This is a genomic window from Mycolicibacterium gadium, from assembly GCF_010728925.1.
Lineage (GTDB): Bacteria > Actinomycetota > Actinomycetes > Mycobacteriales > Mycobacteriaceae > Mycobacterium > Mycobacterium gadium.
This window is the reverse complement of sequence record NZ_AP022608.1, coordinates 1590783-1648453: the sequence shown is the minus strand read 5'-3', so window position 1 is coordinate 1648453 and position 57671 is coordinate 1590783. Positions and strand designations below refer to the sequence as shown.

General features: G+C 67.0%; 54 protein-coding genes (2 of these 54 cut by a window edge). 39 read left to right on the top strand and 15 right to left on the bottom strand.

Annotation, left to right across the window (positions count from 1 at the left end; all coding sequences use genetic code 11):
• The 3 genes from G6N36_RS08250 to G6N36_RS08240 form a co-directional block, all read right to left on the bottom strand.
• Positions 1-265, bottom strand: partial view of a fasciclin domain-containing protein gene (locus G6N36_RS08250; protein ID WP_163686082.1) — the start only. 314 nt of this gene lie to the left of the window's left edge; the window shows 265 of its 579 coding nt (coding positions 1-265); it begins with the start codon at positions 263-265; its stop codon lies off the left edge, out of view.
• Between the two features lie 91 nt (positions 266-356).
• Complete coding sequence (locus tag G6N36_RS08245) at positions 357-2096, bottom strand: cytochrome c biogenesis protein CcdA (RefSeq protein ID WP_163686081.1); 1740 nt, start codon at positions 2094-2096, stop codon at positions 357-359.
• A 77-nt stretch (positions 2097-2173) separates the two neighbouring features.
• Positions 2174-2860, bottom strand: coding sequence for a fasciclin domain-containing protein (locus G6N36_RS08240; protein ID WP_163686080.1), 687 nt, complete (start codon positions 2858-2860; stop codon positions 2174-2176).
• A 187-nt stretch (positions 2861-3047) separates the two neighbouring features.
• Here G6N36_RS08240 and dxr point away from each other — a divergent pair, with 187 nt between their 5' ends.
• From dxr to G6N36_RS08205, 7 genes are all read left to right on the top strand, one after another.
• Positions 3048-4220: a 1-deoxy-D-xylulose-5-phosphate reductoisomerase gene (gene dxr, locus G6N36_RS08235; protein WP_163686079.1), complete on the top strand. Its 1173-nt coding sequence runs from the start codon at positions 3048-3050 to the stop codon at positions 4218-4220.
• The gene (locus tag G6N36_RS08230) at positions 4217-5431 is read left to right on the top strand and encodes a M50 family metallopeptidase (protein WP_163686078.1); all 1215 of its coding nucleotides are present in this window, start codon (positions 4217-4219) and stop codon (positions 5429-5431) included. The genes dxr and G6N36_RS08230 overlap by 4 nt, the downstream gene beginning before the upstream one ends.
• Before the next feature lie 11 nt (positions 5432-5442).
• Positions 5443-6615, top strand: a complete 1173-nt coding sequence (gene ispG / locus G6N36_RS08225) for a flavodoxin-dependent (E)-4-hydroxy-3-methylbut-2-enyl-diphosphate synthase (protein ID WP_163686077.1) — start codon at positions 5443-5445, stop codon at positions 6613-6615.
• Between the two features lie 88 nt (positions 6616-6703).
• On the top strand, positions 6704-7558 hold the full coding sequence (locus tag G6N36_RS08220) for a GNAT family N-acetyltransferase (protein ID WP_163686076.1): 855 nt from the start codon (positions 6704-6706) through the stop codon (positions 7556-7558).
• Between the two features lie 26 nt (positions 7559-7584).
• On the top strand, positions 7585-8244 hold the full coding sequence (locus G6N36_RS08215) for a GNAT family N-acetyltransferase (RefSeq protein WP_163686075.1): 660 nt from the start codon (positions 7585-7587) through the stop codon (positions 8242-8244).
• Between the two features lie 77 nt (positions 8245-8321).
• The gene (locus tag G6N36_RS08210; RefSeq protein WP_163686074.1) at positions 8322-10130 is read left to right on the top strand and encodes a penicillin-binding transpeptidase domain-containing protein; all 1809 of its coding nucleotides are present in this window, start codon (positions 8322-8324) and stop codon (positions 10128-10130) included.
• Between the two features lie 50 nt (positions 10131-10180).
• On the top strand, positions 10181-10789 hold the full coding sequence (locus tag G6N36_RS08205) for a DUF1707 SHOCT-like domain-containing protein (RefSeq protein ID WP_179964741.1): 609 nt from the start codon (positions 10181-10183) through the stop codon (positions 10787-10789).
• Here G6N36_RS08205 and G6N36_RS08200 read toward each other — a convergent pair.
• Positions 10782-11912 carry a sulfotransferase family protein gene (locus tag G6N36_RS08200; RefSeq protein WP_163690545.1) on the bottom strand — a complete coding sequence of 377 codons (1131 nt, stop codon included), beginning with the start codon at positions 11910-11912 and terminating at the stop codon, positions 10782-10784. The genes G6N36_RS08205 and G6N36_RS08200 overlap by 8 nt on opposite strands.
• Before the next feature lie 47 nt (positions 11913-11959).
• Positions 11960-13072, bottom strand: a complete 1113-nt coding sequence (locus G6N36_RS08195) for a DUF1214 domain-containing protein (RefSeq protein WP_163690544.1) — start codon at positions 13070-13072, stop codon at positions 11960-11962.
• Position 13073: 1 nt separating this feature from the next.
• Between G6N36_RS08195 and G6N36_RS08190 the strand changes: the two genes are divergently transcribed.
• Positions 13074-13676 (top strand): TetR family transcriptional regulator, encoded by a 603-nt coding sequence (locus G6N36_RS08190; protein ID WP_163686073.1) that lies wholly within the window; start codon positions 13074-13076, stop codon positions 13674-13676.
• Here G6N36_RS08190 and G6N36_RS08185 read toward each other — a convergent pair.
• Positions 13673-14573 (bottom strand): IS5 family transposase gene (locus G6N36_RS08185; RefSeq protein WP_372512216.1). Its coding sequence is split into 2 segments (ribosomal slippage): positions 13673-14222 and positions 14221-14573, totalling 903 coding nucleotides; the frame shifts between segments, so codons are not numbered across the junction. The two genes, G6N36_RS08190 and G6N36_RS08185, sit on opposite strands and share 4 nt — an antisense overlap.
• Positions 14574-14629: 56 nt before the next feature.
• Complete coding sequence (locus tag G6N36_RS08180; RefSeq protein ID WP_163686071.1) at positions 14630-15076, bottom strand: nuclear transport factor 2 family protein; 447 nt, start codon at positions 15074-15076, stop codon at positions 14630-14632.
• A 41-nt stretch (positions 15077-15117) separates the two neighbouring features.
• On the opposite strand from G6N36_RS08180, the gene map reads away from it, so the two are divergent.
• From map to G6N36_RS08160, 4 genes are all read left to right on the top strand, one after another.
• Positions 15118-15975, top strand: a complete 858-nt coding sequence (gene map, locus G6N36_RS08175; protein WP_163686070.1) for a type I methionyl aminopeptidase — start codon at positions 15118-15120, stop codon at positions 15973-15975.
• 73 nt (positions 15976-16048) lie between these two features.
• The gene (locus G6N36_RS08170) at positions 16049-17536 is read left to right on the top strand and encodes a cobyric acid synthase (protein ID WP_163686069.1); all 1488 of its coding nucleotides are present in this window, start codon (positions 16049-16051) and stop codon (positions 17534-17536) included.
• Positions 17533-18195, top strand: coding sequence for a hypothetical protein (locus G6N36_RS08165; protein ID WP_163686068.1), 663 nt, complete (start codon positions 17533-17535; stop codon positions 18193-18195). Before G6N36_RS08170 ends, G6N36_RS08165 begins: the two co-directional genes overlap by 4 nt.
• A 62-nt stretch (positions 18196-18257) precedes the next feature.
• Positions 18258-18821: an alpha/beta fold hydrolase gene (locus G6N36_RS08160; RefSeq protein ID WP_163686067.1), complete on the top strand. Its 564-nt coding sequence runs from the start codon at positions 18258-18260 to the stop codon at positions 18819-18821.
• A 2-nt stretch (positions 18822-18823) separates the two neighbouring features.
• Here G6N36_RS08160 and ngg read toward each other — a convergent pair whose 3' ends face one another.
• From ngg to G6N36_RS08145, 3 genes are all read right to left on the bottom strand, one after another.
• Positions 18824-20590, bottom strand: a complete 1767-nt coding sequence (gene ngg / locus G6N36_RS08155; RefSeq protein ID WP_163686066.1) for an N-acetylglutaminylglutamine synthetase — start codon at positions 20588-20590, stop codon at positions 18824-18826.
• On the bottom strand, positions 20587-22389 hold the full coding sequence (locus G6N36_RS08150; protein ID WP_163686065.1) for an N-acetylglutaminylglutamine amidotransferase: 1803 nt from the start codon (positions 22387-22389) through the stop codon (positions 20587-20589). The genes ngg and G6N36_RS08150 overlap by 4 nt, the downstream gene beginning before the upstream one ends.
• Before the next feature lie 168 nt (positions 22390-22557).
• Positions 22558-24102 carry an amino acid permease gene (locus G6N36_RS08145; RefSeq protein ID WP_163686064.1) on the bottom strand — a complete coding sequence of 515 codons (1545 nt, stop codon included), beginning with the start codon at positions 24100-24102 and terminating at the stop codon, positions 22558-22560.
• 180 nt (positions 24103-24282) lie between these two features.
• Between G6N36_RS08145 and G6N36_RS08140 the strand changes: the two genes are divergently transcribed.
• From G6N36_RS08140 to G6N36_RS08080, 13 genes are all read left to right on the top strand, one after another.
• Positions 24283-25662, top strand: a complete 1380-nt coding sequence (locus G6N36_RS08140) for a glutamine synthetase family protein (RefSeq protein ID WP_163686063.1) — start codon at positions 24283-24285, stop codon at positions 25660-25662.
• Positions 25663-25756: 94 nt separating this feature from the next.
• Complete coding sequence (locus G6N36_RS08135) at positions 25757-26476, top strand: gamma-glutamyl-gamma-aminobutyrate hydrolase family protein (protein ID WP_235690246.1); 720 nt, start codon at positions 25757-25759, stop codon at positions 26474-26476.
• The gene (locus G6N36_RS08130; RefSeq protein WP_163686061.1) at positions 26473-27837 is read left to right on the top strand and encodes an aldehyde dehydrogenase family protein; all 1365 of its coding nucleotides are present in this window, start codon (positions 26473-26475) and stop codon (positions 27835-27837) included. The genes G6N36_RS08135 and G6N36_RS08130 overlap by 4 nt, the downstream gene beginning before the upstream one ends.
• Positions 27834-28610, top strand: coding sequence for a 3-oxoacyl-ACP reductase (locus G6N36_RS08125; RefSeq protein WP_179964914.1), 777 nt, complete (start codon positions 27834-27836; stop codon positions 28608-28610). The genes G6N36_RS08130 and G6N36_RS08125 overlap by 4 nt, the downstream gene beginning before the upstream one ends.
• Positions 28611-28625: 15 nt before the next feature.
• Positions 28626-29375: a FadR/GntR family transcriptional regulator gene (locus G6N36_RS08120; RefSeq protein ID WP_163686059.1), complete on the top strand. Its 750-nt coding sequence runs from the start codon at positions 28626-28628 to the stop codon at positions 29373-29375.
• Between the two features lie 61 nt (positions 29376-29436).
• On the top strand, positions 29437-29778 hold the full coding sequence (locus tag G6N36_RS08115) for an ArsR/SmtB family transcription factor (RefSeq protein WP_163686058.1): 342 nt from the start codon (positions 29437-29439) through the stop codon (positions 29776-29778).
• Positions 29779-29802: 24 nt separating this feature from the next.
• Positions 29803-32655 carry an AfsR/SARP family transcriptional regulator gene (locus G6N36_RS08110; protein ID WP_163686057.1) on the top strand — a complete coding sequence of 951 codons (2853 nt, stop codon included), beginning with the start codon at positions 29803-29805 and terminating at the stop codon, positions 32653-32655.
• 118 nt (positions 32656-32773) lie between these two features.
• Positions 32774-33043, top strand: a complete 270-nt coding sequence (locus G6N36_RS08105; RefSeq protein WP_163686056.1) for a hypothetical protein — start codon at positions 32774-32776, stop codon at positions 33041-33043.
• A 78-nt stretch (positions 33044-33121) separates the two neighbouring features.
• Complete coding sequence (locus G6N36_RS08100; RefSeq protein WP_163686055.1) at positions 33122-33952, top strand: class I SAM-dependent methyltransferase; 831 nt, start codon at positions 33122-33124, stop codon at positions 33950-33952.
• Between the two features lie 71 nt (positions 33953-34023).
• On the top strand, positions 34024-34725 hold the full coding sequence (locus G6N36_RS08095; protein WP_372512217.1) for an energy-coupling factor ABC transporter permease: 702 nt from the start codon (positions 34024-34026) through the stop codon (positions 34723-34725).
• Entirely contained in the window at positions 34722-35072 is a 351-nt protein-coding gene (locus G6N36_RS08090) for a PDGLE domain-containing protein (protein WP_163686054.1), read from the top strand. Before G6N36_RS08095 ends, G6N36_RS08090 begins: the two co-directional genes overlap by 4 nt.
• A gap of 3 nt (positions 35073-35075) precedes the next feature.
• Positions 35076-35849: a cobalt ECF transporter T component CbiQ gene (gene cbiQ / locus G6N36_RS08085; RefSeq protein WP_163686053.1), complete on the top strand. Its 774-nt coding sequence runs from the start codon at positions 35076-35078 to the stop codon at positions 35847-35849.
• Between the two features lie 47 nt (positions 35850-35896).
• On the top strand, positions 35897-36580 hold the full coding sequence (locus G6N36_RS08080; RefSeq protein ID WP_235690245.1) for an energy-coupling factor ABC transporter ATP-binding protein: 684 nt from the start codon (positions 35897-35899) through the stop codon (positions 36578-36580).
• A 16-nt stretch (positions 36581-36596) separates the two neighbouring features.
• Here the strand turns inward: G6N36_RS08080 and G6N36_RS08075 are convergent, their stop codons facing one another.
• From G6N36_RS08075 to G6N36_RS08065, 3 genes are read right to left on the bottom strand one after another with little or no spacing between them, the layout of a single operon-like run.
• Positions 36597-37445, bottom strand: coding sequence for a siderophore-interacting protein (locus G6N36_RS08075; protein ID WP_235689991.1), 849 nt, complete (start codon positions 37443-37445; stop codon positions 36597-36599).
• Entirely contained in the window at positions 37442-38857 is a 1416-nt protein-coding gene (gene mtr / locus G6N36_RS08070; RefSeq protein ID WP_163686052.1) for a mycothione reductase, read from the bottom strand. Before mtr ends, G6N36_RS08075 begins: the two co-directional genes overlap by 4 nt.
• On the bottom strand, positions 38854-39867 hold the full coding sequence (locus G6N36_RS08065) for an alpha/beta hydrolase (protein ID WP_163686051.1): 1014 nt from the start codon (positions 39865-39867) through the stop codon (positions 38854-38856). Before G6N36_RS08065 ends, mtr begins: the two co-directional genes overlap by 4 nt.
• A 181-nt stretch (positions 39868-40048) precedes the next feature.
• Between G6N36_RS08065 and G6N36_RS08060 the strand changes: the two genes are divergently transcribed.
• The 8 genes from G6N36_RS08060 (at position 40049) to G6N36_RS08025 (ending at position 50504) form a co-directional block, all read left to right on the top strand.
• On the top strand, positions 40049-40495 hold the full coding sequence (locus tag G6N36_RS08060; protein WP_163686050.1) for a GNAT family N-acetyltransferase: 447 nt from the start codon (positions 40049-40051) through the stop codon (positions 40493-40495).
• Positions 40492-42315 carry a magnesium chelatase subunit D family protein gene (locus G6N36_RS08055; protein WP_163686049.1) on the top strand — a complete coding sequence of 608 codons (1824 nt, stop codon included), beginning with the start codon at positions 40492-40494 and terminating at the stop codon, positions 42313-42315. The genes G6N36_RS08060 and G6N36_RS08055 overlap by 4 nt, the downstream gene beginning before the upstream one ends.
• 36 nt (positions 42316-42351) lie before the next feature.
• Entirely contained in the window at positions 42352-42966 is a 615-nt protein-coding gene (gene cobO, locus G6N36_RS08050) for a cob(I)yrinic acid a,c-diamide adenosyltransferase (RefSeq protein WP_163686048.1), read from the top strand.
• The gene (locus G6N36_RS08045) at positions 42960-44342 is read left to right on the top strand and encodes a cobyrinic acid a,c-diamide synthase CobB (protein WP_276067092.1); all 1383 of its coding nucleotides are present in this window, start codon (positions 42960-42962) and stop codon (positions 44340-44342) included. The genes cobO and G6N36_RS08045 overlap by 7 nt, the downstream gene beginning before the upstream one ends.
• A 9-nt stretch (positions 44343-44351) precedes the next feature.
• Positions 44352-45548 carry a uroporphyrinogen-III C-methyltransferase gene (gene cobA / locus G6N36_RS08040; protein ID WP_163686047.1) on the top strand — a complete coding sequence of 399 codons (1197 nt, stop codon included), beginning with the start codon at positions 44352-44354 and terminating at the stop codon, positions 45546-45548.
• Positions 45549-45655: 107 nt separating this feature from the next.
• Positions 45656-47161: an MFS transporter gene (locus tag G6N36_RS08035; RefSeq protein ID WP_235690244.1), complete on the top strand. Its 1506-nt coding sequence runs from the start codon at positions 45656-45658 to the stop codon at positions 47159-47161.
• 70 nt (positions 47162-47231) lie between these two features.
• Positions 47232-48734: an MFS transporter gene (locus G6N36_RS08030; RefSeq protein ID WP_163686045.1), complete on the top strand. Its 1503-nt coding sequence runs from the start codon at positions 47232-47234 to the stop codon at positions 48732-48734.
• A 27-nt stretch (positions 48735-48761) separates the two neighbouring features.
• Positions 48762-50504 (top strand): proline--tRNA ligase, encoded by a 1743-nt coding sequence (locus G6N36_RS08025; protein ID WP_163686044.1) that lies wholly within the window; start codon positions 48762-48764, stop codon positions 50502-50504.
• Positions 50505-50531: 27 nt separating this feature from the next.
• Here the strand turns inward: G6N36_RS08025 and G6N36_RS08020 are convergent, their stop codons facing one another.
• Together G6N36_RS08020 and G6N36_RS08015 are read right to left on the bottom strand one after the other, a co-directional pair.
• A complete protein-coding gene (locus G6N36_RS08020) occupies positions 50532-51041 on the bottom strand; it encodes a ferritin-like domain-containing protein (RefSeq protein WP_163686043.1) in 510 nt (169 codons plus the stop codon).
• Complete coding sequence (locus G6N36_RS08015) at positions 51038-51547, bottom strand: hypothetical protein (RefSeq protein WP_179964738.1); 510 nt, start codon at positions 51545-51547, stop codon at positions 51038-51040. Before G6N36_RS08015 ends, G6N36_RS08020 begins: the two co-directional genes overlap by 4 nt.
• Before the next feature lie 146 nt (positions 51548-51693).
• On the opposite strand from G6N36_RS08015, the gene rimP reads away from it, so the two are divergent.
• From rimP to G6N36_RS07985, 6 genes are all read left to right on the top strand, one after another.
• Complete coding sequence (rimP, locus tag G6N36_RS08010) at positions 51694-52233, top strand: ribosome maturation factor RimP (RefSeq protein WP_163686041.1); 540 nt, start codon at positions 51694-51696, stop codon at positions 52231-52233.
• Positions 52230-53231 (top strand): transcription termination factor NusA, encoded by a 1002-nt coding sequence (gene nusA / locus G6N36_RS08005; protein ID WP_083127540.1) that lies wholly within the window; start codon positions 52230-52232, stop codon positions 53229-53231. The genes rimP and nusA overlap by 4 nt, the downstream gene beginning before the upstream one ends.
• Positions 53232-53306: 75 nt before the next feature.
• Positions 53307-53687, top strand: coding sequence for a YlxR family protein (locus G6N36_RS08000; RefSeq protein ID WP_163686040.1), 381 nt, complete (start codon positions 53307-53309; stop codon positions 53685-53687).
• 67 nt (positions 53688-53754) lie between these two features.
• Positions 53755-56493 (top strand): translation initiation factor IF-2, encoded by a 2739-nt coding sequence (gene infB / locus G6N36_RS07995; protein WP_163686039.1) that lies wholly within the window; start codon positions 53755-53757, stop codon positions 56491-56493.
• 34 nt (positions 56494-56527) lie between these two features.
• A complete protein-coding gene (rbfA, locus tag G6N36_RS07990) occupies positions 56528-57043 on the top strand; it encodes a 30S ribosome-binding factor RbfA (protein ID WP_163686038.1) in 516 nt (171 codons plus the stop codon).
• Positions 57018-57671 carry the 5' portion of a DHH family phosphoesterase gene (locus G6N36_RS07985; protein ID WP_163686037.1) on the top strand. It continues 351 nt past the right edge of the window, so the window shows 654 of its 1005 coding nt (coding positions 1-654); the start codon lies at positions 57018-57020; its stop codon lies off the right edge, out of view. Before rbfA ends, G6N36_RS07985 begins: the two co-directional genes overlap by 26 nt.

Genomic DNA, 57671 nt, shown 5'->3' with positions numbered 1-57671 from the left:
GGGTGTCGACGAGGTTCACCTGCGGATTCAATTGTCCGGAAATAGCTTTGGTGAGCGTGGTCAGCATCGGGTTGTTCGACGCGGCCACGGCTACCGGGTCCATTGCCATGCCCTGAACGGAGCCGGGACCCGTCGGCACCTCCTGCGCGTAGGCCGAGCAGCCTGTCCCGACCATCTCGGCTTGTGCGCTCGTCGCCGTGCCGAGGGACAATCCGAGAGCGGCAATCGCGGCGAAGCCGACCCCCACGGTTTTCTTTGCGTACATGTAATTCGCTTCCTTTCGTTGGGGACGGCTTATGCCGCCTCGTTTGTCACGTCATCAGGTATTCGGAGCCGTGCGCGGCGCGGATGGGTCATCAGCCGTAGGTAAACGAAAAGATTTGCAATCCCGCAGGTACCGCGACCTCGATCCGTCCTTCGCCGATCCCCGGGTCATCGACAATCTGATGCAGTGTCGGCGGACCGCTGACAGGCACGGTGGATTTCGCGCCGTTGCGGGTGACGGTCAAAGTACCGGTGCCGCCGGCCACGATGTAGACGTCTTTGGCGTGATAGTTCAGCGCGATACCGGAGTTGTCGCCCCGCGACGTTGCACCCTGATAGTCGAGCGCCCAGTCGCCGGTCAGCGCAAAGCTGTCGTTCCGAAGCTGTTGTGGATAGCTGAAATTGAAAGATCCCTCGTCGTACGTGCCGGTGCCGCCGTAGTTGACCACCTTGCCGACACTGAGATATGTCTCGGGCGTCGTCTCCTCGGACGGAGTCATGTCTTGGGCGTCGACCGGTGGCGGTAGCTGCGCCGAAGGGTCGGCCTCCGAGATCAGCTGGCGTATCAGGCGCTCGGTGACGTCGTAGTCGCCCTCTCCGAACTTGATATGGCGCACGGTGCCGGAAGCGTCGATGAGGTACTTGGCCGGCCAGTAGCGGTTGCGGTAGTTCGTCCACGTCGAATAGCCGTTGTCCAACGCGACGGGATAGGTGATGCCCAGATCTCGTGCGCCAGAGGCCACATTGCCTTCGACCCGTTCGAAGGCATACTCCGGCGTGTGCACGCCGATCACCTCGAAACCGACATCGCGGTAGGTGTCGTACCAGTCGACGAGGTGTGGGGCGGCGCGCTGGCAGTTGATGCACGAGTACGCCCAGAAGTCGACGAGTACCACCTTGCCGCGCAACGACTTCAGGTCCACCGCCGAGCCGTTCGGGGTGTTCAGCCAGGCGGTGATGTTCTTGATGTCCGGTGCGGAGCCGCAGCTTTCCAGCTCAGGGGCGCCGTTGCTGCAGTTCGCCAGCTCTCTGTTCTGATCGTTGACCAGGCCTGCCAGGTTGAGCTTCTCGCGAATCTGCTCGTCGCCGCCGACGCGCTCCTGCAGCGTGCCGGTGTAGTCCGGGATCGCGCGCTGCAACGCGGCGGGGACATTGAACGCGAGGGCCACGGCCAGCAGGATGGTCACAATGCCTGCGGTGACACGGATCTCGCGCTGGCGTCGCCGGAACGCCGCCACCCGCTCGGCCACACGACGACCTGCCAGAGCGAAGAACAGCAGCGGAAGCGCCGCGCCGACGGCGAACGCCAGGGTCAAGACGATGGTGGGAAGGCCGATCGTTCCCGTCGCTCCCGCGATGACGATGGCTGCCAGCACCGGTCCGGCGCACGGTACGTACAGCACGCCCAGCGCGAGGCCGAGGCCGAAACCGCTACTGCCGGAGCCGAACTGCTTCTGTGGCAGTTTGGAGAACGGCTTCTCCAGCAGCGCCTCGAATTTCGGGAAGATCAACCCGGTGCCGATCATCACCAACGCGATCAGCGCGACCCACCGGATGGCATCCTGCGGCAGGTGTAGCAGAGACAGCAGGGCAGAGCCCGCCAACGTGACCACGCTGAAACTCAAGACCAGCCCCGCGATCACACGGTAGGGCCGCAACCGGTCCGATAAAGCGGGCTTGGTGGCGACCGCCACGGCGCCTGCACCGCCGGACTCGTCGGCACGTGTGCCTTGCGTGCCGGAGAAGAAGATCACCGGAAGGACGGGAAGGATGCACGGAGAGATGCCGGTGATCAATCCGCCCAGAAAGCCGATGAGTGCGAGCGTGAACATGGCCGTTTCCTAGATAGGACGAGCTGGGCCCACACCGAGTCGGTGGGCCCAGCTCGCGAGCAGAGGTGAAGAAAGGCCTAGTTGGCCGGGGGCATCAGCACGGTGTCGATCATGTAGACCGTCGCATTGGCGGTCTGCACACCACCGCACACCAATCCGGCGTCATTGACCTTCAGGTCGGGACCGGCCCCGGTGACGTTCACCGATCCGCCTTCGAGCGTCTGGTGCTCACCTGCGACCGCCGAGGGGCTGGCCTGGCCCTCGACCACGTGATAGGTCAGGATGCTGGTCAGCAGATCCGAGTCGGTCTTCAACGTCTCGAGGGTGGCCGCATCGATCTTCGCGAAGGCGTCGTCGGTCGGCGCGAACACCGTCAGCGCGGGATTGCTGTTCAGCGTGTCGACCAGGTTCACATTGGGGTTGAGCTGACCCGACAGCGCCTGCGTCAGCGTCTTGAGCATCGGGTTGTTGGACGCCGCGACCGCGACCGGATCCTGGGCCATACCCGTCACCGATCCCGGGCCTTCCGGCACCTGCTCGGCGTACGCCGCACACCCGGTCCCGACGAGGTTCGCGGCGGGATCGGCCATCGCGGTCGTGGTCGGTGATGCCGCGGCAGACGTTGTCGTCTCGGCGGCGGCCGATGTGGTCGACGCGGCCTCGGAGGACTCGGACGAACTGTCGCTGGAGCACGAGACTGCGCCGAAGATTGCGAGTGCGCCCAGGCCGGCAGCGGCGACCGTCTTACGGTGGAGTGTTCTCATGGGTTCCCATCCCTTGTGTCGGACGACCGTGTTGCCGCCCTTTGGTTGACGAACGGGATTCGATGTGACGTGACGCACGGATTGCCGCCTTGCCGAGTGGTCACATTTGCGTCACATTTGGCGCCGTCGATCGGTCGCGGCCCCGGCGGACGGGACTGTGGCACACCCGGGGCGTCACAATGGTTCGGTGACCAACAGGCAGCGCGTGCTGATCCTCGGCAGTACCGGGTCGATCGGCACCCAGGCGCTGGAGGTCATCGCCGCCAACCCGGACCGCTTCGAGGTCGTGGGCCTGGCGGCGCGCGGCGGCACCCCGCGCCTACTGGCCCGGCAGCTCGCCGAGACCGGTGTGACGAACGTCGCCATCGCCGACGAGGCATCGGCCGCGCAGGTCGGCGAGGTGACCTATGCGGGACCGGACGCCGCCACCCGCCTCGTCGAGAACACCGAAGCGGACGTCGTGCTCAACGCACTCGTCGGCGCGCTCGGCCTCAAACCCACGCTGGCCGCCTTGAACAGCGGCGCCAGGCTCGCGCTCGCCAACAAGGAGTCACTGGTCGCGGGCGGGCCGCTGGTGCTCAAGGCGGCCAAACCCGGCCAGATCGTCCCCGTGGACTCCGAACACTCCGCGATGGCGCAGTGCCTGCGCGGAGGCACCGCAGACGAGGTCGCGAAGATCGTGCTCACCGCGTCGGGTGGGCCCTTCCTGGGGTGGTCGGCAGGCGATCTCGACTCCGTCACCCCCGAGCAGGCGGGCAAGCACCCGACCTGGTCGATGGGCCCGATGAACACGCTCAACTCGGCCACCCTGGTGAACAAGGGCCTCGAACTGATCGAGACGCATCTGCTGTTCGGCATCGACTACGCCCGCATCGAGGTGGTTGTGCATCCGCAGTCGATCGTGCACTCGATGGTCACCTTCACCGACGGTTCGACGCTGGCCCAGGCCAGCCCGCCCGATATGAAGCTGCCGATCGCGCTGGCACTGGGCTGGCCGGCCCGGGTGCCCGCCGCGGCGTCGGCGTGCGACTTCCGCACCGCCTCGACCTGGGAGTTCCTGCCGCTGGACGACGAGGTGTTTCCGGCCGTCGACCTCGCCAGGCAGGCCGGCCAGCGCGGTGGTTGCCTCACCGCGGTGTACAACGCAGCGAATGAGGAGGCCGCGGCCGCCTTCCTCGAGGGGAGCATCGGATTTCCGGCCATTGTGGGAACAATCGCCGAGGTCCTGCGTGCTGCCGACCAGTGGGCCGCCGAACCCGCTACCGTGGATGAGGTACTCGATGCTCAGCGCTGGGCCCGCGACTGGGCAAAGCGCGAAGTCGAGCGGGAGATTTCAAGAAAAGGACTACTCACCAAATGATGTTCGTGCTCGGCATCATCGCGTTCGCGTTGTGCATCCTCTTGTCGGTTGCACTGCATGAATGCGGGCACATGTGGGTGGCGCGCGCCACCGGGATGAAGGTGCGCCGCTACTTCGTCGGCTTCGGCCCGACGCTGTGGTCGACGCGGCGGCCCAACAAGCTTGGCGAAACCGAGTACGGAGTCAAGGCCATCCCGTTGGGCGGCTTCTGCGACATCGCCGGAATGACCTCGGTCGACGAAATCGCACCCGAGGACCGGCAGTACGCGATGTACAGGCAGAAGACGTGGAAACGCACCGCTGTGTTGGCCGCCGGCCCCGCCATGAACTTCGTCGTCGGCCTCGTACTCATCTATGCCATCGCGGTGATCTGGGGACTGCCCAACCTGCATCCGCCAACCCAGGCCATCGTCGGTGAAACCGGTTGTGTTGCAGCGCAAATCAGCAAGGACGAGGTGGCTGACTGCACCGGTCCCGGGCCGGCCGCCGAGGCCGGTATTCGTGCCGGCGACGTGATCGTCAAGGTCGGCGACACGCCCGTCAGCACCTTCGACGAGGCCAGGACCGCACTGCAGAAGGCCTCCGGACCGACCACCGTCGTCTACGAGCGCGACGGACAGCCCGCCAGCGCGGTCGTCGACGTCACCCGCACGCAGCGGTTCACCGGCGACGGCGACCAGCCCTCGACCGTCGGCGCCATCGGCATCGCCGCCGCGTACTTCGGGCCGACGCAGTACAACCCGTTGTCTGCGGTCCCGGGCACCTTCGCGTTCACCGGGGACCTGGCCGTCGAACTCGGCAAGTCACTGGCCAAGATCCCGACCAAGATCGGTGCGCTGGTGCAGTCGATCGGCGGTGGGGAGCGTGACCCGGAAACGCCGATCAGCGTCGTCGGCGCCAGCATCATCGGCGGCGACACCGTGGACGCCGGGCTGTGGGTCGCGTTCTGGTTCTTCCTGGCCCAGCTCAACTTCGTGCTCGGCGCGATCAACCTGGTGCCGCTGCTGCCCTTCGACGGCGGGCACATCGCCGTTGCGTGGTACGAGAAGATCCGCAACATGATCCGGTCGGCGCGCGGCAAGGTGGCCGCGGCACCCGTCAACTACCTCAAGCTGATGCCGGCCACCTACATCATTTTGTTCGTAGTGGTCGGATACATGCTGCTGACCGTCACCGCTGACCTGGTCAACCCGATCAGGTTGTTCCAGTAGGAGAAGAAGTCGTGACCTCCACCCAAAGCATCGGTCTGGGGATACCGGCGCCACCGGCGCCGACCCTGTCCCCGCGCCGCAAGACGCGTCAGCTCATGGTGGGCGACGTCGGCGTGGGTAGTGACTATCCGATCGCCGTGCAGTCGATGTGCACGACGAAGACACACGACATCAACGCGACCCTGCAGCAGATCGCCGAGCTGACGGCCTCGGGCTGCGACATCGTGCGCGTCGCCTGCCCGCGACAGGAAGACGCCGACGCGCTGCCCGCGATCGCGAAGAAGTCGAAGATCCCCGTCATCGCCGACATCCACTTCCAGCCCAAGTACATCTTCGCCGCGATCGACGCGGGCTGTGCGGCGGTGCGCGTGAATCCCGGCAACATCAAGGAATTCGACGGCCGGGTCGGGGAAGTCGCCAAAGCCGCAGGGGCGGCGGGCATTCCGATCCGTATCGGCGTCAACGCCGGCTCCCTGGACAAGCGATTCATGGAGAAGTACGGCAAGGCCACGCCGGAGGCGCTCGTCGAGTCCGCGCTCTGGGAGGCCTCGCTGTTCGAGGAGCACGGATTTGGCGATATCAAGATCAGCGTCAAGCACAACGACCCCGTCGTCATGGTCGCGGCCTACGAACTGCTGGCATCCAAGAGCGACTACCCGCTGCATCTCGGCGTGACCGAGGCCGGGCCGGCGTTCCAGGGCACCATCAAGTCAGCGGTCGCGTTCGGGGCGCTGCTGTCCAAGGGCATCGGTGACACCATCCGTGTCTCGCTGTCCGCGCCGCCCGCCGAAGAGGTCAAGGTCGGTAACCAGATCCTCGAATCGCTGAATCTGCGGCCGCGTGGTCTGGAGATCGTGTCGTGTCCGTCGTGTGGCCGCGCGCAGGTCGACGTCTACACCTTGGCCAACGAGGTGACCGCGGGCCTTGAGGGCATGGAGGTTCCGCTGCGCGTCGCGGTCATGGGCTGCGTCGTCAACGGGCCGGGTGAGGCGCGCGAGGCCGACCTCGGCGTGGCGTCCGGCAACGGTAAGGGCCAGATCTTCGTCAAGGGTGAGGTCATCAAGACCGTGCCCGAGCACCAGATCGTCGAGACGCTGATCGAAGAGGCGATGCGAATCGCCGAAGAAATGGGTCCGGCGTCCGGATCAGACGCCAGCGGTTCGCCGGTTGTGACCGTAAGCTGAGGGATGGCCCGGTGAGCACGGCGCCGCTCCGGCGGCGACATCGGATCGGGGTCACCGCACCGTCACGGATCGGTTAGAAAGAGTCTCCATGTCGGCTCCTCCGCTGTTTCGCCGCGTCGATGAACGACGGGTTTCATTGGTACGCGAAGCGGGTGAGGTGTACCGCGTCCTGGACGAGGATCCGGTCGGCAGCTGCATGGTGGCTTCGCGGGTGGTCGAGCACGGCATCGAGCCCGCGGCGATCGGCGGCGAGCTCTGGACCCGTCGGCGCCCTACCGAATCCCTCTGTTACGCAGGGGCGAACCTGATACCGCTGCGCGGCGGCGTCGACGATATGTACGCATTCGCCGACAAAGCGATGAGCACTCCTCGGCGTTGTTCGTCTTTGGTCGGCCGCGCCGAGATGGTGCTCCCGATGTGGCAGCGGCTCGAGCACGCCTGGGGCGCGGCCCGCGACGTGCGCGAGCATCAACCGCTGATGGCGCTGAGCACTCCGCCCATCTGCGCGATCGACCCGAATGTCCGCCAGGTGCGTGCCGACGAGCTCGATGCATACCTGGTCGCGGCCATCGACATGTTCATCGGCGAGGTGGGCATCGACCCGCGGATCGGTGACGGCGGCCGCGGTTACCGGCGCCGCGTCGCGGGGTTGATCGCCGCCGGCCGCGCGTGGGCCCGCTTCGAACGAGGTCAGGTGGTCTTCAAGGCGGAGGTCGGGTCCCAGTCGCCGTCCGTCGGGCAGATCCAGGGCGTCTGGGTCCATCCCGATTGGCGCGGCCACGGAATCGGCACCGCGGGGACCGCGACCCTGGCCGCGGCGGTGGTCCGCGGTGGGCGCACCGCGAGCCTGTACGTCAACAGCTTCAATACCGTCGCCCGCGCCACGTATGACCGGATCGGCTTCACACAGGTCGGCACGTTCGCGACGGTTCTGCTCGACTGATTCCGGCGTGCCTCTACGCTCGGAGAATGACCGATGACGATCCAAGAGTCGAACGCCGCGAGATCGCCGATGCGCTGGTGCGCGCGCTCGAACGGCGCCACGAGCTCCTCGATGTCGTCGTCGAAGCCGAGGACTACGACGCCGCGATCCTGGCAATCGCAAGCCATCTCGGCACTTCGACCGCTGCTGCCGAGGCCGTGCTGCGGCTGTCGTTCGATCGGCTCACCAAGGTTTCGCGCCGGCGAATCGCGGCCGAACTCGAGGACCTGAACAATCAGCTGAGCTTCACCAGGGGTGAGCCCGCGAGGCCGGTCGATGCCATCGTGCTGCGACCCTTCGCCGCCGACGCCGATCGCGACATCTTCGCCGCGCGCACCGCCGACGTGCAGGAGGCGGGCGACGGTTCGCGTGCGCCGGCCGGCGAGCTCGAGGACGAGATCCAGGCCGGGCTGCAGCGCGTCAACGCCGAGGATGCGGCATGGCTGGTCGCGATCCACGGTCCGCAGAAGATCGGCATGGTCTTCGGCGATCTTGTCGCCGGTGAGGTCAACGTCCGGATCTGGATCCACCCGGACTACCGCAAGCAGGGCTACGGCACCGCGGTGCTGCGCAAGTCGCGCTCGGAGATGGCCGCCTATTTCCCTGCAGTGCCGTTGGTGGTGCGGGCCCCGGCCGCGGGTCCGTAGCCCGCGTCGAAATCAATCGTGGAATTCGTTGCGCGCCTCCACGATCTTGAGGTCTCGGATTCGTAACATCTGCCTCAATGGCAACTTCAGTATCACGTGTTTCCGCCCTCCTGATGGTCGCGGCGGTGGTCCTCGCCTTCGGACCGGCCTGTACACCCAAGCCCGACGGGCCCGAGCCGACGGCTGAGCAGTTCTTCGCCGCGTTGATCGCCGGGGACACCGGGGCCGCCGCCGAGTTGAGCGACCGACCCGCGGATGCGCGCCAAGCGCTCAACAATGCATGGGCCGGCCTGCAGGCCACCCACCTCGACGCGCAGATCCTCAGTTCGAAGTACGCCGTGGACACCGGCAGTGTCGCCTACCGCTACACCTGGCATCTGCCCAAGGACCGCACGTGGACCTACGACGGGCAGCTCAACATGGTCCGCAACGAGGGCCGCTGGGAAGTGCGCTGGAGTACCACCGGGGTGCACCCGAAGCTCGGTGAGAACCAGACGCTGGCGCTGCGCGCCGACCCGCCGCGACGGGCCTCGGTCAACGAACGTGGCGGCACCGACGTCCTGGTGCCCGGCTACCTCTACAACTTCTCCCTCGACGCGCAGACCGCGGCCGGTTCGCTGATGACGACGTCGCGCGCGGTCGTCGATGCGCTGCGGCCGTTTGACAACACGCTGGATCCGCAGCGCCTCGCCGAGCAGGCGAGTTCGTCGAAGAAGCCGATGTACCTGATCACACTTCGGCAGTCCGACCATGACCGGGTGGCTGGCGCGATCGGACAGCTGCCGGGCGTGGTGATCACGGCGCAGGCCGAATTGATGCCCACCGATGAGACTTTCGCGCCGGCGATCGTCAACGAGGTCAAGAAGGCGGTGGTCGACGAGCTCGACGGCCAAGCGGGGTGGCGCGTGGTGAGCGTCAATCAGAACAACGTCGACGTCGACGTGCTCAACGAGGTGGCGGGCGAGCCGGCGCCGTCGATCACGATCAGTCTCGACCGCGCCGTGCAGAATGCCGCGCAGAACGCCGTCGACTTCACCGGCAAGCCCGCGATGATCGTGGCGATCAAGCCGTCCACCGGCGAGATCCTGGCTGTCTCGCAGAACGCCTCGGCCAACGCGCAGGGGCCGCTGGCCACCACGGGCCTGTACCCGCCGGGGTCGACTTTCAAGATGGTCACCGCGGGGGCCGCGATGGAGCGTGACATGGCCACCCCCAACACGCTGCTGCCCTGCCCGGGCACCATGGACATCGGCCATCGCACCGTGCCCAACTACGGCGGGTTCGATCTCGGCACCGTGCCGATGTCGCGGGCGTTCGCCAGTTCGTGCAACACGACCTTCGCGGAACTGGCCAGCCGGATGCCGCCGCGCGGGTTGACGCAGGCAGCCGCGAAATACGGCATCGGCACGGATTACGCGATCGAGGGCATGACCACCGTCACCGGCTCGGTACCGCCGACGGTGGACCTCGCCGAACGCACCGAGGACGGCTTCGGGCAGGGAAAGGTCGTCGTCAGCCCCTTCGGCATGGCGCTGGCCGCAGCGACGGTCGCAGCCGGGAAAACGCCTGTGCCACAGCTGATCGAAGGCCGCCAGACCCAGGTCACCGGCGACCAGACACCGATAAGTCCGAAGATTCTCGACGGCTTGCGGCCGATGATGCGGTTGGTCGTCACCAACGGCACCGCCAAGGATCTCCAGGGCGCGGGTGACGTGCGGGGTAAGACCGGGGAGGCGGAGTTCGCGGGTGGCTCGCATTCGTGGTTCGCCGGGTACCGCGGTGATATGGCGTTCGCGGCGCTGATCGTGGGCGGCGGATCCTCGGAGTACGCGGTGCGGATGCTCAAGGTGATGTTCGACTCGCTGCCGCCGAGCTACCTGGCCTGAGCCCGCACGGGTTCGATCCCAAAGGGCCGCGGCGGTACCGTTGAACCGTTATGACAGGGCTCGATGACCAACGTGGGATGCGCGTCTCCGACGCGCAGGCGGCGATGCGCATCTCCGATGCGGATCGCAACGGCACGTTGCGCCGGCTGCACAACGCCGTCGCCCTCGGGCTGATCGACATCGACGAATTCGAAGAGCGCTCGGCGCTGGTGTCGAGTGCGCGGCTGCACACCGACCTCGACAACCTCGTCGGTGATCTGCCCGGACCTGGCGCAATCGTCACGACGGCCACCGACCGCGTGGAGTTGCGGGGCGTACTCGGCTCGCTCAAGCGCCAGGGGGAGTGGATCGTGCCGACGCGGTTGGCATTACATCGGCGGGTCGGCTCGGTTGACCTCGACCTGACCAAGGCGCGCTTCGCTGGGTCGATCGTCGTGGTGGAACTCGACCTGAAGTTCGGTGGGCTCGACCTTCGGCTGCCCGACGGCGCCAGCGCGTCGATCGACGACGTCGAGGTGGTCGTCGGCAGCGCTCATGATCACCGCAAGGACGCACCCGCCGAAGGCAATCCGCACGTCATCCTCACCGGCAAGGTGGTCTGCGGGTCCGTCGACATTCGCGGGCCGCGCAAAGGGTTGCGCTTCGGGCGCATCACTTGAGCGGTTCGTCGGCGACCCCGAACCGCTGCTGATATTCGCGCACCTGCTCACGCACCGCACCGGCGTCAAGCCCCGTGTCGTCCCACGTGTAGCGGCCACCGCCACCGTCGCCGGGGTGGGCGGCCAGGAACGCGCGCATGTTCTGCTCGGCGACGGGCGAAAGTTCGCGTCCGAGTTCGGCATACAGCGCACGAATGGTGGCGAACGGGTCGCGGACGAAATCGGCGAACTGTACGTCCACGATCCGATGTCCGGCCAGCGCCTCTGAATCCCGCAGTTTCATCCCCCGTTCGAGGCCGACCACGATCTCTTCGCATGACTGCCCTGCGCAGTCGGTGATCGAACTGTCGTCGGACGCGAGACGGCGCAGGTGGTGGGTCAGTGCGCTGATCGACGAGATCACGTTGAGCGGGTCACGGTGGTTCTGCACGATGAGCGCGTCGGGATATTCGGCGACCAGTGCGTCGAGCTGCCACAGATGCGCGGGCGATTTCAACAGCCATGAACAGGCCCCGCCCGGCACCCCGGATTGCAAGTGCTGCAGGAACGTTCGGTGATAGCGATAGGCAGGGCGGTGGTCGGCGTCGTACAGGAGCCACCGGTAGTACGTCGGCAGGCGGTACTGCACGGAGAAGATCATGCTGCAGAACTGTCCCGCGGTGATCCGTACACATTCCTGGCCATGAAGCGCGCCCATCGGATGGAACGCCAGGAGTCCGGGGACGATCTGCTCTGACATCTCGATGCTCGCCTGGGTTTCGGCGATGCGGGGGTCAGTGGCATACGTCTCCGACCGGGGCAGGGGGTGTGGGGTGTCCACCTCCCAGGTCAGCGGGGGCCGAAGCTCGGGGTCCTGCGCGAGGAGGTCGAACAGGATGGTGGTGCCGGTGCGCGGCTGCCCGACGATGAATATGGGCCTGCTGATCTGCTGTGCGGCGACGGCGGGATTCTCCTTGCGCCACTTGGTGATCTGCAGACGGCTGACCATGGGCCGGATGATGTCGAGCACCGCGATCTCGACGCCGATATCGTTCAGACGTGCCTCGGTGGCCAGTCCGTCGCACAACAGGTTCAGCCCTTCGCGCCAGCTGTCGTCGCCGCCGAAGTCGTCGCTGCCCGCCATCTCGCACGCCTGCTGGACGAGCAGATCGGGCTGGAAACGCTGGCCGCTCACGACACGGACCCGCCGCGCCGGACGCTGGTCTGGACGTCTGGCGGGGCAGGGTTGTCGAGCCACCGCAGCACGATGAAGCCCCTGCGCCGACCGCCGGTATCCAGCCAGTGGCCGTGGCCGAAGTCTTTGGCCCCGACAGCGATTCGCACGGTACCGTCGTCGCCCGGTGCGACCCCCTTGTTGGTGACGGAGCTATGGCGATGCCGCGGTTCCAGGCACTCGTGCCAGATGCTCTCCAGCGTCACGTTCCAGTACCGCGTGTCGGGTGGCTGGATCTCGAGTACGAGCGACTCGTCGGGCTCGAGCCCAAAGGTGCCGATCATGTAGAGGTTGTCGGGTGTGGTGTCCGCACCACCGAGTTCGGCGGCCTCGGCGGTCATCAGCTTGTTCGGCTGGTCGAGCAGTTCGGGTTTGATCGTGCGATGCATCGTGGCCAGCTTGACGATCGTCCATGCCATCGCGGTGAACTGTTGTGCGGCAACGTCATCGGTGATCGGGCACAGCGGATCGGGATCCAGGGATTCGATGTGCATGGTGGCGAGCTCTTCGGTAGCGAAGTCGCCGATGTACTCGCGGACGACAATCGACGAGGCGTCCTTCGGGATGGACACCCACTGGGCCGAACCGAGCACTTCGCCCGTCGGCTCGGTGGGGGAGAACAGCAATTCGAACCTGCCGGAGTCGAGTACGAGGTCGGTGTCGCTGACGTATCCCGACATGCGTCGCGGCGTCAGGCCGGTGCCGGCAAGCACCTGGTAGCCGAGGTAGGCGGTGGTGCCGCGGGTGCCCGTGACCCGGTAGGCGCGATCGCCGCGGATCATGGCCAACAGGTAGCGGCCGTCGGGATTGGGGCCCCCGATCATCCGGGTGTCGGAGCACATGTCGAAAAATGCCGGACGTTCGGGGTCGGCCTGGACGGACAGCTCCGAACACAGTCCGAAGATCTTCGCGACGACCTGAAGGCCCTCGATGAGCTCCCGCTCGTCGATTGCGTCTGCGGTCACCGACTTGGTGAGGTCGGCCAGCATCTGTTGGACCAACTGCCAGGATTCCAGGGTTTTCGGCGCGGCCTTGTTGCCATCGATGTCCACAGTGAGACATAGTCTCATCATGGACGTCGTCTCACCAGAGAATTCGCGGGAAAGTCTGACGGTCCGCAGACAGCGGGCCACGCGGTCCCGCATCGCGACGGCGGCGGCACAGCGCGTCGCCGAAAACGGCCTGGCCGGGGTGACGGTCGAGCAGATCGCTGCGGCGGCCGAGGTCGGGCGCGCGACGTTCTTCCGGTATTTCAGCTCGAAGGAGGACGCCGTCGCCGAGGGGATGACGACGCGTTGGCTGGATGCGATTACGGCGGTCATCGCCAAGCAGCCGGCCGGATTGTCGGCGAGCGCCGCGGTGATCGCAGGGTTCGGCGACCTGGGTGACGGCTTCGAGTCGATCAGCGCCCAGGTCCGTGATCTGGCCACGTTGACCCGGTCATCGCCCGCGCTCAGCGCGTGGACGCTGCAGATCTATCTGCGCTACGAGGCCGTCATCGCGGACTTGGTGGCCCCGCGTATCGGTGATCTGACCGACGACGACCCGCGGCCGAGGCTCATCGGTGCATTGGCCATGGCGTCGGTGCGGATCGCACTGGACGACTGGCTGCTGCACGGCGGATCGCTGCCTGACCGCGTGCGGTCGGCGTTGTCGGCGCTACGCGTCGACTAGGGCGTGTCTCCTAAATGTCGTAGCCATGCACATATCGCGGCGAGGACGACTGCGGCGCGGTAGGTCAGAGCGAGTTTGTCGTAGCGGGTGGCCAGCCCACGCCAGTTCTTGACGATGTTGAAGGATCGTTCGATCACGTTGCGGCGCTTGTATTTTTGGATGTCGAGGCCGACTGGGCGCCCGCCTCGGCTGCCGCGGCGTCGGCGGTGATCGATCTGGGTGGACGGTTCGGGGATGACCGCGCAGATACCCCGCGCGCGCAGCCGTGCCCGGTGTGCACGCGACGAGTAGGCCTTATCACCCAGCACCGCAGCCGGTCGAGTACGCGGCCGGCCGGGGCCCACACGGGGCACACGCAGCTCGCCCATCAGCGGGTCGAACATCGGTGAATCGTGTGCGTGGCCAGGACCGATGAGCACCACCAGCGGCAATCCCTGCCCGTCGCAGAGCTGATGGATCTTCGTCGTCAACCCGCCGCGCGACCGCCCCAGAGCGTGATCGGCGGGTTCATCACACAAATTCGTGTAATTCGATGGTGCCCCCTGTGTCGCGCGCCAGGGTCGCGCCGTGCTGATGGACCCGACACGACGTCGAATCAACCGCCACCGCCGACCAATCAATGACCTCGGCGGCATCGGCCAGGCTCAACAGCGCGGTCAACACCACGTCCCACGTGCCGTCGGCCGCGAACCGGCGATGACGCTTCCACACCGTCTGCCAAGGCCCAAAATCCGCAGGTAGATCACGCCATGGGACCCCACAGCGATACCGGTAGATGATCCCTTCGATCACCTGACGATGATCCCGAAACGGCCGCCCCCGCACACCATCCGAGCACGGCAACAACGGCTCAACGACATTCCACTGCGCATCGGTCAACACCGCATCACGAGTCACACCAAACACACTGACCGACCACCGGCCTCACATTAAGGAGACACGCCCTAGTCAGGTCACCGCTTGAACAGCTGAGTGCCCGTGCGCACCAGCCGCTCCCACCCCGCCGGGCGGCCGACGAGCTTGCCGATGAGGGGCGTCGAGTCGAAATAGGAAACCCGTTCGGCGACAAGGCCGTCGGTGAAGGTGAATCGGTCGACGGCGTCCCAGGCGATGGGCTTGCCGCCATATGTGCCGCTGAGCGTGAACTCGATGAAGACCTCGTGACCGCCATGCCCGACGCGATGCACGTCGGCATGCAGGTCGGGGATCAGGGCGAACAGTCGCTGAAATGCCTCGCGACAGGCCTGCTTGCCGCGAAGGGTGCCCATCATCGGCTGGGTCAGCACGATGTTCTCGCTCCACAGCGCCTCGTGTTTCGCCAGATCAGGCGTGCGCCACGTGGCGGCGAACTGTTCGGCGAATCGGGCGGCGAACTGCGCGTCTACCTCGTCGATGGTCATGACCGTCGAATGTAGTGGCCGCCGCCGACTATTCTGGCGTCATGCCTGTTCGTACCGCCCTTCGTCCCGGCGTGGTGTCACCGACGCTGCCGGTGCCCCGCTCGATCGTGCGCCCCGAATACGTGGGCAAGGCGACCGCGCAGGAGGGCAGCGAGCCGTGGGTGCAAACCCCCGAGGTGATCGAGAAGATGCGCGTCGCCGGACGCATCGCTGCCGCGGCGCTGGCCGAGGCGGGTAAGGCCGTCGCGCCGGGCGTCACCACCGACGAGCTCGACCGCATTGCGCACGAGTACATGATCGACCACGGCGCCTACCCGTCGACGCTGGGCTACAAGGGCTACCCGAAGTCCTGCTGCACCTCACTGAACGAGATCATCTGCCACGGTATCCCCGACTCGACCGTGATCGAGGACGGCGACATCGTCAACATCGACGTCACCGCCTTCATCGACGGTGTGCACGGCGACACCAACGCCACCTTCCTGGCGGGGGACGTGTCCGAGGAGCACCGGCTGCTCGTCGAGCGCACCCATGAGGCCACCATGCGCGCGATCAAGGCCGTCAAGCCGGGACGCGCCCTGTCGGTCGTCGGCCGCGTCATCGAGTCGTACGCAAACCGGTTCGGCTACAACGTGGTTCGTGACTTCACCGGCCACGGCATCGGCACCACATTCCACAACGGGCTGGTGGTGCTGCACTACGATCAACCCGCCGTGCAGACGGTGCTCGAACCGGGAATGACGTTCACGATCGAGCCGATGATCAACCTCGGTGCGTTGGACTACGAGATCTGGGACGACGACTGGACCGTCGCGACCAAGGACAAGAAGTGGACCGCCCAGTTCGAGCACACACTGGTGGTCACCGAGGACGGCGCCGAGATCCTGACCCAGTTGTGACTGGACACTGTGCGAGTGTGAAACCACTGCGCCTTCTCGGCCGAATCGTCGCAGTGAGTTCACACCCGGCGTCATGAGCGGAGCGCTGCTCGTCGCCGGCACCACCTCCGACGCCGGTAAGTCGATGGTCGTCGCGGGGCTGTGTCGCCTGTTGGCCCGCAAGGGGATTCGCGTCGCGCCCTTCAAGGCGCAGAACATGTCGAACAATTCTGCGGTGACGGTCGAGGGCGGGGAGATCGGCCGCGCCCAGGCCATGCAGGCCCGCGCGGCGGGCTTGGCTCCGAGCGTGCGTTTCAACCCGGTGCTGCTCAAACCGGGCAGTGATCGCACCTCGCAACTGGTGGTCCGCGGAAGAGCGGTGGACACGGTGGGCGCCGGGGACTACTTCACCCACCGCGAACAGCTGGCAACTGTGGTTGCCGACGAATTGCGATCTCTGAGAACTGAATTCGACGTCGTGATCGTCGAAGGTGCCGGCTCGCCCGCCGAGATCAACCTGCGCGCGACCGACATCGCGAACATGGGGCTGGCCCGTGCCGCGCAGCTGCCGGTCGTGGTCGTCGGCGACATCGACCGCGGCGGGCTGCTGGCCCATCTGTACGGCACGGTCGCCGTGCTCGAGCCCGACGACCAGCGACTCATCTGCGGGTTCCTCGTCAACAAGTTCCGCGGCGACCCCGCACTGCTGGCGCCGGGCCTCGCGCAGCTGCACGCGCTGACCGGCCGACCGACCTACGGCGTGATCCCGTACAGCGAGGGGCTGTGGCTGGACGCCGAGGATTCCGTGTCCGTGCTCGCCCATCGCGTGGTCGGCGATCCGCAGCGCCCCCGCGGACAGGACTGGCTGCGCATCGCCGCCGTCCGGCTGCCGCGCATCTCCAACTCGACCGACGTGGAAGCCCTGGCCTGCGAGCCCGGAGTGCTGGTGCGCTGGGCAGGCGACCCCGCCGACCTCGCGGACGCCGACGTCGTCGTCATCCCCGGTAGCAAGGCCACCGTCGCCGACCTGACGTGGTTACGGGAGCGCGGCCTGGCGGACGCCATCGAGGCGCACGCCCGGCTGGGAAAGCCCGTGCTCGGCGTGTGCGGCGGATTCCAGATGCTCTGCCGTCGCATCGACGACACCGTGGAGTCGGGGGCGGGCACAGTCGACGGGCTCGCGCTGCTCGACGCCGACATCGCGTTCGCATCGGTGAAGACGTTGCGCCACCACGAAGCCCCGTTGCACGGCTACGAAATTCACCACGGTCGCCTCAGCCGTTCAATCGAAGAGGACTGGCTGGGCGTGGGGATCCGCAACGGCGCCGTATACGGCACCCATTGGCACGGCCTGCTCGACAACGACGATGTGCGACGGCAATGGCTCAACGAGGTCGCGGCCGCCGCGGGGCGAAGCGAATTCGTCGTCGCACGCGACGTCGACGTCCGCGCGCGCCGCGACGCCCAACTCGACGTGATGGCCGACCTGATCACCAGCCACGTCGACGTCGACGCCGTGATCGCCCTACTGCACAGCGGTCCGCCGAAACTGCCGTCGATCGCCACTAGGCTGGCTCCATGACCTGGCGCAATGTGCTGGTCCTTCTCGCCACGGCACTGCTGGTGGGTGGCTGCGCCCAACCGGTTGCGGGCACGGCGACCTGGCCCGGCGCCCGGCTCGAGAACGTGCTGCTCACAGCCGCGGACTTCCCGCCGGGCGTGCAGTTCGAACGCATCAACCGCGACCCCGGCCAGGCCGACGGCGCGGGCGCGCCGCCTGCAATGCTGTCGCGCCCGGAAGGCTGCTCGGAGGGGCTGACGCGGGCGATCGCCGATTCGGCCGAGCGCGGGCCCGGCAGCGCCGCCGAATACCTCGTCGCCTATGACGGCGCCCGGATGGTCATCACGGTGTTGACGTGGCGACTGGACCTCGAGAAGTTGGCGGCGGTCGCCGATCGGTGCGCGAAGTACGAGACGTTCTTCGATACGTCGACGCCGGGCATTCCGATGACGACGACGAGACTGCAGACGTCGCGCGCCGATGCGCTCGTCTACGAGCAGACGATGCGGTTGAGCGGCCAAACGAACAGCGTCTACTTCTCGTTCGAGAACATCGGGAGCACCGCGGTGTTCGGAGTCGCGTTCCCGACACCCAACTCGTCGATCCCCGTCAAAGGTTCGCTGCCGCAAACGTTTCTGGAGACAACGGCAAAGCAGGCCGAGCGCGCGCAATCTGCGTGAAGACCGTGTTTGCTCAAGGCGAAAACGACCCGCTCTCAGGTGACCGCCTGTAGCGTGGCGAAATGCCGCCGACCACAGTCACCGTCGACGGGTTCGGTGTGTCCGTTGACGTGGGCGGCCCCGAAAAAGGGTCCGTAGTCGTGGTCCTCGGTGCCGCCCATCATGCACCCGCGGCGTACGAACCGGTATGTCAACGGCTGCACACCGCGTCCCTGCGAACTGTGGTCATCGCACCGGACCCGCGGCTGACTGCCAAGACGGTGGTCGAGGTCCTCGACGCACTCGACGTGAAGTGGGCGTTGTTGGTCGGTGACCGCGTCGGCGGGGAATTGGCATGGGAGCTCGCCGCGACGCGGCTGGACCGGTTCATCGGGCTGGTGGTGATCGACCGCGGCCACCCGCGCGTCGCCGACCCCTCCGGTGTGGTCCGCGACGACCATTGCCCGCCGGTGGAAATGAACACCACCGCGTTGGTCAGTACGCCCGCCGCGCGCGCGGTCGCCAAAGCCAGCCAGCGCTACGTGTACGGCGATTACCGGATGGTCGACCTACTCGGCAGGCGCAATGCCCAGGAGTCCACTGCGCAGCTCGCCGCCGAGATCGTGATGCGCACGAGCACCTGGTAGGTCTAGCTGGTGGGCACCTCGTCGGGCGTCCAGGCCTGCGGCAACGCCGGACTGCCCGGGAAGAGGAAGTCGACGAAAGCCTTTGCGGTGGGCTGGGGCTCGTGGTTGGCCAGCCCGGGACGCTCGTTGGCTTCGATGAACACATAGTCGGGCGCGGTGACGTCGGGAACCAACAGGTCGATGCCGGTCACCGGAATGCCGATCGCGTCGGCGGCCTTCACGGCGACCTCGCTCAGATGCGGGTTCACCTTCCCCGTCACATCGTGGATCGTGCCGCCCTGATGCAGGTTCGCCGTTCGACGTACGCGCAGGGTGCGGCCTTCGGGCAGCACGTCGTCGAACGAGAAGCCCGCCTCGGCGACCGTGGCCTCGGTGACGTCGTCCATCGGAATGCGCGATTCGCCGCCGGTGGCGGCGGCGCGGCGTCGGCTCTGCGCCTCGATGAGTTCGCGAATCGTGTGGTGGCCGGTGCCGACGATTTCGGCGGGCTTGCGTAGTGCAGCGGCCACCACCTTGCCGTCGATCACCACCAACCGCAGATCGTCGCCGGGTGCGCGCTGCTCGATCAGCACGTTCGGGTGCTCTTGCCGCGCCCGTGCCAGGGCCGCGTCCAACTCGTCGGTGTCGTTGACCCCGACGGTGATGCCCTTGCCCTGCTCCCCGCGGGTCGGTTTGACGACGACGTCGCCGACCTCTTCGAGGAAGGCGTGGTCGTGTTCGTCGAATGTGGCCAGACGTCCCTTGGGCACCTGGATCCCGGCCTCGGACACCAGACGTCGGGTCAGCCTCTTGTCGTCGCAGCGTGCCATCGCCACCGCGGAGGTGTACTCCGACAACGACTCCCGCGTGATGACACTGCGACCGCCATGGGACAGGCGCATCTCGCCGGCTCCCGCGTCGAGGACCTCGACCCAGATCCCGCGGCGCATCGCCTCGTCGGCGATGATCCGCGCATACGGGTTCAGATCGTCGACGGTCTCCGGGGGATGGGTGAACAGCGGCTCGTTGATCGCGTTCTTCCGTTTGACGGCCATGACCGGAACGCGCTCGAACCCCAGCTTCTCGTACAGGCCGATGGCGGCCTCGTTGTCGTGCGCCACCGACAGGTCCATGTAGGCCCGGCCACGGTCGCGGTACAGCGCGGCCAGCGCGCGGGTGAGTGCCGCGCCGACACCCGGCAGGCTGGTGGTCGGATCGACGGCCAGCGTCCACAGGCTCGAACCGTTCTCGGGGTCGTCGAACAGCCGCTTGTGGTCGACCCCGGTGACGGTGCCGACCAACGATCCGTCGTCGTCGCGGACCGCCACCAGGTAGTCGAGCGCATCGCGGCCTTCGCTGTTGTCCCACAGCACCTCGACGGGTGCGGGAACCATTCCGCAGCGCACGTAGACCCGGTTGATGTCCTCGGCCTCCTCGGGACGCTCCAGCGATCGGACGGTGAACCCGGTGGGCGCCGTGCGCTGCGCGTCGTCGTCGGAGAACCGCAGCCGATAGGTGTGACTCGGGTCGATGAACAACTCGGCGGGAGCCATGGCGACGAGCACGTGTGGCTCGCGGGCGTACATACAGATGTCGCGACGACCATGCCCCTCTTGCCGCAACACCTCGGCGAGCTTCGCCGGGTCCGCGAACGTCTGCCCGAATATCAGCCGGCCCCAGCCCATTTCGACGGCCACGTCGTCGGCCATCGCGTCGACCAAGTGCTGGGGCGACGCGTCGTGCAGGCCGAGCGTGATCGCTTCGGTGCTTTCGGGGTTCAAGGCGGTCACGCCGCCGTCCCGTTGATCCCGTGGCGCTGCAGCCACAGTTCCAGCAATCCAAGCTGCCAGAGTTCGTTGCCGCGCAGCGGGGTCAGGCGACCGTTCGGGTCGGCCAGCAGGTGGTCTACCGCGTCGGGACGGAACAGCCCGCGCTCCTTGGCGACCGGAGCGTAGAGCGCATCGCGCACCAGCTCGAGGTACGGACCCTCCAGGTGGGTCAGCGCCGGCACCGGGAAGTAACCCTTGGGCCGGTCGATGACTTCGGCGGGGATCACCCGTCGGGCAGCCTGTTTGAGCACGCCCTTGCCGTCGTGGGCGATCTTCAGCGCGGGTGGGCACGTGGCGGCCAACTCGACGAGCTCGTGATCGAGGAATGGCACCCGGCCCTCCAGGCCCCAGGCCATCGTCATGTTGTCGACGCGCTTGACCGGGTCGTCCACCAGCATCACCGTGGTGTCGAGCCGGAGGGCGCGGTCGATGCCGGTGGCCGCGCCACGGTGCGCGAAGTGCTGGGTGACGAACTCCCCGCTGGGGTCGCTTTCCACGAGATAGTCCGACGAGACGAGTGCGGCGACGCCGGCGGGGTCGCGGTCGAAGAACGCGCCGCGATAGCTGGCCACCGCGCTGTCCAGCGAGGCGGCGTCGGCCATCGGCGGATACCAGTGGTAGCCGGCGAACACCTCGTCGGCGCCCTGCCCGGACTGGACCACCTTGACGTACTTGGCCACTTCTTGGCTGAGCAGATAGAACGCGACGCAGTCGTGGCTGACCATCGGCTCACTCATGGCGCCGATCGCGCCGTCGAGCGCAGGCAGCATCCGGTCGGTACCGATGCGGATCTGATGGTGGTCGGTGCCGAATCGCTCGGCGATGATGTCGGAATACGTGAACTCGTCGCCAGCCACGCCGCCCACCGACTCGAAACCGATGGAGAAGGTCGCCAGACCATGCTGGCCCGCCTCGGCGAGCAGTCCCACGATCAGGCTGGAATCGACCCCGCCGGAGAGCAGGCAGCCGACGGGCACATCGGCGACCAGCCGGCGGTCGACCGCGACGCGCAGCGACTCCAGAACCGCGTCCTCCCAGTCACGTTCGGACCAGTCGGCGCGATCGGCGTGCGGGGTGAAGTCGGGTTCCCAGTACGTGGTGTCCGTGCGCCGGCCATCGGGCTCGATCGCGACCAGGGTCGCGGGCGGCACCTTGCTCACGCCGCGCAGGATGGTCTTCGGCGGCGGGACGACGGAGTGGAACGACAGGTAGTGATGCAGCGCCACCGGATCGATGCGGGTGTCGACGCCGCCGCCGGCGAGCAGTGCGGGCAGTGACGACGCGAACCGGATCCGCGATGCGTCCTCGGTGAGATACAGCGGCTTGATGCCCAGCCGGTCGCGGCCGAGCAGCACCCGTCCGGTGTCGCGTTCGACGATCGCGAACGCGAACATGCCGTAGAGGCGGTCCACGAAACGGTCGCCCCAGTGGTGGTAGGCCTTGAGCAACACCTCGGTGTCGCTGTGCGAGAAGAAGCGGTATCCGTGCTGCTCGCTCAGCTCGCGGCGCAACTGCTTGTAGTTGTAGATGCAGCCGTTCCACGCAATGGCCAGCCCGAGCTCGGAGTCGACCATCGGCTGCGCGCCGGCTTCGGACAGATCGATGATTTTCAGGCGACGATGACCGAGCGCGACCCTGCCTTGCGACCACACGCCTGCCCCATCGGGTCCTCTCGGCGTCATGGCCTCGGCCATGGCGGCGACGGCGCTGCTATCGGGGGTACGTCCGTCGAGGCGGACCTCGCCGGTGGCTCCACACACCTGTTCGACCCTACTTCTGTATCGGCGCTTCCTCAATCGGGCTGACTGCGGCCGTGCGTCGGCGACCGGCGCGGACGTTAATTACCCAGGATGGGCAGGGTCAAACTCGGTGGCCGCGATGCCGATCGAGACGATCCTCACAAGGATCCCTCGAGTCGACACACGTGGTCAGTCGGTATGGCCCTTCAGGATCTCGTCCTCGATGGTGCCGCCGAGCCCTTCGGCCTCCGGGTCGAAGCCGTGCAGGCCTCCTGTCACCGCGTACTCCTCCTCAGGGGAGAGGACGAGGCGATGACGACCGTAGAACCCGAACACCAGCAGGCCGATCACGTAGAAGACGATGATTGCGATGATCGCGATCTGATAGTCCGGGTTCAACAGCACCCCGACGAAGGCGAGCCCCGCGATGAACAGGGCCACGATCGCGCCCGCGTTGCCGGTCGGGCTGACCCACGGGCGGCGCGCGTTCGGGAACTTGCGCCGCAGGAGCACGAACGAGATCATCTGCAGGCCGTAGGCCAGCACTGCACCCCACACCGCGATGTAGAGCACGACGTCACCGGCGCCCTCGTTGAAGTTGACGATCAGCAGGGCGACGAAGCCGATGACGGCGCCGGTGATCAGCGCGACATAGGGTGTCTGCCGAGACCCGGTGAGTGACAGGGGTTTCGGATAGTAGCCGGCCCGGCTCAGCGAGTACATGTTGCGGGCGTAGGCGTACATGATGCCCTGCAGGCTGGCCAGCAGGCCGATCAGGGCGAAGCCCGACAGCGCGGCCGCCCAGCCGGCGGGCAGGAAAGCGCGGAAGCCGTCGAGCAGGGGTTCGTCCGACGCGCCGAGCGCCTCGGCGCCGGTCACCGCGGGGTTGAGGAAGAACACGATCGAGCCGGTGGCGATCAGCGTGATCAGGCCCCAGATGCCGGCCCTGGGAATGTCCTTGCTCGGGTTGTGCGACTCCTCGGCGGCCAGCGGCAGCTCCTCGATGCCGAGGAAGAACCAGATCGCGAACGGCAGTGCGTAGAGGATGCCGAGGACGCCGAACGGCAGGAACGTGCTCGAGCCCGCCGCGTTCGGGTCGGCCGCGATGTCGAAGAGCCGGGAGAAGTCGACGGCGCCATTGACGACGGCCATCACTGCGAACAGCATCAGGATGCCGATCGAGATGACGGCCACGGTGATCGCGAACTTGAACGACACTTCCGCGCCCACCGCGTTCAGGCCGACGAACACGGCGTAGAGGATGATCCACCACACCCAGCTCGGCATCGACAGTCCGAACAGTTCGCTGGTCACGGCGTCGGCGTAGCTGGCCGAGAAGTAGACGATCACCGCGGTGGTGAAGACGTACTCGATGGTTTCGGCGAAACCGGTGACGAAGCCGCCCCACGGCCCCATTGCGGCACGCGCAAACGAGTACGCGCCGCCGGTGTGCGGCATGGCCGCCGACATCTCGCCGATCGAGAACAGCATCCCGAAGTACATGACGATGATCACGACCGATGCGATCGCCAGACCGCCCCACCCGGCCTCGCCGATGCCGAAGTTCCAGCCTGAGAAGTCGCCCGAAATGACGGCGGCGACACCAATGCCCCAAAGGCCCCAGAAGCCCGCTGTCCGCTTCAGCTGTCGCTTCTCGAAATAGCCCTCGCCGGCCTGGCTGTACGTGACGCCGCCCGAGCCCTTCATGTTTTCGCGGGCCTTTTCGTTGGCCATGGCTTTCGCTCCTTTGTTGCGGATATGCGGCATAGGGAGAATAAACTCGCCAAAGGTCGGTTGTCCTACCTTTGGGAGTGACAATCATGTAAAGCGCAGGGTGACAACCAGGCCGGGCAAACTTCAATGGTTGACAGCAAGTCAAACTTCCGTATCTCCGACGATGAAGGGCAGGGCTGCATGAGCCAGAACCCCGGCATGTTGTCGCAAGCCGACCTCGAAAAGCTGGTGGCCGACGGGGACGTCGACACCGTCATCCTGGCGTTCTGCGATATGCAGGGGCGGCTCACCGGCAAGCGGGTGTCGGCGCGATTGTTCATCGAAGACGTCGCTGAGCATGGCGCGGAGTGCTGCAACTACCTGTTGGCCGTCGACGTCGACATGAACACCGTCGACGGCTACGCGATGTCGAGTTGGCAGACCGGCTACGGCGACATGGTGATGAAGCCCGACTTCTCGACGCTGCGACGCGTGCCATGGCTGCCGGGCACCGCGCTGGTGATGGCAGACCTGGAGCGCACCGACGGTGACCCGGTGACCCCGGCGCCACGCAGCATCCTCAACCGCCAGATCGACCGGCTGTCCGAGCTCGGTCTGGTGCCCTACGTGGGGACCGAGCTCGAGTTCATGGTGTTCGAGGATTCCTACCGCGACGCGTGGACGAAGGGCTACCGGAACATGACGGCGGCCTCGGACTACAACGTCGACTACGCGATGCACGCGTCGACCCGAATGGAGCCGCTGCTCCGCGACATCAGGCTCGGCATGACCGGCGCGGGAATGTACTGCGAGGGCGTGAAGGGCGAATGCAACCTCGGGCAGCAGGAGATCGCCTTCCGCTACGACCACGCGAGGGTGACGTGCGACAACCACACGATCTACAAAAACGGTGCCAAGGAGATTGCCGATCAGCACGGCAAGAGCCTGACGTTCATGGCGAAATTCGATGAGCGCGAAGGCAACAGCTGTCACATCCACATTTCGTTGCGCGGCATCGAGGACGGCGAGCCGAAGGTTCCCGTGTTCGCCGACCCCGGCGCATCGGACGGAATGTCGACGATGTTCCGCAGCTTCATCGCCGGCCAGCTGGCGACGCTGCGTGAGCTGACACTGTTCTACGCACCGAACATCAACTCCTACAAGCGATTCGCCGAGGGTAGCTTCGCACCGACGGCCATCGCGTGGGGGATGGACAACCGAACGTGCGCGCTGCGCGTGGTGGGGCACGGTCCGGGCATGCGAGTGGAGTGCCGCGCGCCCGGCGGCGACGTCAACCAGTACCTCGCGGTATCGGCGCTGATCGCCGGCGGCCTACACGGTATCGAGCATGAGCTGGAACTGCCGGAACCGTTCGAGGGCAACGCCTATACGAGTGGCGCCGAAAGCCTTCCGACCACGCTGACCGAGGCCGCGGCGCTGTTCGAGAAGTCCGAAGTGGCCCGTGCGGCGTTTGGCGAGGACGTCGTGGAGCACTATCTCAACAACGCCCGCGTCGAACTCACCGCGTACAACGCCGCCGTGACGGACTGGGAAAGGATGCGGGGCTTTGAGCGGCTTTGATTCTGTGACGAGCAGACGCGAAAACCCCCAAAATGCGGCCGAAAAGGGGGAGTTCACGTCTGTTCGCGGGGAAAGTGTCCGCCCGGTCGTCGGACTGACCACGTATCTGCAGCAGGCGCAAACGGGGGTGTGGGACGTGCGCGCCAGCTTCCTACCCGCCATCTATTTCGAGGGTGTCGGGCTGGCGGGCGGCATTTCGGTACTGCTGCCGCCGCAGCACGTGGACGACGAGATCGTCGACAGCGTGCTCGACGGACTCGATGGGCTGATCATCACCGGCGGGCGGGACGTCGACCCTGGCACCTACGGTCAGGATCGGCACCCGGCCACCGATGAGGCCAACGAAGACAACCGCCGGCGTGACGCATGGGAATTCGAGCTCCTCACCGGTGCTATCCGGCGCGGCCTGCCCGTCCTCGGTATCTGCCGCGGCGCACAGGTGGTCAACGTCGCACTCGGCGGCACCCTGCACCAGCATCTGCCTGACGTACTCGGCCACACCCGCCACCAGCAGGGCAACGCGGTGTTCTCGACGTCGTCGGTGCGCACCGTTCCCGGTACCCGGCTGGCGTCGCTGATCGGGGAGTCGTCGGACGCACAGTGCTACCACCATCAGGCCCTCGACCGCCTCGGTGAAGGTCTGATCGTCAGCGCGCAGGACGACGACGGCGTCATCGAGGCCGTCGAGATCCCCGGTGACCACTTCCTTTTGGCGGTGCAGTGGCACCCCGAGGAACGGCTGGACGATCTGCGTTTGTTCGCCGCACTGGTCGAGGCAGCCGCAGCGTATTCGAGAGAAAAGGTGACCGCGTGACGGCTAGTGAGCTGATCAACCCCGCGACGGAGGAACTGCTGCGCACGGTCGAGCAGACCAGCATCGCGGGTGTCGACGACGCAGTGGCGCGCGCCAAGGTTGCGCAACGCGATTGGGCGCGTCTGGCACCCGGCGACCGGGCCGCCGCCTTGCGGTCGTTCGCCGCCGCGGTCGACGCGCACGTCGACGAACTGGCCGCGCTGGAGGTCGCCAACTCCGGGCATCCGATCGGCAATGCGACGTGGGAGGCGGGCCACGTCCGCGACGTCCTGCAGTTTTACTCCGCCACACCGGAACGATTGTCGGGCAAACAGATTCCGGTGGCCGGCGGCCTGGACATCACCTTCAACGAGCCGCTTGGCGTCATCGGGGTGATCACGCCGTGGAATTTCCCGATGCCCATCGCGGTGTGGGGTTTCGCACCGGCCCTTGCCGCTGGGAACGCGGTCCTGGTCAAACCCGCCGAATGGACGCCGCTGACCACGATCCGGATAGGCGAACTCGCCGTCGAGGCGGGCCTGCCCCCCGACCTGTTCCAGGTGTTGCCGGGAAAGGGGTCGGTGGTCGGTGAGCGGTTCGTCACCCATCCCGACGTACGCAAGATCGTCTTCACCGGTTCCACCGAGGTCGGCACCCGCGTGATGGCGGGCGCCGCGGCTCAGGTCAAGAGGGTGACCCTCGAGCTGGGCGGCAAGAGCGCGAACATCGTGTTCGACGACTGCGATCTGGAAAAGGCTGCAGCCACCGCGCCCTACGGGGTTTTCGACAATGCCGGGCAGGACTGCTGTGCGCGCAGCCGGATCCTGGTGCAGCGCAACGTCTACGACCGCTTCATGGAGCTGCTCGAACCCGCGGTCAAGGGCGTCGCGGTCGGTGATCCGGCGTCCAAGGACACTGAGATGGGTCCGCTGGTGTCAAAGTCGCATTGGCAGAGCGTCGCGTCGTATGTGCCTGGCGACGCTCCGGTCGCCTTCCGCGGTGACGCGCCGTCGGGGCCGGGCTACTGGTTCCCGCCGACCGTGCTGACCCCGGAGCGCTCCGACCGCACGGTGCGTGAGGAGATCTTCGGCCCGGTCGTTGCGGTGCTCCCGTTCGACGACGAGGCCGACGCCATTGCGCTGGCCAACGACACTCCCTACGGCCTGTCCGGGTCGATCTGGACGGACGATCTGTCGCGTGCCGTCCGGGTGTCGCGCGCGGTGGAAGCCGGCAACCTGTCGGTCAATTCGCATTCGTCGGTGCGGTACAACACCCCGTTCGGTGGATTCAAGCAGTCGGGTCTGGGCCGTGAGCTCGGGCCCGATGCGCCACTGTCATTCACTGAAACCAAAAACGTCTTCTACGCGATCGGAGATGCCTGATGGATCTGACCCAGCGACTGGCGGGCAAGGTCGCCGTGATCACCGGCGGCGCCAGCGGGATCGGGCTGGCGAGCGCCAAGCGGATGCGCGCCGAGGGCGCCACCGTCGTCATCGGTGACATCGATCCGACGACCGGGAAATCCGTTGCGGACGACCTCAACGGAACCTTCGTCCAGGTGGATGTCTCAGATCAGGCCGCGGTGGATGCCCTGTTCGATACGGCCGCCGAGACGCACGGTTCTGTCGACATCGCCTTCAACAACGCGGGTATCAGCCCGCCGGAAGACGACCTCATCGAGACCACGGGTATCGACGCATGGCAACGGGTGCAGGACATCAACCTGAAGTCGGTGTTCTTCTGTTCCAAAGCCGCACTGCGCCACATGGTTCCGCAGCAGAAAGGGTCGATTATCAACACCGCGTCGTTCGTGGCGGTGATGGGGTCGGCGACATCGCAGATCTCCTATACCGCATCCAAGGGCGGCGTCCTTGCGATGTCCCGTGAACTGGGAGTGCAGTTCGCGCGTCAAGGGATTCGCGTGAACGCGCTGTGCCCCGGACCGGTGAACACACCGCTGCTGCAGGAACTGTTCGCAAAGGATCCCGAACGTGCGGCGCGCCGGCTGGTCCACATTCCCGTCGGCCGGTTCGCAGAGCCGGAGGAGCTGGCCGCGGCCGTCGCATTCCTGGCCAGCGACGACTCCTCGTTCATCACGGGGTCGACCTTCCTGGTCGACGGCGGCATCAGCTCGGCGTACGTGACCCCTCTCTAGCGGCCGGTAGGAATCATGACTGCGGATCCGGACGTACCGCTGGCCAAGGCTGGATTCGCCGCCCCAGCGGCGAGCGAGGCTCTGCTGCGCCCGGTTCGGCCCGGGAACGCGTTCGAGGACACGGTCGGGAGGCTCCTGCAGACCATCCGGCTCGGCGTGCTCGCCCCCGGCGAATCGCTGCCGCCCGAGCGCGAGCTGGCATCGCGGCTGGGCGTCAGCCGCGACACCGTGCGGGAGGCCATCAAGTCGCTGGCCGACGCCGGGTATCTGGTGTCGCGGCGAGGCCGCTACGGCGGCACCTTCCTCGCCGATGAGTTGCCGAGGCACACCCAGGACACCGACGCGGTGACACGCGCCCAGATCGACGACGCGTTACGGCTGCGGGAGATACTCGAGGTCGGAGCGGCGCGGCTGGCCGCCAACCGGACCCTGACGGCACCCGAACGCGAGGAGCTGTGGGCGCGTCTGCGTGATGTCCGCGGCGCCGCGCCCGGCGACTACCGCCGACTGGATTCGAGGCTGCATCTCGCCATCGCCGAGGCCGCCGGATCGCCGTCGTTGGTGCCGTTGGTGGCCGAGAACAGAATGCGCCTCAATGTCTTGCTGGACCAGATCCCGTTGCTGCCGCGCAACATCGCGCACTCCGACGAGCAACACGAGGCGATCGTGATCGCGATCCTGGCCGGCGACAGTGAGGGTGCGGCATCGGCCATGCTCGCCCACGTCGAAGGCTCGGCCACTCTGCTGCACGGGTTCCTCGACTAGCCGGCGTGAACACGAACGTCATCGCGGTCATCCGGGCTGCCAGGGGGGTTAGATTTGACGGATGGTGGAAGCAGGTGGCCACGCGGGCGTCGATGCGGTGGTGCGACGGGCATCGTCGGCGCTCGCCGACGTCGACACCGGCGGCTGGGCGCAGCGGTTCGACCTGCTCTCCGACCCGCATCGGCTGGAGATCCTGCTCGTCCTACACCGCGCACCCGGCATCAACGTCGGTGACCTTGCCTCGGTGCTCGGACGGTCCGAGAACGCCGTGTCGCAGGCGCTGCGGGTGCTGCGCCAGCAGGGCTGGGTGAGCTCCACCCGGGTCGGTCGGGCGGTGAGCTACCGCCTCGAGGACGAGATCGTCCACGATCTGTTGCACTGGATCGGCGCCCGGCACGGGTGAGTGAGTAAGCGGAAAGCTGTAGGCGTGAAGGTGGAGTTCCGGCTACTCGGCGACGTCGAGGTCCGGTCCGACGGGCAGCACCTCGACGTCGGGCATGCCCGGCAGCGCTGCGTTCTCGTCGCGCTCCTCGTCGACGTCAACCACGCGGTCACCGCCGATCAACTCATCGACCGCGTGTGGGCGAGCGAGACGCCGTCCAGGTCCCGTAACGCGCTGGCCGCCTATGTATCGCGCTTGCGCCAGTCCCTCGGGGGCGCCGAAGATGTGGCGATCGTGCGGAGTCCCGGGGGCTACACCCTTCACGCCGACCCGATGTCCGTTGACCTGCATCGCTTCAGGCGGTCGGTTGAAGCAGCCCGCGCACTGGCGGATGCTGCCGCATCGGCCACCGCATTCGACGCCGCCCTGAAACTCTGGCGTGGTGAGCCTTTCACCGCGCTGGACACCCCGTGGATGAACGATGTTCGGGACTCGCTTCTGCTGGAGCGGTTTTCGGCGATGCTCGACCGCAACGACGCTGCGTTGCGTGCCGGTCGTCATAGCGAACTGCTCGCCGAGCTGACGGCCGCCGCGCTGACTCATCCGCTCGACGAGCGGTTGGCCGGGCAGCTGATGCTCGCGCAATACCGCAGCGGCAGACAGGCCGAAGCCCTTGAGACGTACCGGAAGACGCGCGAAAAGCTCGTTGACGAACTCGGTGTCGATCCCAGCCCGCTGCTGCAATCGGTACACCAGCAAATCCTCGATGGTGAGCCGGCACTACCCGTGCGCGTCGCCACGCGCCCATTGGCCGGACTTCCGCGACGCACCACCAGCTTCGTCGGTCGGGGACGCGATATCTCGGACATCTGCGCGGCGCTGGCCGACAGTCCGCTGGTGACATTGACCGGCGTCGGCGGAGTGGGGAAGACGCGATTGGCACTGGAAGCGGCCGCGCGAGAACAGGCACGTTTCGCCGACGGTGTGTCGATCTGCGAACTGGCGCCGATCGAGGACGGATCGGCTGTGGCACATGCGGTCGCGGCGGCGCTGCGCCTACAGCAGCAGCAGGGGCTCGGTATCGACGACACGGTCATCGAGTACCTCCGCGCACACAACATGCTGCTGGTCATCGATAACTGCGAACACGTTCTGGAAGATGCGGCGCTGCTGCTCGACCGGATAACGGGCGAGTGCCCCGGGATCACGGTGCTGGCCACCAGCAGGGAAGCGCTCGGTCTTGCCGGGGAGCGCATCATCGCTGTGGAACCACTACCCGTCGACGACGCGACGGAACTGTTCGCCGATCGGGCGAAGGCGACGCGGTCTGATTTCGACCTCGAACGCGAACCGGTCGGGGCGGTGGCCGAGATCTGCAGACGGCTCGATGGCCTGCCCTTGGCAATCGAATTGGCCGCGGCCCGGATGCGCGCGATGAGCAGCCTCGAGGTGGCCCGCCGGCTGGACCGTCTGCGAATGCTGGCCGGCGGGGCGCGCGGGACCCATCCACGCCAGCAGAGCCTTTCGGCGACCATCGATTGGTCCTATCACCTTCTCTCAGAGCCCGAGCGGACCCTGTTCGCGCGGCTGTCGGTCTTTGCGGGTGGTTTCGACATCGAAGCCGCACACGGCGTCTGCAGTGACGAGGGAGCCGACGAGGACGACACTCTCGACCTACTGACGGGACTCATCGACAAGTCAATGGTCACCGCACGGGGAGGCACGCGAACTTCGCGGTACGGCATCCTGGAGACCCTGCGTGCATACGGTCGGGACCGCTTGCGGGACAGCAACCTTGACGCGCAATACGCGAAGCGTCATTCGGTCTACTTCACGGTGCTGGCCGAGCGTGCCGCTGCGGGCACCCAAGGGCGCGACGAGCAGATGTGGGTCGAGCGGATGCTGCCCGACTACGACAATCTGCGCACCGCGTTCGAGCACTTGATGGCGGCATCCGACCTCGACACCGCGCTACGGCTGGTCACGGCACTGCCCGAATTCGTCCATCTGCGAATAGGTTACGAGTCGTCCGGCTGGGCGGAACGTCTCGTCGAGTTGGCCGACAGCAACCACCCTCTGTATGTCGCAGCCGTCGGTTTCGCCGCGCGGGGCGCGTGGAACCGCGGTGACTTCACCTCAGCGGTGTCGCTGGCCTCGCTCGCGGACGGACGAGTACCGGGGCGAGGTAACGGACGCGTCGCTTATCCGGGTGACGTACTGGCCGACGTCGCGCTCTACCAGGGCGATGCGGCTACGGCCTTGGCGCACTACGACAGTGAGGTGGCGCGCGCACGACGCGATGACGACCCGATTCGATTGGTGTGGACGCTGTTCTACGTTTCGATCTGCCATGCCGCGATGCGCACCCCGGATGACGGCATCGACGCCGCGGAGGAATCGCTGCGAGTGGCCGAGGAAACCGCGAATCCGACGGCGCGGTCCATGGGGCGTTACGCCCTTGGCCTGGTGCTCAAGAAATCCGATCCGGACCGGGCGCTGGTGTTGTTCGACAGCGCCGCCGAACTCGCCGCCTCGGTGCAGAACTTCTGGTGGCACGGGATCGCGCTGATGGAGGCGGCGGCTACCCGCGCGGTGCACGGCGACCCGTCGATCGCGGCGCAGGCTCTCATCGAGGTGCTCGACCACTGGGACCGGGTGGGCGATTGGAGTCAGCAGTGGCTCAACGTCCGCTACGTCACGCGCTTCCTGGCCCGAATGGGCGCGCACGACAATGCCGTCGCATTGCATCATGCGCTCGTCGGCGCGAAAAGGCTCTCGCCACTCGAGGAGGACCAAACCAGGGCGATCGGCGAGCAACAGCAGGGCGCCCTGAGCCCATCCGAGGCAGTGGTGCTGGCCCGCGCGAGTCTGGTTCGCTACGCCTCGCATCCGGCCTAGCCCTTTTGACCAGGACATTTCACGATCGTCCAATGTCTGCCGAACCTCCGCACGCGACGGTGTTGTCGTCACGAGCTCACCGGAATCAGCCGTTGAGCGGAAGCAAAGGAGACACAACATGGAGAACCGCGGAATGTTCAAACGAGCGATGGCGGCGGCGCTGCTGTCGGCGACCCTCGCGACGCCGGTGACCGCCCTCCTCGCCACGGGCACGGCCAACGCGAGGCCGATCGAGAGCCCGAACTGCGATCGATATCTGCATTCGTTCGAAAGCAGCATGAGCGCGGCCAGGGTGGCGCGTGCGCAGGGCGACGACAGGGCATATCGCGACTGGATGTCGCTTGCCGGCCAGGCAAAGGCGAACTACAACAGGCATTGCCTGGGGTAAGCCGTTGGCCAGGCGGGGTGCCACTGCCCGCCTGGTTCGCAACCATTCCGCCACAAACCAACCAAGGAAGAAGGAATCATGACCAGCACCGCGACAAATGATCGTCAGCTCAAGGCCAAGCACCGGGCGCTGTGGGCGTCGGGAGATTACGCGGCCGTCGCCGCGGAACTCATTCCCGCGCTGGGGGTCGAACTCGTCCGCGCGAGCGGCGTGAAGCCGGGTGACCACGTCCTGGACGTGGCCGCGGGCTCGGGTAACGCCGCCATCCCCGCCGCCGAGGCGGGCGCAATCGTCACGGCGAGCGATCTGACACCGGAGCTGTTCGACGCCGGGCGTGCCATTGCCACGCGCCGGGGGGTCGAGCTGGAATGGGTGGAAGCGGATGCGGAGGCTCTTCCGTTCGCCGACAACAGCTTCGACGCCGTCATCTCGTGTGTCGGGGTAATGTTCGCGCCGCACCACCAGGCGGCCGCCGACGAGTTGGTCCGGGTCACCCGTCGTGGCGGCACGATCGCCCTGCTCAGCTGGACGCCCGAAGGGTTCATCGGCAACCTGTTCAAGACGATGAAGCCGTATGCCCCGCCGCCTCCGCCCGGAGCCAGCCCCGCCCCGTTGTGGGGTTCGGAGGATCACGTCCGCGAGTTGTTCGGAGATCGCGTCAGCGATCTGACGATGTGGCGGCAGACCGTGATGCTCGACCACTGCACCGAGCCCACGCAGTTCCGGGAGTACTGGAAGAGCAACTACGGGCCGACGATCGCCGCATACAGGTTCAACGCGGACGCCCCCGACCGGATCGAGGCCCTCGATCGTGACTTCCTCGAGTTCCTCACCAGCTGGAACCGGGGCGACGATCAGCGCGCCGTCTGGGAGGCCGAATACTTGTTGACCACCGCCACCAAGCGTTAGGACGGCCGACACCTACACATGAACATCTGTTCAGCTAGACAGGTGTTCGGTGTGGGTTCTAGGCTCACCTGGTGGTTGTGAATACGGTCGCCATGCACATGAGCGACGGCATCGTCAACGCCCCGACATCGGTGATCTTCGGAGTCATCGCCGTGGCCGCCATCGGATTGTGCGCGGCGAAAGCACGCACCGAACTCGACGAACGCACGGTGCCGCTGGCCGGTCTCGTCGCGGCGTTCATCTTCGCCGTGCAGATGGTCAATTTCCCGATCCTGCCCGGCGTCAGCGGGCACCTGCTCGGCGGTGCCCTGGCCGCGATCCTGGTCGGCCCCTACACCGGTGCGCTGTGCATCGCGATCGTCTTGATCGTGCAGTCGCTGCTGTTCGCCGACGGCGGGATCACCGCGTTGGGCACCAACATCACCAACATGGCCGTCGTCGGTGTCGCCGTGGGGTACGGGACAGCCGTGGCGCTGTACGCGATCGCGCGGCGGCGCAAAGCCGATCTGCCGGTCCCCGCGCTCGGCGTCATCGCGTTCATCGCCGCACTGATCGGAACGGTCTGCGCGGCAATGGCGTTTGTCGTCGAATACGCGATCGGCGGCGCCGGCGCCACCTCGCTCGACACAGTGGCCGCCTACATGTTCGGCACGCACGTGCTGATCGGCGTCGGGGAAGGACTGATCACTGCCGTAACCGTGATGGCCGTGGCACGGTCGCGCCCTGACCTCGTCTATCTGATGCGCAGCGCCCGGACGGTGGTGCCGGCATGAAGCGTTGGTCGTTCTGGCTCGCGTTTGCGGCCGCCACCCTGCTGATCGCCGGGGTTGTCTCGTACTTCGCGAGTTCCAGCCCCGACGGGTTGGACTCCGCGACGCTGCAGGGCTGTGAGGTGACAGAAACCGTCGACGGTGAACAACTCACCGGTGACTGCATTGCACAACACGCGTCCGAGCACGCCCTGTCCACGTCACCGCTGGCCGACTACTCCATTCGCGGACAGGACGGCACCGGCGGGATCGCGGGCATCATCGGCGTCGTGGTCACCGTGGTGATCGCAGGCTCGGCATTCTGGCTCATTGCACGAAGCCGACGATCTGCCGACGACAAGCAGTCCTGACGCATGGGTGCTGGCGCGCATCCGCTGTATCGCCACGACGAGTCGGCCGTACACCGGACACCCGCCGAGGTGAAGATCGTCTGTCTGCTGGTGTTCGTTCTCGCCGTCGTCGCCACGCCCCGGGAAATGTTCTGGCCGTTTGCGATATACGCCGTGATCATCGTCGCGACGTGGCGTCTCGCGCAGATACCGCTGCGGTGGGTGTTGCCGCGCATGTTGATCGAGGCGCCTTTTCTGGTGCTCGCCGTCCTATTGCCGTTCGCCGAGGGCGGGCAGCGCATCGATGTAGCGGGACTGCAGCTTTCGGTAGCCGGACTGTGGGCGGCCTGGGGCATCGTCGTCAAGGGCACACTCGGTGTGGCGGCCGCGTTGACCCTCGCCGCGACCACATCCGCAACCGAGCTACCCGCCGCGCTGAGCCGGCTGGCCGTACCCGCAGTGGTGACATCGGTGCTGGTTCTGATGATCCGTTACATCGACCTGCTGGCGGCCGAGGTGAGCCGTATGCGGATGGCCAGGATCGCGCGCGGTGACTCGCCGCGGGCACTGCATCAGGCCCGCGCGATCGCGACTGGCATCGGAGCGTTGTTCCTGCGCTCCTACGAACGCGGCGAGCGGGTGTACGCCTCGATGTTGTCACGTGGATTCGACGGTAGGGCACCGGATCTCGCGGTGATCGGCGCCCCGCCGAGGGCGGTGGCGTCCCAGTGGGTGGTGGCGATGCTGCCGGCTGCCGCGGCGGTCGTCGTATCGGTGACGGCCTGGGTGACGCTGTGAGCGCCATCCGCGTCGAGGCGCTGCGCCACGTCTATCCGGACGGGCATATGGCGCTCGGCGGCGTCGACCTCGAGGTGGCCGATGGCGAACGGATCGCGGTGCTCGGACCCAACGGGGCGGGAAAGACGACGTTGATGTTGCATCTCAACGGTGTCCTGACCGCGACGACCGGGTCGGTGCAGATCAGCGGAATCCCGCTGAACCGCAAGAGCCTTCACGACATCCGTAGGCGCGTCGGGTTGGTCTTCCAGGACCCCGACGACCAGTTGTTCATGCCGACGGTCGCGCAGGACGTCGCTTTCGGTCCGGCGAATTTCGGGTTGCGCGGTGAGGAACTCGCCGCCCGGGTGGCGAGCGCGCTTGAGGTCGTGTCGTTGACCGAAGACGCCGAACGCAGTCCCACCCATCTGTCGGCGGGTCAGCGGCGCAGGGCGGCATTGGCCACCGTGCTGGCCTGCCAGCCGGACATCCTCGTGCTCGACGAGCCCTCGGCGAACCTGGACCCGGTCGCGCGGCGCGAATTGGCCGAGACGCTCTCGGGGCTGAACGCCACCATGTTGATCGTCACGCATGACCTGCCCTATGCGGCACAGCTGTGCGACCGGGCCGTGGTGATGGACGGTGGCGTCATCGTCGCGGACGGCGCGATCACCGACATTCTGTCCGATTCGGAATTGCTTGCCTCGCACCGCCTCGAACTGCCGTGGGGCTTCTCGGTCAGAAATCGTTGAGGCGACGGAACGCGGCTCAAAGCCCTAGCCGCTCCAAGGCATCGTCGAACTCCTCGAGCGCAATCTTCTCGCTCTTACCTTCAGCGATCGCCCGCTCGTAGATCGAGTACATCCGGGGTCCATGGGCTGCGAACCGCGCCGACCACGCCTGTGCATCACGTCGCCAGTAACCGACCACGTCCAATTGATCTGCTGCCCAACCGTACTCGTGGCGCAGCAATTTGCGGACCCTGCGCGCCTCGGACGCCTCACCTGCGAACCAGCAGTATCCCAAGCCGGTCGCCGAGCAGTTGCGCGCGACCAGGCGCGCCAAAACGCTGTTGGTCCCACCGTTTCCGGTGCCGACGGAGCTGACGAGTCGCACCGTGGCGCGCTTGGGCAGGTAGTCGAGGTCGTCCTCGTGGGGCACCTCCACGATCGCGACTGTATGGCTATGCGCGGGCTGTTCGATCAGCCGCGCGAGCGCGGGCAATCCGGCAAGGTCGGCGACGAGGACGTGATGATCGGCATCACGCGGGGGCCGGAACCAGGATTTGGCGTGGGCGAGCTCGACACGGTCTCCGGGCGCGGCGCCGGTGGCCCACCGCGTTCCCGCCGCGTCATCCCCGCGGGCGGTGCGATCACCGACGTGCAGGACGACGTCAACGGTGACGCAGCAGGCCGACGGGTCGTGCTCCCGGACGGAATAGGTCCGGGCCACCCGACCGTCACCATCGGTTGTGCCGAAATAGATTCCGAGCGCGGTGTCCCCGAACCGCGGCAGCTGCAGAAGACTCAGCTCGGGGGCGTGGATGACCACCCGCTGCATGTTCCGGCCCAACGGCGCCGACTGCACCACCGAGCCCGCCACCACGGGGGCGGTCAATGGCGCTTGGACGGCGGCCAGGGCGGTTCGCCGCAGAGCGCCAGCAGCGCGTTCTCGATCACTTCGGGCAGCGCGGGGTGGATCCAGTACTGGCCGCGCGCCATGTCCTGGGCCGCCAGGTCGAAGTTCATCGCCTGGATCAGCGGTTGAATCAGCGACGACGCCTGATGTCCCATGATGTGCGCGCCGAGTATCAGGCCGCTGTCGTCGTCGACGATGATCTTCGCGATCCCCGTCGTATCCTCCATGGCCCAGCCGTACGCGACGTCGCCGTAGTCCTGGATCTTGACCCTGATATTCAAACCTTTTGCCCGTGCTTGGTTTTCAGTCAGCCCGACGCTCGCGATCTGTGGGTCGGTGAAGACAGCCGAGGGCACATTGCGATGGTCGGACGGCATGAGCGCATCGGTGTCGTCCCAGTCCTGCAGGAGATTGTGTTTCACGCGGCGCGCCTCATGATTGGCCACATGCTTGAGCTGATAGTCCGACGACACGTCGCCGAGTGCGAACACGTTGCGCGCGGTGGTGCGCTGGAACTCGTCGACGACGACCTGTCCATTGGCATTGACCTTGACACCGGCCAATTCCGCGTCGAGCCGATCGCCGTTGGGGACGCGCCCAGTGGCGACGAGCAGCGCGTCGCCCCGCACCTTCGAGCCGTCCGTGCAGGTGATCTCGACACCGTCGCCGACGTCGTGCGCGTCGGCCAGCTCATGGTGATTGCGGATCTCCCATTTCCTCGACGCGATGTCGGTGAACCGCATGGCGATATCGTCGTCGTGGCCGCGCAGCAGGGAGCTGCCGCGGATCATCAGCGTCACGTGGCTGCCGAGCGCCGAGAAGATATGGGCGAACTCGCAGGCGATGAAACCACCGCCGATGATGATCAAGTGCTCGGGCACGTCCGCGATACGCATGATGGTGTCGCTGGTGTGATAGCTCACCCCGCATGCCGTGACGGCGTCGGGCGCGATGGCTCTGGAGCCCGCCGCGATCACCACCTGATCGGCGGTGAATTCGTCGCCGTCGTCGGTGCGCAGGGCGTAGCGGCCGTCGGGCTTCGTTTTCGCGAAACGCGCGTGGCTGCCGAAAACCTCGACGTTCGGTGAGGACCGCCGATAGTTCTCGCCGCCGTCTGCGATCGGATCGATGCGGCCGAACACTCGGGACACGATGTCTGGCCACCGCACCCCGTCGAGATGGGCGTCGATGCCGTAACGCGATGACTCCCTTACCTCTTGGGCGACTCCGGCGGAGTAGACGAACATCTTGGTCGGGATGCAGCCAACGTTGAGGCACGTCCCGCCGAATACACCCTGTTCGCAGATCGCCACCCGTCTGTCGCGGTAGCGCTCATCGAGGATCGAGTTGCCCGAACCGGTTCCGATGATTGCGATGTCGAAGTGAGTCATCTGGTCACCCCTCGGTCGGGTTGCGTAGTCGAGCCCGCGACATGCGCGTCAAGCCAGCGGTCCAATTCGTCGTAGGCGGCTTGGCGCGCTTCGGGAACGGACAGGAACACGTCGTGCTTGGCGTCGGTGATCGGCACGACGGTGCTCCGGTTGCCGATGCAGCCCGCCCAGCGGGCGATCTGATTGACGTCGAGCACTGCGTCCCCGCGCTGGATGACGTTCGGGTCGGACACCTCACGCACGCTGCGATCCGAGCGCAGGATCAGGTTGGGCACACCGACGTCGAGCCCGCGGTGAAGTTTGGCGTGGCCGCGCCGGATCGCGTGGATCCAGCCGAACGTCACCGGAAATCCGCCGATGGGCTTCCATTTGAGGTCGTAGTCGAATTCGCCCGAGTAGTCGCGGTGCAGCGTCGAGCCGTACCCGCCCTCGGGGACCGGTGCGCGCACCACGGTCTTCTTGCGAACTCGGGACAGCGCCGCGATCGCCGCACCGGTGGGAGCCGCGCGCAGGAACGCCGGACCCTGCAGATCCAGCCACGGGCTGTTCAGCACCAACCCGCTGACGCGGTGCCGCTGCGTCGATCCGTGACTGCGGAGGCGGTCCAGGAACAGCGAGACGATGAGGCCACCCGCGGAGTGCCCGTAGACGAGCACGTCGGCCGACGTCTCGGTGTTGATCACGCCCAACGCGCGGATCAGCTCGTGGTCGTAGCGGGCCAGGTCGGTGGTGAAGTGAGGTGTCTGGCCCTCCCGCCACGATCGCCCGCATTTGTGCAGATCCAGCGCGTAGACCGCAAACCCGCGATCGGCCAGGTGATCCGCCAGTTCGGTGTGGAAGAAGTAGTCGGTGAAACCGTGTACCACCAGCACGGCACGGGTGGCCGTCGGGTTGATGTCGCCGCGGCGCACCAGCGTGGCGACCAGCCGTCCTTCTCCGTCGGGGTCGGGCCCCAACTCGAACGTCTGTTGCCGGTAGCCAGCCAGCACATCCGCCGTCCACTCGGTCACCCAGATGAGCTTAGTCGTGGCTCGCGGCCCACCTGGGGCGACGGCCGGAGAGGGCCGCGGGATAACCTGAAATCCGCCAGACAGGACCAAACCGAGTATGGAGGATGATCGATCGGGTGGCTGACCCTCAGGTAGCCGTGGACTCGATAGTCGAGGACCACGTTGGGGCGGTGAGCGCCCGATGACGGTCGCGCTACGCCGAAGCTGGGCCAAGGATCTGGACGCCGCGACGCTCTACGAACTGCTGAAGTTGCGCGTCGAGGTCTTCGTCGTCGAACAGGCCACCCCGTACCCGGAATTGGACGGGCGCGATCTGCTCACCGAGACCCGCCACTTCTGGCTCGAAAGAGCCGACGGCGAGGTCATCTGCACACTGCGGCTGATGGAAGAACATCCCGGCGGCCAGAAGGGCTTTCGCATCGGGCGCCTCTGCACCAAGCGAGAGGCGCGCGGCCAGGGGCACACCACCCGACTGCTGCAGGCGGCACTCGCCGAGGTCGGCGATTACCCGTGCCGCATCAACGCGCAGACCTACCTCGAAGAGATGTACGCCCACCACGGATTCGTCCGCGACGGGGCCGAATTCCTCGACGACGGCATCCCGCACGTCCCCATGGTCAAGTCATGACGGTCTACCCGTTCAGCGCGATCGTCGGCCACGACCGCCTGCGCCTGGCGCTGCTGCTGTGTGCGGTGCGCCCGGAGATCGGTGGCGTGCTGATCCGCGGCGAGAAAGGCACGGCGAAGTCGACCGCCGTGCGCGGATTGGCCGAGGTGCTGGCCGCGGTGGACGGGGCCGCGCTGGTCGAATTGCCCATCGGGGCGACCGAGGACCGTGTCGTCGGCTCGATTGACCTGCAGAAGGTGCTGCGCGACGGTGAGCATGCGTTCTCGCCCGGGCTGCTGGCCCGTGCGCACGGCGGAGTTCTCTACGTCGACGAGGTCAATCTGCTGCACGACCACCTCGTCGACGTGCTTCTCGACGCCGCCGCCATGGGGCGGGTGCACGTCGAGCGCGACGGCGTCTCGCACAGCCACGACGCGCGATTCGTACTCGTCGGGACGATGAATCCCGAAGAGGGCGAACTGCGCCCCCAGCTGCTCGACCGGTTCGGCCTCACCGTCGACGTACACGCCTCCCGTGATGTGGATGTGCGGGTCGAGGTCGTCCGGCAACGGATGGCTTTCGAAACAGACCCGGTCGGCTTCGCCGAACGCTATGCCGAGGCCGACGCCGAACTGGTCGGCCGCATTGCCGCGGCGCGCGACAGGTTGAGCTCGGTGACGTTGCCGGACAGCGAGTTACGGCGGATCGCAACCCTCTGCGCGGCGTTCGACGTCGACGGTATGCGCGCCGATCTGGTGGTGGCCAGGACGGCGGTCGCGCACGCCGCGTGGCGCGGGGCCGACACCGTCGCCGAGGAAGACATCCGGGTGGCCGCCGAACTCGCATTGCCGCACCGGCGACGTCGCGACCCGTTCGACGATCCCGGTCTTGATCCCGAGCAGCTCGATGAAGCGATGCAACAGGCGGGGGAGTCTGCCGACCCTGAGCCGGAGCCCGACCCGCCCGGTGGCGGCGAAACCCCGCCCATTGAGTCATCGGATCAGGCTGCGCTACAGGGAAATTCGCGTTCATCCACTCGACCCAGCGCACCGCCGTCCACGGTGTTCCGCACCCGGACGCTCGTCGTCCCCGGCGTGGGCGACGGGGCGCCTGGACGCAGATCCCGGGCACGCAACCGCACCGGGACCGTCATCTCGTCGACCACACACGCAAACGAGGGACACGGATTGCACGTATTCGGGACGCTGCTCGCCGCGGCCGAACACCAGCGGGTGCCCGGGCGTCCGCGGCCGACGGTGGACGATGTGCGTCACGCCGTTCGGGAAGGGCGGGAAGGCAATCTGGTGATCTTCGTCGTAGACGCGTCGGGATCGATGGCCGCCCGCGACCGGATGTCGGCGGTCAGCGGAGCCGCGCTGTCGCTGTTGCGCGACGCGTATCAGCGGCGCGACAAGGTCGCCGTCATCACGTTCCGCCAGACCGATGCCCGGTTGCTGCTGCCGCCGACGACGTCGGTGCACATCGCGAGCCGCCGCCTGGCCCGTTTCGACACCGGCGGCAAAACTCCACTGGCGCAAGGACTGCTGGCCGCGCGCGACGTGGTGGTCCGGGAGAAGGCTCGGGACCGGGCACGCCGCAGTCTGGTGGTGGTGCTGACCGACGGCCGAGCCACTGGCGGTCCTGATCCGCTGGGACGCGCACGGGAGGCGGCCGCCCGGCTGGTGGCCGAAGGTGCGACCGCCGTGGTGGTCGACTGCGAGACTTCCTATGTGCGATTGGGTTTGGCCGAGCAACTGGCCGGCAACCTGGGTGCTCCCGCGGTGCGGCTGGCGCACCTGCGCGCGGATAACCTCACCGACGTCGTCCGCACCGCCGCCTGAGTTTGGGCCCACACGAAGTAAGGGAGGGAGGTACCCATGCCTCAGGGTCAACCGGCCACCGTCCCCGAGGACGGGCTGACCACCCGCGCTCGACGCAACGCCCCACTGCTCGCAGTGCACACCGGTGCCGGCAAGGGCAAGTCGACCGCCGCGTTCGGCATGGCGTTGCGGGCGTGGAATCAGGGCTTTTCCGTAGCGGTGTTCCAGTTCGTCAAGAGCGCCAAATGGAAGGTGGGCGAAGAGACGGCCTTCGGCCAGTTGGGTCGGCTGCACGACGAGCACGGGGTCGGCGGCGCCGTCGAATGGCACAAGATGGGTGCGGGCTGGTCGTGGTCGCGTAAGCACGGCAGCGAGGAAGATCACGCGGTCGCCGCGTCCGACGGCTGGGCAGAGATCGCCCGCCGCCTCGCCGAGGAACGCCACGACTTCTATGTGCTCGACGAGTTCACCTATCCGCTGAAGTGGGGCTGGATCGACGTCGACGAGGTGATCGAGGTGCTGACGCACAGGCCCGGCACCCAGCATGTGGTCATCACCGGTCGCGACGCCCCGCAGCAATTGCTCGACGCCGCCGACCTCGTCACCGAGATGACCAAGGTCAAACACCCCATGGACGCCGGCCGCAAGGGCCAAAAGGGCATCGAATGGTGAGTACCCCCGCCGTGGTCATCGCCGCCCCGGCATCCGGCGGTGGAAAGACCACTGTGGCAACGGGTTTGATGGGTGCCCTACGGAAAGCGGGCCACTCCGTCGCGCCGTTCAAGGTCGGGCCGGACTTCATCGATCCCGGATACCACGCACTGGCCGCACAGCGCCCTGGCCGCAACCTGGACCCGGTTCTGTTCGGCGAACATCGCATCGGCCCGCTGTATCGGCATGGCAGCGCCGCGGCCGACATCGCGGTCGTCGAGGGCGTGATGGGCCTGTTCGACGGGCGGATCGCCGACGGCTTCACGGGCCTCGCCGAAGGGTCCACTGCGCACGTGGCGGCCCTGCTCGGTGCGCCTGTGATCCTGGTGGTCGACGCACGTGGCCAGAGTCACAGCGCCGCCGCACTGCTGCACGGCTTCTCGACGTTCGACTCGACGATCCGGGTCGCCGGCGTCATCCTCAACCGCGTCGGGTCAACGCGCCACGAGGAGGTGCTGCGGCAGGCGTGCGAACACGCCGGGCTGGCCGTCTTCGGCGCGATCCCGAGAGTCGACGAGTTATCGGTTCCGTCAAGACATCTCGGCCTCGTGACAGCCGTCGAGCACGGCATCCGGGCCCGTGCCGCGGTGGAGGCGATGATCGGCCGCGTCGAACGTCACGTCGACCTGGCGGCGATCACCGAGATCGCGGCCAGCCGAGTCGCCGACGAGCCCTGGGATCCCGCGGCCGGCGGTCCCGTCACCGAGGACGTGACGGTGGCGCTCGCCGCGGGCAAGGCTTTCAGCTTCGGTTACGCCGAGCATCGCGAACTGCTACTGGGCACCGGCGCCGACGTCGTGGAATTCGACCCGCTGACCGAACCGCTGCCGCCGCGGACCGCCGCACTCGTCCTACCCGGCGGCTTCCCGGAACAGTTCGGTACCGAACTGTCGGGCAATGAGGTTGTGCGGCAACAGATCAAGAGCCTCGCCGCATCCGGCGCACCGGTGCACGCCGAATGTGCCGGGCTGGCTTATCTGGTCGACGATCTCGACGGGCAGCCGATGTGTGGTGTGCTGTCTGGCTCGGCACACTTCACCGACCGACTGACGCTGGGTTACCGCAACGCCGTCGCGGTGAGCGAATCGCCGCTGTATGAAATCGGGGACCGTACTGTCGGTCACGAATTCCATCGCACCGCAGTGGAATTCACCAAAGGCTATGCACCAGCGTGGGTGTTCGGCGACCGCCCGGCCAATCGGACCGAAGACGGTGCGGTAGACGGCGGTGTGCACGCGAGCTACCTGCATACCCATCCGGCCGCACACCCGCAAGCGATATCGCGCTTCGTCGCCGCGGCGGAGTCGAGTTTCTACTCCAGCCACCACAACCTCTAAACTCGGCAGGTGACCGAGAACGCCTACCTCGTCGGCCTGCGCCTTGGTGGCAGGAAGGTCGTGGTCGTCGGGGGCGGCACCGTGGCGCAACGCCGACTCCCGCTGCTGGTGGCCAATGGCGCCGACGTGCACGTCATCTCCCGCAGCGCCACTCCGGCGGTCGAGGCGATGGATGGAATCACGTTGGAACTCAGAGAGTTTCGTGACGGCGACCTGAACGGTGCCTGGTACGCGATCGCGGCGACCGACGACCCGGCCGTAAACGCCGCGGTCGTCGCCGAGGCCGAACGGAACCGGATCTTCTGTGTGCGGGCCGACGTCGCGCGCGAGGGCACGGCGGTGACCCCCGCCTCGTTCGAATACGAGGGCCTGGCCGTCGGGGTGCTCGCAGGTGGAGACCACCGCCGGTCGGCGGCGATCCGGTCGGCTGTCCACGAGGCCCTGCAGCAGGGGCTCATCGCCGGCGAGACGCCGGGTGTGCTGCCCGGTGGGGTGGCGTTGGTCGGCGGCGGGCCCGGCGATCCTGAACTGATCACCGTGCGCGGCAGGCGCATGCTGGCCCAGGCCGACGTTGTCGTCGCAGACCGTCTGGCGCCGCCGGAACTGCTCGCCGAGCTCTCGCCGCATGTCGAGGTCATCGACGCCGCCAAGATCCCGTACGGGCGCGCCATGGCCCAGGACGCCATCAACGAGGTCCTCGTCGACCGGGCGAGGGCCGGCAAGTTCGTGGTGCGTCTAAAGGGCGGCGATCCGTTCGTGTTCGCGCGCGGCTACGAAGAGGTGATCGCGTGCGCCGACGCCGGGATTCCCGTCACAGTCGTGCCGGGTGTGACAAGTGCCATAGCGGTGCCCGCGCTGGCGGGTGTTCCCGTCACGCACCGGGGCGTCACGCATGAGTTCGTCGTGGTCAGCGGGCATGTTGCGCCTGAGCATCCCGAATCGTTAGTGAATTGGAATGCGCTGGCCCAGATGTCCGGCACGATCGTGCTGCTGATGGCCGTCGAGCGCATCGAGCAGTTCGCCGAGGCGCTGCTGGACGGTGGGCGACCTGCAGAAACGCCGGTCCTGGTAGTACAACACGGCACCACCGCAGCGCAGCGGACCCTGCGAGCCACCCTCGGCGACGCCGCCGAACGCATCCGCGAAGACGGCGTGCGTCCCCCGGCGATCATCGTGATCGGCCCCGTGGCGGCCTTCGGCGGTTAAAGGATTCTTAAGATTACTGTAAGGTAACCCGCATGACGGCTCTCAATGACGCCGAGCGGGCAGCCATGTTTCGCGACGCCGAAGGTGGGGCAAACCGGTCGTTACCTATGAATGTGGGCTACCCCGGCCAGGAGCGAACCGGCAGGTACCCGGCTTGGCTGCCCTCGCGGCGGTTCATCGCCGCGGTCATCGCGATCGGTGGCATGCAGCTGCTCGCCACCATGGACAGCACCGTCGCGATCGTCGCGCTTCCTAAGATCCAAGACGAGCTGAGCCTCTCCGACGCTGGTCGCAGCTGGGTTATCACCGCATACGTTTTGACGTTCGGCGGGCTGATGCTGCTCGGCGGCCGCCTCGGCGACGTCATCGGGCGCAAGCGCACCTTCATCGTCGGCGTCACGCTGTTCACGATCGCCTCGGTGCTGTGCGGTCTCGCCTGGAACGAGGCGACCCTGGTCACCGCCCGGTTGCTGCAGGGTGTGGGCGCGGCGATCGCATCGCCGACCGCTCTGGCGCTGATAGCGACCACGTTCCCGAAGGGACCCGCGCGCAACGCCGCGACCGCGATCTTCGCCGCCATGACGGGCATCGGATCTGTCATGGGCCTCATCGTCGGCGGCGCGCTGACCGAGGTGTCCTGGCGCTGGGCATTCCTGATCAACATCCCCATCGGCCTACTGATGATCCACCTGGCCCGCAGGACGCTGCGCGAAACGCACCGTGAGCGGCTGAAGCTCGACGCCACCGGCGCGATCCTGGCCACGCTCGGCTGCACCGCCGCGGTGTTCGCGTTCTCGATGGGGCCCGAGCAGGGCTGGGTGTCGCCGCTGACCGTCGGCTCCGGTCTGGCCGCTTGCGCGTTCCTGCTGGCGTTCGTCTACGTCGAGCGCACCGCCGAGAACCCGGTGATGCCGCTGGAACTGTTCAAGGACCGCAACCGCGTTGCGACGTTCGCCGCGGTGTTCCTGGCCGGCGGTGTGATGTTCACGCTAACGGTCCTAATCGGCCTGTACGTCCAGGACGTCATGGGCTACAGCCCGCTGCGGGCAGGCGTCGGGTTCATCCCGTTCGTGGTCGCGCTCGGGATCGGCCTCGGCGTGTCGTCGCAGCTGGTGCAGAAGTTCCCGCCGCGGTGGCTGGTGATCGCCGGCGGTGTTCTGGTCCTCGGTGCGATGATCTACGGCTCCACGCTGGATGCCAACATCCCGTACTTCCCGAACCTGGTCCTGCCGATCACGATCGGTGGCTTGGGCATCGGGATGATCGTGGTCCCGCTGATGCTGTCGGCGATCGCCGGCGTGGGATTCGACCAGATCGGCCCGGTGTCGGCGATCGCGCTGATGCTGCAGAACCTCGGTGGCCCGGTCGTGCTTGCCATCATTCAGGCCGTCATCACGTCGCGCACGCTCTACCTGGGCGGTACCAACGGCCCGGTAAAGGACATGGACGCCGCGCAGTTGCACGCCCTGGATCAGGGTTATACCTACGGCCTGCTGTGGGTCGCCGCGGTCGCGGTGATCGTGGGCGCCGTCGCCCTGTTCATCGGCTATACCGCCGCGCAGGTGGCGCACGCGCAGGAAGTCAAGGACGCGATCGACCAGGGCGAGCTGTGACTTCGGTGTAGTTGGTCGCGCACACCGCAACTGACTACACCCGATTCTCCGGTCGGTAGGCTGGCAACCCATGTCTGCGGTGGGCGGTTCCTCAGGGTCGGACCGGGCCACCAAACCGCTGTCGTCATCGGTGCTGGGCCCGGCGATCATCGCGATCACCGGCATGCAGCTCATGTCGACGCTCGACGGCACCATCGTCATTGTCGCGCTGCCTCGAATGCAGGCCGATCTCGGCCTCTCCGACCCCGGCAAGAGCTGGGTGATCACCGCATACGTACTCGCTTTCGGTGGGCTGCTTTTGCTCGGAGGGCGCATAGGCGACGCCATCGGCCACAAGCGCGCGTTCCTGTCCGGCGTCGGCGTGTTCACAATCGCGTCGTTGGTGTGCGGGCTGTCCACCGACGGGGTGACGCTGATCGTCGCGCGTGCGGTGCAGGGCACCGGTGCGGCGATCGCCGCACCGACGGGCCTGGCCCTGATTGCCACGACGTACGCGGTCGGGCAGGCCCGTAATCGCGCGATGGCGGTGTCGGCCGCGATGCAGGGCATCGGTTCGGTCCTGGGGCTGGTGCTCGGCGGCGCCTTGACCGTCATCTCGTGGCGCTTGGCGTTCCTGATCAACATTCCGATCGGCATCGTGATCATCATCGTCGCCGTTCTGAAGGTCAACGAGACGCATCACGAACGGCTGAAGCTCGATGTCACCGGCGCCATCCTGGCCACTCTGGGTTGCACCTCGGCGGTGCTGGTGTTCACGCAGGGCCCACCGCGAGGCTGGGTCGACCCGTGGGTGATCGGCGCAGGCGTCGCCTCGGCGATCTTCTTCATCGCGTTCCTGATCGTCGAGCGCCAGGCCGACCATCCGATCGTGCCGTTCTCGGTGTTCGACAACCGCAACCGGGTGATGACCTTCATCTCGCTGTTCCTTGCGGGCGGCGTCATGTTGACGCTCAGCGTGATGGTCGGCCTGCTCGTGCAGGATGTGCTCGGCTATTCACCGCTGCGCGCGGGCGTGAGTTTCATCCCGTTTGCGATCGCGTTCGGCATCGGCAGCATCGTGGCGGCCAAGCTCGCGCCGCATGTGGCGCCGCGCTGGCTGATCCTCGGCGGCGGGTTGTTCGTGCTCGCCGCCATGCTGTACGGCTCGACGCTGGACCGCGACGTCCCGTACTTTCCGGACCTGTTCGGACTCGTCATCGTCGGTGGCTTCGGCATCGGCGCGATCGCGGTGATCCTGCCGTTGTGTGCGATCGCCGGGGTGGGACCGAAGGAGATCGGCCCGGTGTCGTCGATCACGCTGATGGTGCAGAACCTCGGCGGTCCGGTGGTGCTGGTCGTGATCCAGGCCGTGCAGACCTCCCGCACGCTCTATCTGGGCGGTACAACGGGTCCGGTCAAGGACATGACTCCCGCGGAGCTTGATGCGCTGGGCTACGGCTACACGTACTCGTTGCTCTGGGTCGCTGGGGTTGCGGTGATCGTCGGCGTCACGGCGTTCTGGATCGGATTCTCGGCACGCCAGATCGCGGCCGCCCAGCACACCCGGGAGGCGGTCGAGGCGGGCGAGCTGTAGTCGAGCCCATCAGTAAGGTTGTCCGCTGTGATCACCCGCATGTCCGAGCTGTTCCTGCGCACCCTGCGTGACAACCCCGCCGACGCCGAGGTTGCCAGCCACAAGCTGTTGATCCGGGCCGGCTATGTCCGCCCGATCGGCCCGGGGCTGTACAGCTGGCTGCCGCTGGGTCTGCGGGTGCTGCGCAAGATCGAGGCGGTCGTCCGCGTCGAGATGAACCGTATCGGCGGGCAGGAGATTCTGTTTCCCGCGCTGCTGCCCAAGGCGCCGTACGAGATCACGAACCGCTGGACCGAATACGGCGATGGCGTCTTTCGGCTGCAGGACCGCAGACGCAACGACTACATGCTGGGGCCGACACACGAAGAGTTCTTCACTATGACGGTGAAGGGGGAGTACAGCAGCTACAAGGATTTCCCGCTGCTGCTGTTCCAAATCCAGACGAAGTATCGCGACGAGGCGCGCCCGCGGGCCGGCATCCTGCGGGGGCGTGAGTTCGTCATGAAGGATTCGTATTCGTTCGACGTCGACGACGATGGACTGCGGGCGCAGTATCAGGCGCATCGCGCCGCTTACCAACGCATCTTCGACACGCTGGGCGTGAAGTACGTGATCGTCTCGGCGGTGTCCGGCGCCATGGGTGGCAGTGCGTCCGAGGAGTTCCTGGCCGAAAGCGACATCGGCGAGGACACGTTCGTGCGCTGCGATGAATCCGGTTATGCCGCCAACGTGGAGGCCGTCACCACGGCAGTCCCGGACGCGCTGCCGATCGAGGGTCAGCCCGACGCCACGGTGTACGACACCCCGGACACGCCCACGATCGCGACGCTCGTCGCTTGGGCCAACTCGGTACTGGACCGCGAGGTCACCGCCGCGGACACGCTCAAGAACGTGATGCTGAAGACCCGGGTGCCCGGTGGTGACTGGGAACTGCTGGCCGTCGGCGTGCCCGGCGATCGCGAGGTCGATGACAAGCGGTTGGGCGCCGCGCTGGAACCGGCCGAGTACGCGCTGCTCGACGACGCCGACTTCGCCAAGCACCCGTTCCTGGTCAAAGGCTATATCGGCCCGAAAGCGTTGCTGGCCAACAAAGTTCGGTTCCTGGTCGACCCGAGGGTGGTCGACGGCACGTCGTGGATCACCGGCGCCGACGAACCGGGTAAGCACGTGGTGGGCTTGGTCGCCGGACGGGACTTCGTCGCCGACGGCACGATCGAGGCAGCCGAGGTGCGCGACGGTGATCCCTCACCCGACGGAGCAGGACCCCTGGTTTCCGCCCGTGGAATCGAGATCGGCCACATATTCCAGTTGGGCCGCAAGTACACCAATGCGTTCGAGGCCGATGTGCTCGGCGAGAACGGTAAGCCGGTGCGCTTGACCATGGGGTCCTACGGCATCGGGGTGTCGCGGCTGGTCGCGGTGATCGCCGAACAGCACCACGACGAGCTGGGCCTGCGCTGGCCGTCGTCGGTGTCCCCGTTCGACCTTCACGTTGTCATCGCCAACAAGGACGACGCCGCCCGCGCCGGCGCCGAGGAGCTGGCCGCCGCGTTGGACGCCCAAGGTCTGCAGCTGCTGCTCGATGACCGGAAAGCCTCACCCGGAATCAAGTTCAAGGACGCCGAGCTACTCGGTGTGCCGTGGATCGTGGTGGTCGGCCGGGGCTGGGCCGACGGCGTCGTGGAGTTGCGCAACCGGTTCACCGGCGAAAGCCGGGAAATCCCAATCGAAAACGCGGCCACTGACATCTCGACTGCACTGAGAACCTGAGCGCCGGGCACATGCGCCAGGTCGGTTCTACTCAGAGCCGCCTGGGAAGGCGACCGTGATCGGCGTCGTGCCCAGAGCGCGGGTCCATCGTGCCGCCCTGACCGCGCAATCCGTCAGCGCGCCCACCGCGAACGCGCGCTCCTTCTCGTCGGTGGCCTGTTCCACGACGGCCCGCCACGCGACCGCGGAGTCTTCTTCCATTCGCACCGCGAGATTGGCCGCGTCGGTGGGGTTGTCCACCTCGATCGGCAACTCGTACCCTGCCGCGGGCAGCGGGGCGTCCACGGAACGCGCCTGCAGCATCGCCAACGCCTCCTCGCGCTGTCGGCGGTGCGCGGCCATCGACGACGACACGAGGTAGTTCAGGTCGGGAACGGAATGAGCCGACACGATGCCGTAGCCGTAGATCGACGCCTGCGCCGTCGCGATCGCGTCGAACAGCGCGGCGTCGGCGGCGTTCTGCGGCCGCGCCGGGCTGGTCGGTTCGGCGGCCCTCGACGACGTCGTCGTCGAGGGTGTCGGTTCGGGGGACGTCATTGCGTGCTCCCCGGCGGAACCAATGCCACCGTGTAGGCCGCGGTGCATGCCGCGGCGATCGAGCCCAGCAGGCCGGCTCGGTAACCCGACATCTTGGTCGCCAGCGCGGTCGCGCTGGACGCGGACTGCGTCAGCGCGGAGATGACGTCCTTCACCATCGGGGCCGTGGACGGCGCCGCCGTCGTGCTGGTCGGGGTGGCGGTGGGCGCATCCGTCCCGCGCATCCTGACCAGTTCGTCGGTCAGCGCCTGAGCGTGCGCCGCTCGCTCGGACGCGACGGCGTTCAAGGCCTCGACGATGTCGCCCCGCGCGGCGGCCGCCGCGTCGGTGGCCAATTGGCTGTCGCTGCGGGCCCGTTCGAGTTGGGCGGCCAGCTCGCCGACCTCGGGAGGCGGTTCCGACGAACCGCACGCGGCCGCCGACGCGCCGAGCAATGCCAAGGCCGCCGTACCGATCAGCACTCGCCGCCTGCTGACGGTCGGGTTCGGGCTCGGCACGTGCAACATCTTGCCATTGCAGCGACCGCCGACGCCCACCGCGCTTTTGCCGGTTGCCGCGGCGGCGCTGGCGTATCGTTGAAAGGCGGTTTCAGTGTCCAAGTGCCAGGACACGCCGAACCTGTGTCCGAACAATTCAAGATGAGGAGCTCGCCGTGACGGAGCGGTCTGCGGGATTACCTTCGCAGCAGCAGGTCATCGAGCTGCTTGGTGGTGAATTCGCGCGCGCAGGCTACGACATCGAAGACGTCATTATTGACGCCGCAGCGCGTCCGCCCCGCATCACGGTGGTGGCCGATAGCGACGACGGTCTGAATCTGGATTCGGCCGCCGCACTGTCACGATCCGCATCCGAACTGTTGGACCGTGTCGACGGCGACGCGACGCCATACGTCCTCGAGGTCACGTCGCCGGGAGTGGACCGCCCGCTGACCACCGAGAAGCACTTCCGTCGCGCGCGCGGCCGCAAGGTCGAGCTGACGCTGTCCGATGGCGCCGAATTGACTGGCAGATTAGGTGAAACCAGCGATGGCACCGTGCGATTGGTGGTACGTAAAGGGCGTGGTGCCGATCTGTCGGTCCGTGAGCTATCGATGGAGGACATCGCCAAAGCGGTTGTGCAGGTTGAGTTTTCACCTCCGAACAAGCATGAGTTGGAGCTGACCGGTCAAGCTGGGAAGGGGGGCCCGCGGTGAACATCGACATGGCGGCATTGCACGCCATTGAGGCTGACAAAGGGATTTCGGTCGACGTCGTTGTCGAAACCATCAAGTCGGCGCTGCTGACGGCGTACCGCCACACCGAGGGGCACGAGGCGGACGCGCGCATCGAGATCGACCGCAAGACGGGCGTCGTGCAGGTGCTCGCGCGAGAAACCGACGAGGACGGCAACGTCATCTCCGAATGGGACGACACGCCAGAGGGTTTCGGCCGCATCGCGGCGACCACCGCGCGTCAGGTGATCCTGCAGCGGTTGCGCGATGCCGAGAACGAGAAGAACTACGGCGAGTTCTCGGCCCGCGAGGGTGACATCGTCGCCGGTGTCATACAGCGCGATGCCCGAGCCAATGCGCGCGGCCTCGTCGTCGTGCGCATGGGCAGTGAGACCAAGGGATCCGAAGGCGTCATCCCGTCGGCTGAACAGGTGCCGGGGGAGCGCTACGAACACGGCGACCGCCTGCGTTGCTACGTCGTCGGCGTCACCCGCGGCGCACGCGAACCGTTGATCACGCTGTCGCGCACCCACCCCAACCTGGTGCGCAAGCTGTTCTCGCTGGAGGTCCCCGAGATCGCCGAAGGGTCGGTCGAGATCGTGGCGGTCGCCCGCGAGGCCGGCCACCGGTCCAAGATCGCGGTGACGTCGCGGGTGCCGGGGCTCAACGCCAAGGGCGCCTGCATCGGTCCCATGGGCCAGCGGGTACGCAACGTGATGAGCGAGTTGTCCGGCGAGAAGATCGACATCATCGACTTCGACCCCGACCCGGCGAAGTTCGTGGCCAACGCGCTCTCACCGGCCAAGGTCGTGTCGGTGAGCGTCATCGACGAGGCCGCTCGCGCCGCTCGCGTCGTCGTGCCGGATTTTCAGCTGTCGCTCGCGATCGGCAAGGAAGGGCAAAACGCCCGGCTCGCTGCCCGGCTGACGGGGTGGCGTATCGACATCCGCAGCGATGCAGAGGCCGTACCGGCTGGATGACCCGCTGTTGGTGCCGCGACCGATCGGCACGGACGGCCATTTAGGTGCATCGACCAGGTATGGCTAGACTGAACCGTGATCCAGCGCGAGACTCCGGCTTCGCCGCATAGACGACCAGAAGGACCGGTCCGTACGTGCGTCGGCTGCCGGAAGCGAGAGCTGGCCGTCGAACTGCTTCGTGTAGTGGCTGCGGACGGCGGGAATGGCGAATGTGCCGTGACCGTTGACACCGCCAGAAAGCTGCCGGGGCGGGGTGCCTGGTTGCATCCCGATCCGGAGTGTCTAGACGTAGCAATCCGACGGCGAGCATTCGTCCGAGCGTTACGGATCACCGGTTCACCGGACACCACCGCGGTGCAAGAGCACTTGAGCGCAGTTCGAGGCGCTGAAGTGGCCGCGCACCAAGGCGACAGGACAGGTAGCGAAGAACATGAGCACACCGTGAAGTCTCGATGACCATGCGTCATAGCTAACCCGAGGCGCGGCGCCGACCACCGCTGCCGCCTCCTAGACAGGAGTTGTAGTGGCAGGTAAGGCCCGTGTACACGAGTTGGCAAAAGAGCTCGGTGTCACCAGTAAAGAAGTTCTCGCCCGCCTGAGCGATCAGGGCGAATTCGTCAAATCCGCGTCCTCCACGGTGGAGGCCCCCGTTGCGCGCCGGTTGCGCGAATCCTTCGGCGGCGGCAAACCCGCCGCGGAGAAGGCCCCGGCAAGTGGCAATGGTTCGCCGGCCAGCGCACCGGCCAAGCCCGCCGCGACGACCGCGAAGCCCGGCGCTCCCAAGCCGGCGGCGCCTGCGCCCCCGCCCGCAGCACCCGAGGAGCCTGCGGCACCCCCGGCAGCCGCCGCGACGCCGCAACCCGCGGCCCCACCGGCCGCACCCCCGGCTCAGCCTGGACCGACCCCGGGTGCGACGCCCGGTCCGCGGCCAGGCCCGGCGCCCAAGCCCGCCGCGCGGGCACCGCGCGTCGGCAACAATCCTTTCTCTTCCCAGACGCCTGTCGAGCGGCCGGCTCCGCGTCCGCAGGCGCCCCGTCCGGGTGCCCCGCGGCCAGGAGCTCCTCGCCCGGGCATGTCGCCGGGCAACATGCCTCCGCGTCCGGCCGGACCCCGGCCCGGTGTCGGCGCCGGCGGCGGTCGCCCCGGCGGCCCCCGTCCCGGTCCAGGTGGCCGTGGTCCAGGTGGCGGCAGCGGCGGTGGTCGTCCAGGCGGTCCCGGCGGCGGTGGCGGCGGCGGTAATTACCGTGGCGGTGGCGCCGGCGGTGGTGGCGCCGCAGGCGGAGCGGCTGCTGGAGGTTTCCGGGGTCGTCCCGGTGGTGGCGGTCGTCCCGGCCAGCGCGGTGGCGCTGCGGGTGCGTTCGGCCGCCCCGGCGGTGCGCCCAAGCGTGGACGCAAGTCGAAGCGGGCGAAGCGCGCCGAATACGAGAACATGCAGGCACCCGTCGTCGGTGGCGTGCGGTTGCCGCACGGCAATGGGGAGGTCATCCGGCTGGCCCGCGGCGCATCGCTGGTGGACTTCGCCGAGAAGATCGATGCCAACCCAGCAGCCCTGGTGCAGGCACTGTTCAATCTCGGCGAGATGGTGACCGCCACCCAGTCCGTCGGTGACGAGACCCTCGAACTGCTCGGCGGCGAGATGAACTACGTCGTGCAGGTCGTGTCCCCGGAGGACGAGGACCGCGAACTGCTGGAGTCTTTTGACCTGTCCTACGGAGAAGACGCAGGGGACGAGTCCGCCTTGGAGGTCCGGCCGCCGGTCGTCACCGTCATGGGTCACGTCGACCACGGCAAGACCCGACTGCTCGACACCATCCGTAACGCCAGTGTGCGTGAGGGCGAGGCCGGCGGCATCACCCAGCACATCGGCGCCTACCAGGTTGCCGTCGAACACGACGGCAGCGAACGGCCGATCACCTTCATCGACACCCCGGGCCACGAGGCGTTCACCGCCATGCGTGCGCGCGGAGCGAAGGCCACCGACATCGCGATCCTGGTGGTCGCGGCCGATGACGGCGTCATGCCGCAGACGGTGGAGGCCATCAACCACGCACAGGCGGCCGACGTGCCGATTGTGGTGGCGGTCAACAAGATCGACAAAGAGGGGGCCGACCCGTCCAAGATCCGGGCCCAGCTCACCGAGTACAACCTGGTCGCTGAGGACTTCGGTGGCGACACGATGTTCGTCGACATCTCGGCCAAGCAGGGCACCAACATCCAGGCGCTGCTCGAGGCGGTGCTACTGACCGCAGATGCCGCACTCGACCTTCGAGCCAACCCCGATATGGAAGCCCAAGGTGTGGCCATCGAGGCGCACCTGGACCGCGGTCGCGGACCGGTTGCCACTGTGCTCATCCAGCGCGGCACGTTGCGCGTCGGTGACTCGATCGTGGCCGGCGACGCGTATGGCCGCGTCCGGCGCATGGTCGACGAACACGGCGAGGATGTCGAAGAGGCGCTGCCGTCACGCCCGGTGCAGGTTGTCGGGTTCACGTCGGTGCCCGGCGCCGGTGACAACCTGCTCGTCGTCGACGAGGACCGCATCGCCCGGCAGATCGCCGACCGGCGCAGCGCGCGCAAGCGCAACGCGCTGGCCGCGCGCACGCGTAAGCGGATCAGCCTGGACGATCTCGATGCAGCGTTGAAGGAGACGTCGCAGCTCAACTTGATCCTCAAGGGCGACAACTCCGGCACCGTCGAGGCGCTGGAAGAGGCCCTGCTCGGTATCGAGATCGACGACGAGGTCGAGCTGCGGGTCATCGACCGCGGCGTCGGTGGTGTCACCGAGACCAACGTCAACCTGGCGTCGGCCTCGGATGCGATCATCATCGGCTTCAACGTCCGTGCCGAGGGCAAGGCCACCGAGCTGGCCAACCGCGAGGGCGTCGACATCCGGTACTACTCGGTGATCTACCAGGCCATCGACGAGATCCAGAGTGCGCTCAAGGGCATGCTCAAACCGGTCTACGAGGAGAAGGAGCTCGGCCGCGCCGAGATCCGCGCGATCTTCCGTTCGTCGAAGGTCGGCAACATCGCCGGTTGCCTCGTCACCTCCGGTCTCATCCGGCGCAACGCGAAGGCGCGACTGCTTCGCGACAACGTCGTGGTGGCCGAGACCGTCACGATCTCGTCGTTGCGACGGGAGAAGGACGACGTCACCGAGGTGCGCGACGGATACGAGTGTGGTCTGACGCTGACGTACTCCGACATCAAGGAGGGCGACGTGATCGAGGCGTACGAGCTCGTCGAGAAGGAACGCACGTGACGAGCCGCTCAGGCCAAGAACAGAGGGTCTGAGTATGCCCGATCCGGCACGGGCACGCCGGCTGGCCAAGCGCATATCCGAGATCGTCGCCACGGCGATCGAGTACGAGATCAAGGATCCGCGACTGGCCGGCGTGACGATCACCGACGCCAAGGTGACGAACGACCTGCACGACGCCACGCTGTACTACACCGTTCTGGGCAGTTCGCTCGACGAGGAGCCGGATTACGCCAGCGCGGAGGCCGGGCTGTCGAAGGCGACGGGTGTCCTGCGCTCGAGGGTGGGAGCGGCGCTTGGCGTGCGCTTCACCCCTACCTTGGCGTTCGCGCGGGACACCGTGCCCGATGCGGCGAACCGGATGGAGGAGCTGCTGGCTCGCGCGCGCGCCGCGGATGAGGATTTGGCGAGAGTTCGTGAAGGCGCTCAGCACGCCGGGGATGCTGACCCGTACCGTGTAGAAGGGGCGCTGGGAACGGAAACATTCACGGGGGACCGAGACGACGAGTTCGACGCTGAGGACACCGGTGACCGCGATCGACAAAGCGACTGACGCACCCGCCATGGGCGACCGGATAGACGCCCGTGGCGCGGCCGACCTGCTGGCCGCGGCGCACAGTGTCAGTGTCGTGTGCCACGTGTATCCCGACGCGGATACGTTGGGCGCCGGTTTGGCTTTGGCGCTGGTGCTCGACAATTCGGGCAAAACCGTTCAGGTCAGCTTCGCCGCACCGGCCGAGCTGCCCGAATCGCTGCAGACGCTGCCCGGCGCACACCTTCTCGTCGAGCCCGACGCGATGCTCCGTGACGCCGATCTGGTGGTGACCGTCGACATCCCCAGCGTCAATCGCCTCGGTGCACTGAGTGAGCTGGCCGACCCCGACCCCGACCGCGAGGTGTTGGTCATCGACCACCACGCCTCCAACCTGATGTTCGGCACCGCCAACTTCGTCGACCCCTCCGCGGACTCCACCACCATGCTGGTGGCCGAACTCCTCGACGCCTGGGGCAAGCCGATCGATCTCGGAGTCGCGCACTGTCTGTACGCCGGGCTCACCACCGACACCGGTTCATTCCGCTGGGCCAGCGCCCGCGCGCACCGCCTGGCCGCCCGGCTCGTCGAGTTGGGCGTCGACAACGCCTCGATCAGTCGGACCCTGCTCGACACGCACCCGTTCGCG

What these genes read in the sequence shown, in the direction of transcription:
- G6N36_RS08205 (WP_179964741.1), top strand. Translation starts at nt 10,181, where the DNA reads ATGACAGGGCTCGATGACCAACGTGGGATGCGCGTCTCCGACGCGCAG.
- G6N36_RS08195 (WP_163690544.1), bottom strand. Translation starts at nt 13,072, where the DNA reads ATGAGACTATGTCTCACTGTGGACATCGATGGCAACAAGGCCGCGCCG.
- G6N36_RS08220 (WP_163686076.1), top strand. Translation starts at nt 6,704, where the DNA reads ATGTCGGCTCCTCCGCTGTTTCGCCGCGTCGATGAACGACGGGTTTCA.
- G6N36_RS08245 (WP_163686081.1), bottom strand. Translation starts at nt 2,096, where the DNA reads ATGTTCACGCTCGCACTCATCGGCTTTCTGGGCGGATTGATCACCGGC.
- G6N36_RS08060 (WP_163686050.1), top strand. Translation starts at nt 40,049, where the DNA reads ATGACGGTCGCGCTACGCCGAAGCTGGGCCAAGGATCTGGACGCCGCG.
- rbfA (WP_163686038.1), top strand. Translation starts at nt 56,528, where the DNA reads ATGCCCGATCCGGCACGGGCACGCCGGCTGGCCAAGCGCATATCCGAG.
- G6N36_RS08170 (WP_163686069.1), top strand. Translation starts at nt 16,049, where the DNA reads ATGAGCGGAGCGCTGCTCGTCGCCGGCACCACCTCCGACGCCGGTAAG.
- G6N36_RS08145 (WP_163686064.1), bottom strand. Translation starts at nt 24,102, where the DNA reads ATGGCCAACGAAAAGGCCCGCGAAAACATGAAGGGCTCGGGCGGCGTC.
- G6N36_RS08215 (WP_163686075.1), top strand. Translation starts at nt 7,585, where the DNA reads ATGACCGATGACGATCCAAGAGTCGAACGCCGCGAGATCGCCGATGCG.
- G6N36_RS08030 (WP_163686045.1), top strand. Translation starts at nt 47,232, where the DNA reads ATGTCTGCGGTGGGCGGTTCCTCAGGGTCGGACCGGGCCACCAAACCG.
- G6N36_RS08160 (WP_163686067.1), top strand. Translation starts at nt 18,258, where the DNA reads ATGCCGCCGACCACAGTCACCGTCGACGGGTTCGGTGTGTCCGTTGAC.
- G6N36_RS08210 (WP_163686074.1), top strand. Translation starts at nt 8,322, where the DNA reads ATGGCAACTTCAGTATCACGTGTTTCCGCCCTCCTGATGGTCGCGGCG.
- cbiQ (WP_163686053.1), top strand. Translation starts at nt 35,076, where the DNA reads ATGGGTGCTGGCGCGCATCCGCTGTATCGCCACGACGAGTCGGCCGTA.
- G6N36_RS08055 (WP_163686049.1), top strand. Translation starts at nt 40,492, where the DNA reads ATGACGGTCTACCCGTTCAGCGCGATCGTCGGCCACGACCGCCTGCGC.
- G6N36_RS08020 (WP_163686043.1), bottom strand. Translation starts at nt 51,041, where the DNA reads ATGACGTCCCCCGAACCGACACCCTCGACGACGACGTCGTCGAGGGCC.
- G6N36_RS08240 (WP_163686080.1), bottom strand. Translation starts at nt 2,860, where the DNA reads ATGAGAACACTCCACCGTAAGACGGTCGCCGCTGCCGGCCTGGGCGCA.
- G6N36_RS08165 (WP_163686068.1), top strand. Translation starts at nt 17,533, where the DNA reads ATGACCTGGCGCAATGTGCTGGTCCTTCTCGCCACGGCACTGCTGGTG.
- G6N36_RS08090 (WP_163686054.1), top strand. Translation starts at nt 34,722, where the DNA reads ATGAAGCGTTGGTCGTTCTGGCTCGCGTTTGCGGCCGCCACCCTGCTG.
- G6N36_RS08200 (WP_163690545.1), bottom strand. Translation starts at nt 11,912, where the DNA reads ATGGCGGGCAGCGACGACTTCGGCGGCGACGACAGCTGGCGCGAAGGG.
- cobO (WP_163686048.1), top strand. Translation starts at nt 42,352, where the DNA reads ATGCCTCAGGGTCAACCGGCCACCGTCCCCGAGGACGGGCTGACCACC.
- G6N36_RS08045 (WP_276067092.1), top strand. Translation starts at nt 42,960, where the DNA reads ATGGTGAGTACCCCCGCCGTGGTCATCGCCGCCCCGGCATCCGGCGGT.
- G6N36_RS08180 (WP_163686071.1), bottom strand. Translation starts at nt 15,076, where the DNA reads ATGACCATCGACGAGGTAGACGCGCAGTTCGCCGCCCGATTCGCCGAA.
- G6N36_RS08100 (WP_163686055.1), top strand. Translation starts at nt 33,122, where the DNA reads ATGACCAGCACCGCGACAAATGATCGTCAGCTCAAGGCCAAGCACCGG.
- G6N36_RS08190 (WP_163686073.1), top strand. Translation starts at nt 13,074, where the DNA reads ATGGACGTCGTCTCACCAGAGAATTCGCGGGAAAGTCTGACGGTCCGC.
- map (WP_163686070.1), top strand. Translation starts at nt 15,118, where the DNA reads ATGCCTGTTCGTACCGCCCTTCGTCCCGGCGTGGTGTCACCGACGCTG.
- G6N36_RS08140 (WP_163686063.1), top strand. Translation starts at nt 24,283, where the DNA reads ATGAGCCAGAACCCCGGCATGTTGTCGCAAGCCGACCTCGAAAAGCTG.
- G6N36_RS08120 (WP_163686059.1), top strand. Translation starts at nt 28,626, where the DNA reads ATGACTGCGGATCCGGACGTACCGCTGGCCAAGGCTGGATTCGCCGCC.
- G6N36_RS08105 (WP_163686056.1), top strand. Translation starts at nt 32,774, where the DNA reads ATGGAGAACCGCGGAATGTTCAAACGAGCGATGGCGGCGGCGCTGCTG.
- G6N36_RS08035 (WP_235690244.1), top strand. Translation starts at nt 45,656, where the DNA reads ATGAATGTGGGCTACCCCGGCCAGGAGCGAACCGGCAGGTACCCGGCT.
- mtr (WP_163686052.1), bottom strand. Translation starts at nt 38,857, where the DNA reads ATGACTCACTTCGACATCGCAATCATCGGAACCGGTTCGGGCAACTCG.
- G6N36_RS08115 (WP_163686058.1), top strand. Translation starts at nt 29,437, where the DNA reads ATGGTGGAAGCAGGTGGCCACGCGGGCGTCGATGCGGTGGTGCGACGG.
- G6N36_RS08230 (WP_163686078.1), top strand. Translation starts at nt 4,217, where the DNA reads ATGATGTTCGTGCTCGGCATCATCGCGTTCGCGTTGTGCATCCTCTTG.
- G6N36_RS08080 (WP_235690245.1), top strand. Translation starts at nt 35,897, where the DNA reads ATGGCGCTCGGCGGCGTCGACCTCGAGGTGGCCGATGGCGAACGGATC.
- G6N36_RS08015 (WP_179964738.1), bottom strand. Translation starts at nt 51,547, where the DNA reads ATGTTGCACGTGCCGAGCCCGAACCCGACCGTCAGCAGGCGGCGAGTG.